We start from the raw sequence: 53,499 nt of genomic DNA, 5'->3' as shown, positions 1-53,499 counted from the left end.
CTCCACCGAGACGTCGACGACCAGGAGGGCCGGTTCGGCCCGCTCCGCCCAGGCGGCGATGCGCGCCATCCGCGCGCGGACCCCCGGATGGTTGAGCGGCGCGTAGTGCAGGGCCTCGGGCCGCTCGGTCGCGCCGTCCCGGCCGTCGAAGGCCGCGTCGCCGAGGGGGCGGTCGTCGGGCAGGTCGACGGTGTCGAGGCCGGCGGTGTCGAACCCGGCCAGCGTCCCGAGGATCGTGCAGGGCCGGTCCAGAGCACCGGCGACGGCCCGGGCCCGCTGGAGATGGCCGGCGCCCTGGTGATGGACGTACCAGCCGATGCCGCGGGTCACGCGGCGTCCCTCAGGGACGACGCGAGGGCGTCGAGATCGGCGACCGCTTGGTCGAGGGCGCAGTCCCGCGCCGGCGGGCTGCGCGACTCGAGGATCCGGTCGGCCCGCTCCACGAAGGCGATGTCGTTCGGGCAGGCCCCGACGGCGGCGAGGTCGTCGGCGTCGAGACCGAGCCGTGCGCAGGCCGCGGCGCGGGCCTGCGGGTCGAGGTGGAAGGCCCGGCGCAGGGCCGCGCGGCGCAGGATCAGCGCCTGCCAGTGCGCGGCCTCCGGCAGCAGGTAGGCCTCCCCGTCGAGGACGCGGGTCCGGCGCAGCATCTCGGTGGCCATGCCGCCCGAGACCCGCCCCTGGTGGCGGGACGAGACCAGCACCTGCACGTCCGGGCAGTGGCGCAGGCGCGCGCCGTTGGCGCGCAGCAGCCCGACGAGGGCGTTGTCCTCGCCGCAGGGCAGCGCCGGCAGCCCGCCGACCGCCCGGTACAGGATCGCGGGCACGGCGAGGCTCGCGCCGGTATGGTCGCCGTGACGGGGGGCGGGATCGTAGGGCGGCGGGTCGAGCAGGTCCTCCAGGCGTCGGACGCCGGACCAGTAGCGCTCGATGCGCGCGTGCAGGTCCGTCAGGGCGGGGTCCGGTGTGCCGTCGTCGTCGATCACCAGCCGGCCACCGACGATGTCGGCGGCCTCCAGCGCGCGGAGGTTGGCCGCGACCCACTCGGCCGGCAGGCGGGCATCCGCGTCGGTGGTCAGGAGGATGCCGTCCGGCTCACCGTCCGCCTCCAGCCACTCGGCCCCGGCATCGAGCGCCATGCGCCGCGCCGTGCCGACATGGGCGTCCGCGCCGCCGAGCTCGACCGCGATCAGCCGGAGGGTCAGGGTCGCGAGGATGCCCGAGGCCTCGACGTCGCGCACTGCCTGGACGGTCCCGTCCGTGCAGTTGTTGGCCAGCACCACGACGCGCAGGGGCGCCCGCGCCGAGACGCCGTTCTGCGCGGCCAGGGAGGCGAGCAGGCGCGGCAGGCGCTCGGCCTCGTTCCGGGCGGGGATGCAGACGACGCAGGGGGGCGGGGCCGGATGGTCGGCGTCGGTGGTCATGGCAGGTCTCCCGTGGCACCCTCGTGCGCCGCGGAGGTCGGGGGCGGCCCGTCATGCCGCCGGGCTCCGGGCTCGGGTGCGGATTGCGGCGCGCGGATCCGCGCCGATCAGCCGCGTCCTCCGGCGACGCGCAGGGCCGGCCGCGCCCGCTCGGCGCAGCGCGCGATCACGGCGTCGTAGGCCTCCAGGTAGCGCCCGGTCATGGCGGCGGCGTCGTAGAGCGCCTCGGCGCGGTCGCGACAGGCCCGGCGCGACAGGCCGGCGGCCTCCCGGATCGCCACCGAGAGATCCTGCGGGTCGTCCGGGCGGGCGAGGCGGCCGCAGGACGCGTCCAGGATGTCGGGCATGGCGCCGCGCCGGAAGGCGGCGACCGGCGTGCCGCAGGCCAGGGCCTCCGCCACGACGAGGCCGAAGGGCTCCTCCCAGCGGGGCGAGACGATCGCCACGCGGGCCCGGCCGAGATGATGGGCGAGGTCCCGGTGGGAGAGATGGCCGAGATGCGTCAGGTCCGGCCCGAGACGCGGGGCGATCTCGGCGGCCCAGTAGCCGGGATTGAGCTTGGGACCCGCGAAGGTCAGCGGCAGCCCGGCGGCGCGCGCCGCGTCGATCGCGAGGTGCAGCCCCTTCTCGGGCACGATCCGGCCCGACCAGAAGGCGAAGGGCGTATCGTCGGCAGCGTGTGAGAACGCGAAGGTCGAGAGGTCCACGCCGTTGTCGACCACCTGGGCGCCGGGCACGAGATGCGCCCATTCCTGCGCCAGCGAGGGGGACACCGCCAGGAAGGCCATGTCGGGGTCGGCCTGGACGACGCCGCCGACCAGGGAGTCGAAGGGCGGCGTGTGCAGCACGGTGACCCAGGGCAGGCCGAGCCGGGCGCTCTCGCGCAGCGGCAGGGCGTGCAGCGCGTTGTTGTGGACGAGATCGAAGCCTCCGGCCGCGACCATCTCCATCATGCGCCGGTAGGCGTCCTCCTCCTCCCGGTCGATCGCCTCCTCCCGCTCCGGGTCGAGGAGCGCGTCCCCGGTCGGATCGCAGAGCATGACCGGGTCGAGCGCCGGGTCGGACCCGCGGCTCGCGAACAGCGTGACGTCGTGCCCGTGCCGCTTCAGCGCGACGGTCAGGAGATGCGTGTGCATCTCCAGGCCGCCGGCGTAGGGCTGGCCGATCGGGTATTTCAGATGTGCGAGGACAGCGATCTTCACGCGCGCACCGAGTCCGGTTGGGTGGGGATTTCTGCCGCCCGCAGCGGCGCGAAAGGACTTCTTTCCGCAGCGAGGGTGGCGGGGATCATGCCGAATATTTCTTCAACAAGCGTTGCGTTGACGGGGTCCGAGCGACGACGAACGCGACGCTTGCGGGCTTCCTAAGCGCGGCGGCCTGAACCATTGATGATCGACATCCGCGGGTGACCGTTCACGCCGCGGCGCGGCACGCCTCCGGGCTGCCCCGCGGACACGCGGTCGCGGAGCCCCGATCGGCCTGTTAGGCTGCGCGGCCGCGCCGGCCGTGGCGCCGTCAGGGGAGGGGTGTCGATGGGGCTTCCGTTGGGGCTGAGCGTGTTCGCCGTGGGCTTGGCGGTGCTGGCGATCATCACCCTGGCCGCGGGCGTGAAGATCGTGCCCCAGGGCCACGTCTACACGGTGGAGCGCTTCGGCCGCTACGCCCGCAGCCTCGACGCCGGCCTGGGCCTGATCACGCCCTTCGTCGAGCGGATCGGCCGCAAGGTCAACGTGATGGAGCAGGTCATCGACGTGCCGAGCCAGCAGGCCTTCACCCGCGACAATGCCGGCGTCACCATCGACGCGGTGGTGTTCTACCAAGTGCTCGACGCGGCGCGCGCCTCCTACGAGGTCTCGAGCCTCGACCTCGCGGCCACGACCCTGACCATGACCAACATCCGCACCGTGGTCGGCTCGATGGATCTCGACCAGCTCCTCGCCCACCGCGACGAGATCAACGAGCGCCTGCTCCGGGTGATGGACGCGGCGGCCTCGCCCTGGGGCGTCAAGATCAACCGGATCGAGATCAAGGACATCGTGCTCCCGGCCGACCTCGCCGGGGCGATGGCCCGGCAGATGAAGGCCGAGCGCGAGAAGCGCGCCTCGATCCTGGAGGCGGAGGGGCAGCGCGCCGCCGAGATCCTGCGGGCCGAGGGGCGCAAGCAGTCGGCGATCCTGGAGGCGGAGGGCCGGCGCGAGGCCGCGTTCCGCGACGCGGAGGCGCGGGAGCGCTCGGCCGAGGCCGAGGCGGCCGCGACCGGCATGGTCAGCCGGGCGATCGCCGAGGGCGACATCGCGGCGGCGAACTTCCTCGTGGCCGAGAAGTACGTCGACGCGGTGCGGGCGATCGCCACCGCGCCGAACCAGCGGGTCGTGGTGGTGCCGATCGAGGCGGCGGCCCTCGCCGGCACGCTCGGCGGCATCGGCGAGCTCACCCGCACGGTCTTCGGCGACGGCGCCGCGGCGCCCCGGCGCGCGGGGAGCCCGCCGAACGTCGCGCCGCCGCGGGCCTGACGCCGGTGACGCTCGATGCCCTCGCCGGAACCCTCGGGGCCCTCGGGGCGGCCTGGAGCTGGGTCATCGCCGGCCTCGTGCTCGCCGGTGCCGAGATCCTGCTGCCCGGCGTGTTCCTGATCTGGCTCGGCCTCGCCGCCGTCGCGACCGGCCTCGCGGCCGCGGCGCTGCCCATGCCCTGGCAGGGCCAGACCCTGCTCTTCGCCGGTCTCGCCGTCGCCCTGGTGGCGCTCGCGGCGCGCCTCCAGCACCGCGGCAGGCGGGCCGGGCCGGACCTGAACCGCGCCGACCGCGGCCTGATCGGGCGCGAGGGCGTGCTCGACGAGCCGATCGTGCGGGGCGCGGGCCGGATCCGCTTCGACGACACGCTGTGGCGGATCGAGGGGCCCGACCTGCCCGCCGGTCGCCGGGTGCGCGTTACCGGGATCGGCGGCACGGTCCTGCGGGTGGAGGCGGCCTGAGGGCCGCGCCTACCCGAACGCCCCGACCTCGTGCTGGATCATCCCCGAGATCTCCCGCACCTGATCGAACATCCGGCGGATCGGCTGGAACAGGTTGGCGTGCTCCGCCTCGTAGGTACCGACGTCGCGCGGGCCGGCCGGCTCGCCGAAATTGAGGCCGAGCGTCGGGTCCGGCGTGACCGGGAAGATCGCGTCGAGGAGCTTCAGGCAGCCGTCGATGTCCAGCCGCAGGAAGCGCTCCAGCAGCTGCTCGCGGGAGATGCCCGCCTGCGGCCGGAAGCCCGGGATGTGCACCGCCAGGAACCAGATCCGGTGGATCAGCGCGAGGCGCAGGGCGTGGAGCAGCGTCAGCCGGGCCGACATGGCGGGCAGGTCCGGGGCGGCCGCGCTCAGGGCGAGCCAGTCCCGGGTCAGGCGTCCGAACAGGTTCCGCAGCGCGGGGGCGAGGTCGAGGCGCTCCAGCGCCCCCGAGATCACCACCAGCTCGTCCCGGCGGAAATCCTTCTGGGTGCGCCGCGCCCGCTCCAGCCACACGGCCGGATCGAGAGTGTCGATGTAGGCCCGCAGCACGTCGAGGTCGCCGACCGAGGCGGCGTGCTGGACCAGCCGGAAGGCCCGGGAGAAGCGCACCGAGTCGCGCCGCATCTCGCGGAACAGGTCGGGGCCGCGCTGGGCCGCCCGGCCGATCCCGTGGAGGGAGTTCGCCAGGAAGCCGAGCTGGTGCAGGATCGCGTTGTTGGGGATCGCCCGCATCTGGCGCGGATGGGTGATCCGCGCCGGGCCGCCATTGTCGGTCTGGCGCGCCACCGGGCGCGACCCGGTCCGGTCGATCAGGCTCGGGCCGAAGGTGCCGAGGAGCGCCGCGTAGCCCGGGTCGTCGACCAGCGACTCCATGTCCTGGCGGGCTGCGGTGAAGAATTCGAGGGCGAAATCCGGCTCGGCGTAGATCGGGTCGACCTTGCCGTCGGCGGCCTTCGGCCGGTCGTTCAGGGCGTAGTCCGGGAACGAATCCTCCTCCGTCACGTCGAGGGCGTAGACGTGCTCGGCGATGCGGGCGACGCTGGCGCGCGCCAGCGCCTCGGTGCCGTACAGCAGGTAGCCGTCGGTGCCCTGGAAGCTCGATTCGAGCCGGACCCGGATGCCGGCCTTGCGGGCCCGGTCCCGGGCATCCTCCGGGGCGAGGTAGGCGAGGCGGTCGCGCAGGGAGGTCGGATGGGCGCCGCGCCCGATCGATTCGCCGTGCGTGTCGAAGATCGCGAGCTCGACGTCGGACAGGCCGTTCTGGACCAGCATCTCGGTGATGCGCAGCCGCAGCCGCTCGATCCAGAAGGTCGCCGCGAGCTGGCCGACGTAGCGGCCCGAATCGGAGTAGCCGAACTGCACGGTGAGGCGGCCGATGCGCTTCAGGTACTGGCGCCAGTGCGGGTTGCGCAGGGCGTCGTCGAGCACCCGGATGCCCTGCTCCAGCGCGCTCGCCGTCTCGAACAGCGGCGTGATCTCGAGCTTGTCGGCGATGCCGTAGTGGCGCGCGAGCCAGAGGGCGGCGAGCAGGGTGTAGCCGGTCTCGGTCTCGGCGATGAGGAAGCGCACCGGATGGGTGCCGTCCACGTGCTTGAGGATCTGGGCGATCGTCATCATCAGCCGCGCCGCCGAGGCCCGCTCGGCCGCGAGCGCCCCGAAATCGACCGCCACCGGGCGGACGTCGTTCAGCAGCGTGTGGATCGTCGCGAGGTGCGAGCGGCGGCGGGCCGCGTCGGTGGGCTCGCCCTCCAGGTCGATCACCCGCCGCACCGCGTTGTGGATCTGGCTGGCGTTCAGCCGGAAATGCGGCAGGGCGTTCGACAGGCCGTGCGTCGCGACGCCCGCGCGCAGGACGGCGATCCGGCGCTGGTCGGCCGGGTCGTCGGCGACCTCGAGGGCCTTGGTCAGCGCGACGACGAGGGCGCCCGCGTCGGTCTGGGCGCGCTCGCGCTCGATGATGAGCGCCAGGGCGAAGCGGTGCACCGCCTCCAGGGACGGCTGGTCGCCGAGGCGCGGCGCCACGGTGAGCTGGCGGTTCACGGCCGCCAGGGCGTTCTCCGCGAGGGCCCGGACCTCGCGGCAGGCGGGGATCTCGGGCAGGTCGCGCATCACCCGGTCGAACTGCATGCGCTTCGAGATCAGCCGGTAGCGCAGAGTGTCCCACCAGCCGATATCGGTCCGCCCGTCGGTGTCGCAGCCGACCCAGCTGGCGATGGCGAAGGGGCGGGGCGTCAGTTCGGTCCAGCGGTCGGGCCAGCGGGCGCGGGCGGCGTCGAGAAGGGCGCCGTTGAAGGCGTCGAGGGCGAGACGGCCGTTATTGGCCGCCGCGCAGGCCTGCTCGAACTCGACATCCAGGGTGATCGGCGCGTCCGGTCGGGTCGACAGGGCCGCCGCGCGCGCGATCAGCCCGGCGCGGTCCTTGGTGTCGGGCAGGCTCGCGGCCTCGGCGAGGAGGCCCGCGACGGCCCGCGGCATGCCGAAGGTGGGGTGGGCCGTGAACACCACCGCGAAGGCGGTGCGGTGGATCAGGGCCGCGAAGGCCTCGACGCCGTCCGGCCGGTCGGGTGCCGCCGCCACGAGCCGCGCGGGGATCGCCGCCTGCGGATCCTCCGGGCCGGCATCGAGCCCGACATAGGCCCGCAGCCGTTCCGCCCGCGCTGCCAGCGCTGCGGCACGCAGGCGCACGAACAGGCCGTCCAGGTCGCCCGTCGAGATCTCGTTCCGGTCGAAGCGCCGGGTGATCGCCAGGGTCACCGCCAGGACGGGGTTGCGGAACGGGTCCTCCCGGGCCTGATCCCGGGCGGCCTCGATCAGTCCGAGGAGGTGCGCCTCCAGTTCCTCGGGCTCGCGGCTCGGCTCGTGCTGCATCGGTCGGTCCCGGCTCCGGTCTGCCCGCATCTACCCGGTCCGGCGGCTCACGCAAGGAGCGTTCCGCACGTGACCGGGGACGTGACCGGGGACGTGACCGAGGAGGTGACAGGGGACGTGACAGGGGACACGGCCGCGACGCAGCGGGGGAACATCGACGACGGGATGGGGTGGCGGCGGCCTGAACCGCAGGCTAGAGCTGGCCTCCTGATGGAGCGCCTGTTCATCATCCTGGCTATTCTGGTCATCGCTGTCGCCATCGTCGCCGTGGCCGCGATGGCGGCGCGCGGCCGGCGCGAGCCCCTGCGCATGGGTTCCGAACTCGACATCGAGGACGAGGACCTCGTCATCGGCTCGGTCGGACCGCGCAAGAGCCCGATCGACCGCAGCGCCCAGGTGCTCGACCCGCGGGTGCTCGATCTGGACGCGATCGAGTTGGAGCCGATCCGCGCCCTCGACCGGACGCAGCGCGACGTGCCGCTCCGCCGGGACCCGCCGGGAGCTGGGCGATGAAGCTGTGCGCGCGCGGGGCGGCCGGGCTGCTGCTCGCCGGCCCTCTCTGCCTGTCGACGATGACGGGCGTTACGGCCGCGCCCGCCGGTAAGCCGGCCGCGGCGGCCATTCCGGCGCAGGCCGCGCCTCCCCAAGCTTCGCCCGCGCAAGTCGCGCCTGCACCGGCCGCGCCCGCCGCGACGCCGCCGCCAGGTGAAGCCGCCCCTCAGGCGGCGAGCCCCACGCCCGCCGCCGGCCCGACCCTCGAGCAGCCCTGCGGGACGCAGGCGGCCCGCTTCGAGAGCGCCAAGGGGTTCAAAATGGTGATCACGCGGGCCGGGCAGGTCCGCACGACGAACCCGCTCAGGCCGCTGACGACCGAGGTGAACGAGGTTCTCCAGGTGGTGATCGCCGGAAAGGTCGCCACGGCCTACGGGCCCGATTTCACGACGCTGCGGCGCGGCGGCGCCGCGTCGGGCATCGAGGCGATGCTGGGCGGTTCGATCCACTGGGAGCCGACGCTGCCGACCTTCCCCGATCCGATCGCGATCGTCAGCGAGGAGGGGACGCCCCTGGCGCAGCTGACCTTCCGCGCCTGCGAGGCGGCGCCCGCCGTCAAGGCGCCGAAGGTGCCGAAGGCCGAGGCCCGCAAGAAGGCGCCCCGCCAGGCGGCACCGAAGGCGGCGGCCCCGAAGACGCCCCCCGGCTTCTCCATGCCTCAGGGGGCGATCGCCGAGTAGCGGCTACTTCTGCTTGGCGATGACCTTGTCCTTGATGCCGTCGTAGACGTTCTGCGGGATGATCTTCTTGGAGACGAGATCGTCCTTCCCGCGATACGGCCGTCCCTTGATGATCGCGGCCGCGCGCGCCGCGCCGATGCCGGGCAGCGCGTCGAACTCCTCGGTGCTGGCGCTGTTGAGATCGATCAGCGCCCCCTTGGCGGCGTTCGGCGATCCGGCGACGGGCGCGCTCGGGGCCGCGGGCTTCGCGGGGGCCGTCGGTGCCGCCGTCGTCGGCGCCTGCGGCGCCTGCGCCAGGGCCGGGGCCGCGACGAGGCTCGACAGGAGGGCGAGGAGGGCGAGGGTCTTGGTGGAGGAAGCCATGGCGTTCTCCCGAGAGGCGCGGCCCGCACAGCGGTGCCGTCCGGCCAGATCTGCGCCGCTCCGCTTGAACCCGCCCTTAACGGTTGTGGTCCGGCACCCCTAGTCACGGGCCGGCGCCGGAGCTATAAGCCCGGCCTCATCCGTATCCCGCGGTGTGCGTGGCGATCCTCGATCGAGGAGCCGCCCGCGCGCCGCTTTGTCCGCGGCGTCACGAAGGATCCAGCCATGGCCGTTCCGAAGCGAAAGACCTCCCCCTCCCGCCGCGGCATGCGCCGCTCGGCCGACGCCCTCAAGGCGCCGACCTACGTCGAGGACAAGGATTCCGGCGAGCTGCGCCGTCCGCACCACATCGACCTGAAGACCGGCATGTACCGCGGCCGTCAGGTCCTGAAGGTGAAGTCGGCCGAGGCCTGAGCCTCGCGAGGGCGGCGCCTCAGGCGAGGCGCCGCGCGGCCTCCGCGTAGCGCGCGGCGGCCATCCGGGTCCGTTCCAGGCGCGACGGCAGCAGCGTCGGATCGCCCGCCGTCAGCAACTGCGCGATGAAGCCGGCGCGGGGTCTCCCCGCGGCCGCGCGTTCCGCTGTCCGGGGGGCGGGCGGCTCATCGGACCGGCCCCCGTCGATCAGGGCGAGCGCCTGGACCTCCGTCCGCGCCGTCTCGGGGGAGGGGTCCGCGTCCGGGACCGGCGCGCGCCGGGTGGAGCGGACCTGTGTCGGGCCGAGACGGCTGACTGTTCCGATACGCACCATGCGCACATTCTCCGCACGTTTCCGTGCCCGTGTCGCAAAGGTGGGGCCGACGTTTACCGATCGTCAACCCTTCGTCCGGTCGGTCCGGCCGAATTACTTTTTCGCGAGCGCTTCCAGGCGCTGCTGCATCTCCAGCATCTGGCGCTTGAGATCGTCCAGCTCGCCGCCCCCGTAGGATGTGGGCTGAGTCGCGGCCGGCGCGGTCGGCTGGGCTCCCGGCGCAGGCGGGGCGAAGCCCGTGAACATCTTCATGGCATCGCCGAAGAAGTTCATGTTGGTGCGCACCTGCTGCTCGATGGCGTTCTGGAACGCCGCCGGGCCGAAGCTCTGGGCGAACTTCTCGCGCAGGCCGTCCTGGTCCTTGGCGAAGTTCGCCATGGAGAATTCGAGGAAGCTCGGCACCATCGTGCGCATGCTGTCGCCGTAGAAGCGGATCAGCTGGCGCAGGAACGCCACCGGGAGCAGGTTCTCGGCGCCGGCCTTGTTCTCTTGCTCGAAGATGATCTGCGTCAGGACCGAGCGGGTGATGTCGTCGCCCGTGCGCGCGTCGTAGACGACGAAATCCTCGCCGTTCTGCACCATCGTGGCGAGGTCCTCCAGCGTCACGTACGTCGAGGTGCCGGTGTGATAGAGGCGCCGGTTGGCGTACTTCTTGATGACGGTCTGGGTGGCCTTGACGGTATCCGCCATCGGGAACGGCCTTTCTGGACTCGGGACCGGGGGGCGTTGCAGACGCGCGGTGCTGTCTGACGGGGGCTGTCTTCGCGCCCGCAACACGATCCTTAAAGCCTTCCCCGGGCGCAGAAAACAGCAAACTGCAGCTGTTCAACGCAGAATAATGCAGAGCGGTCGGGGCGGTCGCGCCATTTCAGTCTCGCGGTCGCGTCATCGGCGCGTTTGGCGCGTTGATCCACAACCTTGACTTCGCCCACCTCAGGCCCTTCATCCCAGGGCCGGCACAGAGCGCGCCCCGGGACGTGGAAGGCGCGCCGGCTCGCGAGAGGAGAACGTTCACATGGCAGGCAGCGAAGAGATCGTCATCGTCGGGGCGGCGCGCACGCCGGTCGGCTCGTTCGGCGGCGCCTTCGGGGCGGTGCCGGCCCACGAGCTCGGCGCGACGGCGATCAAGGCCGCCCTGGAGCGCGCCAAGGTCTCGCCCGACGAGGTGGACGAGGTGATCTTCGGCCAGGTCCTCACCGCGGGCGCCGGCCAGAACCCCGCCCGGCAGGCGGCCATCAAGGCCGGCATCCCCGAGAAGGCCACCGCCTGGGGCCTCAACCAGGTCTGCGGCTCGGGCCTGCGCACGGTCGCGATCGGCATGCAGCAGATCGCCAACGGCGACGCCAAGGTCATCGTGGCCGGCGGCCAGGAATCGATGTCGCTGTCGCCCCACGCGCAGTACCTGCGCGGCGGCCAGAAGATGGGCGACGTGAAGCTCGTCGACACCATGATCAAGGACGGGCTCTGGGACGCCTTCAACGGCTACCACATGGGCCAGACCGCCGAGAACGTCGCCCAGGCCTTCCAGCTCACCCGCGAGCAGCAGGACCAGTTCGCGACCCGCTCGCAGAACAAGGCCGAGGCCGCCCGCAAGGAGGGCCGGTTCAAGGACGAGATCGTCCCCGTCACGGTGCCGGGCAAGAAGGGCGACACGGTCGTCGACACCGACGAGTACATCCGCGACGGCGCCACCATGGAGGCGATGGGCAAGCTGAAGCCGGCCTTCACCAAGGACGGCACCGTCACGGCCGCCAACGCCTCGGGCCTCAACGACGGCGCCGCCGCCCTGGTGCTGATGTCGGCCTCGGAGGCCGAGCGCCGCGGCCTGACCCCGCTCGCCCGGATCAAGTCCTGGGCGACCGCGGGCGTCGACCCGAAGGTGATGGGCACCGGCCCGATCCCGGCCTCGCGCAAGGCCCTGGAGAAGGCCGGCTGGAAGCCGTCCGACCTCGACCTGATCGAGGCGAACGAGGCCTTCGCGGCCCAGGCACTGGCCGTCAACAAGGACATGGGTTGGGACGACGCGAAGGTGAACGTCAACGGCGGCGCCATCGCCATCGGCCACCCGATCGGTGCCTCGGGCGCCCGCGTCCTCGTCACCCTGCTCCACGAGATGAAGCGCCGCGACGCCAAGAAGGGCCTCGCTACGCTCTGCATCGGCGGCGGCATGGGCGTGGCGATGTGCGTCGAGCGGACCTGATCGGTCTGTCACGACAGTATCGGCCCACAACATAGACTTAAGGCCGAAGTCAGAAAAAATCGCGTGCGGACGCCATCCGCACGCGGCATCAAGTGATGCGAACAGGAGGAAACAATGGCTCAAGGACGCGTCGCCCTCGTGACGGGCGGCACCCGCGGCATCGGCGCGGCGATCTCGAAGCGGCTCAAGGACAAGGGCTACAAGGTCGCCGCTAACTACGCCGGCAACGACGAGGCGGCCAACGCCTTCAAGGCCGAGACCGGCATCCCCGTCTTCAAGTTCGACGTGGGCGATCTCGCGAGCTGCGAGGCCGGCATCAAGGCGATCGAGGCCGAGCTCGGCCCGGTGGACATCCTGGTGAACAACGCCGGCATCACCCGGGACGGTGCCTTCCACAAGATGACGTTCGAGAAGTGGCAGGCGGTCATCAAGACCAACCTCGACTCGATGTTCACCTGCACCCGTCCGCTGATCGAGGGCATGCGCAGCCGCAACTTCGGCCGCATCATCATCATCTCGTCGATTAACGGCCAGAAGGGCCAGGCCGGGCAGACCAACTACTCGGCCGCCAAGGCCGGTGTGATCGGCTTCGCCAAGGCGCTCGCGCAGGAGAGCGCCTCGAAGGGCATCACGGTCAACGTGGTGGCGCCGGGCTACATCGCCACCGAGATGGTGATGGCGGTGGCGGAGGATATCCGCAACAAGATCATCTCCACGATCCCGACCGGCCGCCTCGGCGAGGCCGACGAGATCGCCCACGCGGTCGAGTATCTGGCGAGCGACGAGGCCGGCTTCGTGAACGGCTCGACGCTGACCATCAACGGCGGCCAGCACTTCGTCTGATCGCCGCGGGCGCGCCGGATCGACCCGGCGCGCCCGCCCTGTGGGCGAGCCGCCCCACCGCGCCGGACGCGCAACTCTCCGTCCGGTGAGCGTTCCTTCCGACACTCCGCGCGGCCGAGCCCGACGACGGCGCTCCTAGCGCCGGGCCCCGCCTGCCGGCGACCGTCCCGGGCCGCGCCGGTCCGGCCCACGCGCCGCGCGCGCCGCCGGCCGTGCTCGCGGGCCCGCCCCACCGACCCATCAAGCGTGACGAAAGTCCTTCCCCGCGTGCGGAATCGCGCGTCGGGCGGGATAACGGGCATTGCGGGCAGCGATCGAGCCTCCGGCCCGCGTGTTCTGAGACACGAACAATTCGAACGGCCTCGTATAGACCTCCTTCCATCGGCTCACGGATGGTCCTGCCGATAGAAATCGAGGTCCTGAGGATCATGAACAACTGGTTTCACGGTAAATTCGGCGTTCAGTTTATCGGCGCCAGCCAGAATTGTTCTTCCCGCACGGCCGCGATGCGTGACGACCGCTCCGCGGCCCGCCGCCCCGCGCTGCCCGCAATCGCGAAGCTCGGGCTCGCGGCGGCCTGTGCCCTGGGGCTGGCGGCCTGCGTCACCCCGCAAGAGCGCCACGCGCTGGATCAGAACCAGTGCTACGCCTTCGGCTTCGAGCCCGGCACCGACGGCTTCGCCGAGTGCATGATGGGGCTCCACCAGCAGCGCGCCGTCGCCCAGTCCAACAGCAACCTGTACTGGCAGGCGCAGCTCGCCGAGCAGAACCGCCGCCGCGAGGCCCAGCAGGACCTCTACAAGGTCATGAGCCTGCAGCGCGCCGGCGACGCGCGGTTCCCCGTCTGCGGCGCCTCCTCGGACGGCGGCATGGATCGCCGGACCATGACTTGGTACGGCCCGAACTGCCGCGCCCGCTGATCCGGATCGAGGGAGGTTCCCATGTCTGACGTGACGACGCGCGGCCCGCGCAACCCGAGCCAGATCATCTTCGTGACGGTGGCCCTGTTCGGCACCGCCGTCGGGTTCGCGACCGCCAGCCTCGTGTGGTTCACGCTGGCCGTTCTCGGCTCCGCCGCGCTGACCTGCGCGGGGTACGGCCTGATCCGGCGGCGGCTCGGCTGGAAGCCGCTGAACGGCGAGTACCTGTCCAACCTCCTCTACGTGCTGAGCCCGTACTAGGCGGACACCACGCATGCCCCCGCGGACGCGCCGCGGGGCTCATCGGCGGGCGGCGCAGGCCCATGAAGGCCTGGCCGCGCCGCGCCCCCCATCCCCGCAGACCGCGCCGCCTTCGAGGCCACCATGACGCTCGCCCTCATCATCACCGGCTTCCTGATCGTGAACTTCGTGATGGCCGGCTTCTTCTCCCTCGTGGCCCTCTGGGCCGACTGAGCGGCGGCGTTACGGAGCGCCGACGCAGTTGGCGTAGAAGGTCGTGGTCGCGGGCCAGTCGGAGAAGACCCCCAGCACGCCCACCTGACCGTGCAGGACGTCGAGCAGCTGCAGGATGTCGCCGTCGCCGGTGACCACTGGCTTGATCGACTGGTAATAGTACCCGCCGCCGCCCTTCAGGGAGCCCGAGCGCTCCAGCGACCACGCGATCAGCCCCAGCCCGGCCGCCTTGGCCTCCCGGGCGTAGGTCGAGGGCTCGATCGTCCCGTCCGGGCCCGGCCGGACCAGCATCCACAGCGGCGGCGCCAGGATCTTCACGCCCCTCCGGGCGAGCTCGGCCATGCCGGGCTGCCACGTGGCGGGCTTCTCCGGGTCGAAGCCCTTCGCGGTCTCGTCCCGGTCGTCGAGGAAGATCGCCTGGCGGCCGAATTCCGGATCCTTCTCCAACCAGTAGAGGATGTCGCGGAGCTGGAAGCTCTGCGGGTAGACGTCGGAGGCCGGGATCCCGGCCTCCCGGTACTCGTCGACCAGCTGCTGGGCGTACATGTCCTGCGTGTAGGTGCCCTGGAACGGCATCGGGACCTGGGGCGCCTTCAGCTCGGGGGTGAATTTCCGCCCCATCCCCTTCACCAGCGCGATGTACTCCTTGTGCGAGATCAGCGTGCCGGTGCCGGCGTAGAGGTCGGTGCGCCAGCGCGGCGTGGCGTTCATGTAGGCCGCCACCGTGGTGGCGTCCGGGTCGGACGCGTCCATCTTCCCGTTCAGCGACTTGAATTCGTCCAGCGTCAGGTCGCTGGTGCAGCACTTGGCCGAGGCCTTCCGCCCGGTGGCCGGGTCGGCCGGCGTGAAGCCCTGCGTGCACTTCGCCGCGAGCTCGGGCCGGGCGAGGATGTCGGTGGTCGTGTGCAGGTCGCACTGGCTGTGGCGGCAGACGAGCTGGCGGTCCTTGGTGAAGGCCACGTCGCACTCGATGATCCCGGCGCCCATCCGGTACGCGGCGAGCAGGCCCTCCCGGGTGTGTTCGGGGAACATCAGCGGCGCGCCGCGGTGCGAGATCGAGAAGGTCCGGGGCGTGTAGGTCCGGTCGACGCCGCAGGCGGCGAGCCTGTCCTTGAGCGGGCCGGGCTTTAGCTGGTCGACGAGATAGAAGGGCCGGGGGCCGAGCTGGGCGGCCTCGCCAGCGAGCGCGGGGCCCGCTCCCAGAAGCAGCCCCAGCCCCAATATGATCGCACGCATCGCGAACCTCCCGTTTCAGGCCGCCGGTAGAGGGGGACGGTGACAGGGGCGTGACCCCGCACGCCCCGGCGCGCCGCCGCCATGATAGCGGCGGATCATCCGCGCGGCGTCGGCCGCCAGTCGGGCGGCGCCATCTCGAAGCCGGCGAAGTCGAAGCCCGGCGAGACCGTGCAGCCGACGAGCGTCCAGGCGCCCAGGCTGGTGGCGGTCTGCCAGTGGCCGGCCGGCACGACGCATTGCGGGCGCTGCCCGGCGGCGAGGTCCGGCCCGAGATGCCGGGCCTCGGCGTCGTGCCCGTTGGGGCTCGTGGTGATCACCAGCGGCGCGCCGGCGTGCCAGTGCCAGATCTCGGTGGCGTCGACCCGGTGCCACGCTGAGACCTCGCCGAGGTCGAGCAGGAAGTAGATCGCGGTGCCGACCGAACGGCCGTCGACGGTCCGTGGATCGCGGAACGTCTCGCGGTAATGGCCGCCCTCCGGATGGGGCTTCAATCCCAGGGTCGCGATCACCTCGGCTGCCGTCATGTCCAGCTCCCTGTCGGTCCCGGCCGCGCGGATCGTCCGCGGCTTGCCGGCACTTGGCACCGATGCTACCGGCCGAAAACCCCGCAAGGTCCGAGAACGATGCCGAGCCCGACCGTACGTCTCCACCGCGGCGACCTGCCCGCCACCTACGACGCGGGGCGGGCGGTGGCCATCGACACCGAGACGCTCGGTCTCAACCCGCATCGGGACCGCCTCTGCGTGGTGCAGCTCTCCACCGGCGACGGCACGGCCGACGTGGTGCAGATCCCGCAGGACGGGCCGGAGCCGGTCGTGCTCAAGCGGGTCCTGGCCGATCCCGGCATCCTGAAGATCTTCCACTTCGCGCGGTTTGACGTGGCGGTCCTGTACAGGGCCCTCGGCGTCATGCCGAGCCCGGTCTACTGCACCAAGATCGCCTCGAAGCTCGCGCGCACCTACACGGATCGCCACGGGCTGAAGGACGTGGTCCGCGAGCTGGTCGGCGTCGACCTGTCGAAGCAGCAGCAATCCTCGGACTGGGGCGCCGAGACCCTGTCGCAGGCCCAGCTCGACTACGCGGCCTCGGACGTCCTCCACCTCCACGCGGCCCGGGAGCGGCTCGACGCGATGCTGGCCCGGGAGGGTCGCACCGACCTCGCGTCCGCCTGCTTCGGCTTCCTGCCGACGCGGGCGCGCCTCGACCTCGACGGCTGGCCCGAGACCGACATCTTCGCGCACACCTGATCGTCCGGCGGGGCCTGCACACTTCCTGTGCGGAGTGAGACTTTCCTGTCACCGCACCGCGATAAGTCGCTGGTAGGTTGTGGCTGCCTGGGCTTCCGAGTCCCGGCCAGGCCCTCCTCGCCGGTCGCCCACCCGATCAGGCCGGCGAGGAGGGTCCGTCGCCCTCAGGTCAGGGTCCGCGGGCCCGACGGCGTGCTGATCCGGGCAGTCCAGCGCGGGCCCGGGCCGGACACAATCTGCGGTGGAACGTCGAGGCCCAGCGCCGCGTGAAGCCCCGCGACGGCGGCGGGATCCGGATCCGTCAGGACGAGCGCCTCCAGACCGGCGCCGAGATCCGGCATCGTCGCGGCGGGATTGCCGCGCGGTCCCCACGCCATCGCGCAGGGCGCGGCCCCGTCCGCCGGCCACGCCCCGCCCGGGGGCACCGCGAAGCGCCAGGACAGGTCGCCCCGGGTCATCGTCGCCGCCGCGCCCAGGAGCGCGCCGTGCGCGGCGAGGAGGCCGTCGAGATCGTCCGCGCGGGCGACGAAGCCGCGCAGTCGCCGGCCCGAATCCCAGTCGGCCCGCACCCGCGCCGCGTCGCCGAGGCCGAACCAGCGGGCGCCCGACGGCGGCGGCGCCTCCGGATCGACGGCGATCACCTCCAGGAACAGGGCGTCGCCGAGGCGCAGCAGGTGGTTGCGCGTGCCCATCTCGCGGTGGCGACCGCCCTCGGGCATGGCGAGGCCGAGGCAGTCCCGCACATGGGCCACGCCCTCCGCGAGGTCGGGCGCGACGACGACGAGGTGGTCGAGGGTGAGCATCGTTCGGGCTCCGTGTGCGCGGGCACCTATGCAGCCGGCCGCCGGGCATGCCCGGGACCGCACCGGTCCCGACCCGGTCTCGGCGCTCACGGGCTGCCTCGGGTGAGGCGGCGAGGGGTAACGTCTGAGCGTCCCCAAGAAAAAGGCCGGGGCCCCGCGAGAGGCCCCGGCCCGGAAGTGCGTGCCGGGCCGGGCCTCGTGCCCGGCCGGCTCTCACATCACAGCGAGTAGTACTGCACGAACTCGATCGGGTGCGGCGTCATCTCGTAGCGCAGCACCTCGGTCATCTTCAGCTCGATGAACGAGTCGATCTGGTCGTCCGAGAACACGCCGCCCTCCTTGAGGAAGGCCCGGTCCTTGTCGAGGCTGTTCAGGGCCTCCCGGAGCGACCCGCACACGGTCGGGATCTTCTTCAGCTCCCGCGGCGGCAGCTCGTACAGGTCCTTGTCCATGGCCGGGCCCGGGTCGATCTTGTTGCGGATGCCGTCGAGGCCGGCCATCAGCAGCGCCGAGAAGGCGAGGTAGGGGTTCGCCATCGGGTCGGGGAAGCGGACCTCGACGCGCTTGGCCTTCGGGCTCTTGGTCCACGGGATGCGGCAGGAGGCCGAGCGGTTGCGCGCCGAGTAGGCGAGCAGCACCGGCGCCTCGTAGCCCGGCACCAGGCGCTTGTACGAGTTGGTCGACGGGTTGGTGAAGGCGTTCAGCGCCTTGGCGTGCTTGATGATGCCGCCGATGTACCAGAGGCACTCCTGGGACAGGCCGGCATACTTGTCGCCCGCGAAGACCGGCTTGCCGTCCTTCCAGATCGACTGGTGGACGTGCATCCCTGAGCCGTTGTCGCCGTAGACGGGCTTGGGCATGAAGGTCGCGGACTTGCCGTAGCTCTGCGCGACGTTGTGGATGCAGTACTTGTAGATCTGCATGTGGTCGGCGAGCAGGGTCAGCGTGTCGAACTTCATGCCGAGCTCGTGCTGGGCCGAGGCCACCTCGTGGTGGTGCTTCTCGACCTTCACGCCCATGGACTGCATGGCCGCGAGCATCTCGCCGCGCATGTCCTGTGCCGAGTCCTGCGGCGGCACCGGGAAGTAGCCGCCCTTGGTCTGGACCCGGTGGCCGAGGTTGCCGCCCTCGTAATCGGTGAAGCCGTTGGTCGGCAATTCGGTGGAGTCGAGCTCGAAGCCCGTGCGGTACGGGTCGGCGCCGAACTTCACGTCGTCGAACACGAAGAACTCGGCCTCGGGGCCGACGTAGATCGTGTCGCCGATGCCGGTCTGCTGCAGGTAGGCCTCGGCGCGCTTGGCGGTGCCGCGCGGGTCACGGCCGTAGGGCTCGCCGGTGGCCGGCTCCAACACGTCGCAGACGATCGACATGGTCGCGGCCGAGAAGAACGGGTCCAGCGTGGCGGTGACGGGATCCGGCATCAGCAGCATGTCGGACTCGTTGATCGCCTTCCAGCCGGCGATCGAGGAGCCGTCGAACATGGTGCCCTCGTCGAAGATCTCCTCGTCGATGAGCGACACGTCGAACGTGACGTGCTGCCACTTGCCGCGCGGGTCGGTGAACCGGAAGTCCACGTAACGCACGTCGTTGTCCCGGATCGTCTTCAGCACCTCGGCCGCAGTCGTCATCGTGGGCATCCTCCAGGGATCTCTGAATCGGCTCTCGTGGCGCACCCGCACGCGGTCGCGCGCACCGGCAAGCGGCGCTTGATATCCGGCGCGGGCGTACCTTGCCACCCGCCGGGCAGCGGAATCGGCCGACGGATGAAACGATCGGCCCATTCGCGCACCCGATCTCGTAACCGTGATGGCAGCTCCGTTTCTAGGGCACCGTTGTTCTCCGGCAATGGCCTTCCTGGCACGATCCATGCAATTGCGGCCGCAGCCGTCGACGAGGCGGCAAGCCGTTCGCGTCTTCCCGGGTTGCCCAGGTCGCGCATCGATACGGACGAGAGAACCGGAATGACCAAATACAAGCTCGAGTACATATGGCTCGACGGGTACACGCCGACCCCGAACCTCCGCGGTAAGACGCAGATCAAGGAATTCGACAGCTTCCCGACCCTCGAGCAGCTCCCGATGTGGGGCTTCGACGGCTCGTCCACCAAGCAGGCCGAGGGCGGCAGCTCCGACTGCATGCTGAAGCCCGTGCGCCACTTCCCCGACCCGGCCCGCAAGAACGGCGTGCTGGTGATGTGCGAAGTGATGATGCCGGACGGCGTGACCCCGCACGAGTCCAACAAGCGCGCCACCATCCTGGACGATGCCGGCGCCTGGTTCGGCTTCGAGCAGGAGTACTTCCTGTACAAGGACGGCCGCCCGCTCGGCTTCCCGGCCTCCGGCTACCCGGCGCCGCAGGGCCCGTACTACACCGGCGTCGGCTATTCGAACGTCGGCGACGTCGCCCGCAAGATCGTCGAGGAGCACCTCGACCTCTGCCTCGACGCCGGCATCAACCACGAGGGCATCAACGCCGAGGTGGCCAAGGGCCAGTGGGAGTTCCAGATCTTCGGCAAGGGCTCCAAGAAGGCCGCCGACGAGATGTGGATGGCCCGCTACCTCCTGCAGCGCCTCTGCGAGAAGTACGGCATCGACGTCGAGTACCACTGCAAGCCGCTCGGCGACACCGACTGGAACGGGTCGGGCATGCACTGCAACTTCTCGACCGCGTTCATGCGCGAGCACGGCGGCAAGGCCTACTTCGAGAAGCTCATGGAGGCGTTCAAGAACGCCCGCGAGGAGCACATCGCCGTCTACGGTCCGGACAACCACATGCGCCTGACCGGCAAGCACGAGACCGCCTCGATCCACGAGTTCTCGTACGGCGTGGCCGACCGCGGCGCCTCGATCCGCGTGCCGCACTCCTTCGTGAACAACGGCTACAAGGGCTACCTGGAGGACCGCCGTCCGAACTCGCAGGGCGACCCCTACCAGATCGCCTCGCAGGTGCTGAAGACGATCGCTTCCGTGCCGACCGAGGCCGCTGCAGCCGCGTAAGACGCGGAGCTTCGACAGACGATGCGAAGCCGGGCCCTCGGGTCCGGCTTCGCCGTTTCCGGGGTAACGGGCTTCCGATCTACCCCGTCCTGAGGGTTGGAGCGCGGCGCAGGCCTCGACGGAAGCCTCCGGGGATCGCGCGGACCGCCGGGCGCCCTTTCGAGGCCCGCTGGCGCGGGCACGTCAGGATGAGTGGGTCGGGTGAGGGAGCCCGTCGGGCCTGCTCGACGGCCGCAGGGGCGCCATCGCTCCCGAATTCCCCCGCCTCAGGACCGCCGCGGGCGCTCGTCCTCGCGGATGGCGGCCTCGTGGTACCACGCGCCTCCGCCGAAGCTCGGCACGGGCGCGGGCTTCGCCTCCGGAGCCGCCCGGGCGGTCTCGCGCGCGCGTCGGAACGCGGACAGATCGTAGATCTTGGCGGTCTCGCGCGGGTCCGTGGCGGCCATCGCACTTCCTCCTGCACCGGTTCGAGCGGCCGATCGGGCCGGCCGTTCCCGATGATGTGGGGTGCGGGAAGCGGCGCTCCAGGGCCGGAGGCGCCGATGCCGGACATTCGCGCAGTGCGAAATCTTAGGCAGTGTCGCGCGGTGCGCGGCCGCCGGCGGTCTCACGACCGCGGGCGGAAGGGTCAGATCGCGTCCGTGCCGGTCTCGCCGGTGCGGATGCGGATCGCCTCCTCGATCGTCGAGACGAAGATCTTGCCGTCGCCGATGCGCCCGGTCTGGGCCGACTTGCGGATCGCCTCCACGGCGCCCTCGACCAGGGCGTCGGACAGCACGATCTCGAGCTTCACCTTGGGCAGGAAGTCGACCACGTACTCGGCGCCCCGGTAGAGCTCCGTGTGGCCCTTCTGACGGCCGAAACCCTTCGCCTCGATGACGGTGATGCCCTGGAGGCCGACCTCCTGGAGCGCCTCCTTCACCTCGTCGAGCTTGAAAGGCTTGATGATCGCTTCGATCTTCTTCATGCCGCTCGGGCCTGCGCTGCGGTGCCTGGCATTTCTAACATCCTCGTGACGCCTTCGCCACGCCGTTTTCGCGGCGTGTCCGACCATAGTGCCTATTTGCTGTGCGATGCACGCACATCCTTAGAGCGCTTCACCGGAATCTGGCGCGATTTTAGTCAGGGCTGATCGGTGCACGGGCAGAGGCGGAGACGGATATGCGGTTGCTGACGGTCGCGGCAATGAGGCGGGTCGATGCCGCGGCAATCGAGGGCGGCGTGCCGGGCCTGACGCTGATGGAGGCGGCCGGGGCCGCCGTGGCCGGGCGCGCCCGGGCGAGGCTCCCGGCCGGTGGCCGCGTCGTCGTCCTGTGCGGGCCGGGCAACAACGGCGGCGACGGCTACGTGGCCGCGCGCCTGCTGGCCGAAGCCGGCTACGCGGTCGAGCTCCTCTACCTCGGCGCGGTGTCGGCGCTGACGGGGGACGCCGCGCTCGCGGCCGCGGCCTGGACGGGGCCGGTGCGCCCGGCCGAGGGCGGCGCGCTGCCGTCCGGCGACCTCGTGATCGACGCGCTTTTCGGCGCCGGCCTGTCGCGCGACCTCGACGGCGCCGCCCGAACGCTCGTGGAGGCGGTGAACGAGGCCGGGATGCCGGTGCTCGCCGTCGACGTGCCGAGCGGGGTCGACGGCGATACCGGCGCGGTGCGCGGCGCCGCCATCCGGGCAGTGGAGACCGTGACCTTCGTGACCTTCAAGCCCGGGCACCTGCTCCAGCCAGGGCGGGGCCTGTGCGGCCAGCTCAGCCTCGCCGATATCGGAACCGGCCCGGCGGCGCTGGAGGCGGGCCTGGCCGCCGGCGCGCCCCTCGACCGGAACGGGCCCGACCTGTGGGGCCGGGACTTCCCGCGCCTCACCGGCGCGAGCCACAAGTACACCCGCGGCCACGCCCTGGTCCTGTCCGGGCCGGCCACCAAGACCGGCGCCGCCCGGCTCGCCGCCCGCGGCGCCCTGCGGGTCGGGGCCGGGCTCGTCACCGTCGCGTCCCCGACCGCCGCGCTGCCCGAGAACGCCGCCCACCTCACGGCGATCATGCTGCGGCCCTGCGAGAGCGCCGACGACCTCGACGACCTGCTCACCGACGAGCGGCTGAACGTGATCCTGGCCGGACCCGGGCTCGGCACCGGCGAGCCGACCCGGGAGCGCGTGGCCGTGGCGGCCGCGGCCGGGCGCGGCCTCGTCCTCGACGCCGACGCGCTGACGAGCTTCGCCGGCAAGGCGCCGCTGCTCGCCGCCCATCTCGCCGACGGGGACGCGCGGGCCGTGCTGACCCCGCATGCCGGCGAGTTCGCGCGGCTCTTCGACGGGACGGACGCGATGGCCGAGGGCGCCGACAAGGTCGCCCGGGCCCGCGCGGCGGCCGCGCTCACCGGCGCCGTGGTGGTCTTCAAGGGGGCCGACACGGTGATCGCGGCCCCCGACGGCCGTGCGGCCATCAACGACCACGGCAGCCCCTATCTCGGGACGGCCGGGTCCGGGGACGTGCTCGGCGGCCTGATCGCCGGCCTGCTCGCGCAGGGCATGGAGCCCTTCGCGGCCGCCGCGGCCGGCGTCTGGCTTCACGGGGATGCGGGCCTGCGCCACGGGCCGGGCCTGATCGCCGAGGACATCCCCGAGCTGATGCCGGCGGTCTTGCGCGACCTCGTCGCGTCGACCGGGGGCTGACACGGCGGCCGACCGCTCAGGTGACCTCGAACATCGTCCAGAGGCCGGTGTCGAACCGTTCCAGCACCGTGGCGCTGATCAGCCAGCGCCCCGGATTGTCCGCCAGGAAGCCGATCCGGGCGGTCCGCCCCTCCAGGAGCTGGAACGTGTCGAGCCAGTAGGGCTCCCAGCCGTCGTCCAGGGGATGGAGCAGGCGGAAGCAGTGGCCGTGTAGGTGCAGGGCCTGCGGGAAGGCGGTCTCGTTGCGCAGGGCCAGCACCACCACCTGCCCGCGCTTCACCGAGAAGATCGGCGCGAGGCCGGCGGTGCCGCTCGCGCCGTTCACCGACCAGATCTTCTGCGGGTCGCCCGTGTAGACCGGATCGAGCGCGGGGCCGTCCTTGGCTCCGTCCTTCACTCCGTCCTTGCCCTTCGGCACGAAGGCGCCGCCGGTGATCACCACGTCGCGGCGCAGGGCGTTCTGGAGCTTGATCTCGGCCGGCAGGCGCTTGTTCTCGCCGATCGGCCCGATCGGGGGCCGCTTCTCGGTGATCCGGGCGCCCTTGGTGACGACGCTCGCCAGGACCAGGCCCTTGCCGATCAGCGCGTGGATCTCGCAGGTGGCGCCTTCCTCCTCCGGCAGGTCGACGAGCAGGTCGTAGCGGGTGCCGGGCGGGAAGGGCAGGGTCGCCCGCAGGGGCTCGAACGTGTCGGTGGGCTGGCCGTCGACCGCCGCCACGTAGACCTTCACGCCCTCGAACTTGATGCGCGTTGCCCGGGCGTTGCAGGCATTGCCGAGACGCAGGCGGATTCGGGAGCCGGGCCTCGCCTCGAAGGCGCCCGGCACCGGCTTGCCGTTGACGGTCACGAGGTTGCCGAGGCGCCCGTTCGCGGCCGCGAGCGCCGTCTGCCCGAACGGCATGAGGGTGCCGTCGTCCTGGAGCCGCCAGTCCTGCAGGACGACGCTGACGTCGGCGTCGACCGCGGGCGGGTTCGTCTCCTCGACGACCAGCATGCCCGCGAGGCCCCGGCCCGACGGCTCGCTCGCCCCGCCGACGACCAGGGGCCGGATCAGGTAGGAGCCGGCATCCGGCGGCGTGAAAGTGTAGAGGAAGTCGCCGCCCGGCGGGATCGGCGCCTGGGTCACGCCGCCGACGCCGTCCATGGCGTTGACGTTGCGCACCCCGTGCCAGTGGAGCGACAGCGGCTTGTCGGTCCGGTTCTCGACCTTGAGGCGCAACGCCTGCCCGAGCTTCACCCGGACCACGGGCGGCAGGGCCTTGCCGTCGAAGCACCAGACCGGCGTCTCGGGCGCGGAGTCCGGCCTGAGTCGCGCCTTGCCGGGCGCCGCCGGCAGGGCCGCCGGCGCGGCCGCGGGCTCCGGCTGGACGGGCGCGGATGTCCCCGGCGCGGCGGCCGGCGCCTGGGCCCGCGCGGCCTCTGGCGCGAGCCCGAAGGCCGCCGCGGCGGCGAGCAGGGTTCGTCGCGACGGCGTGCCGGCGCGCGAATCGGTCGGCGGCACGGTGCGGGATGGCGGCATGGGATCTCGGCTGCGGCTCGCGACGGACCCGCTCCTTAGCGGCGCGCGGGCTCCCGCGCCACAGGGGCAAGTTTTTTGCTGCGGGCCCGCCGGCCCATGCTATAGGGCGCGCTTCCGGCGGCCGGCGATGCGCCGGATGTCGGCGCGCGCGGGCGTGGCGGAACTGGTAGACGCGCTGGATTTAGGTTCCAGTGTCGCAAGACGTGGGGGTTCGAGCCCCTCCGCCCGCACCAGGACCTCTGCTGAGGTTGCGGTCCCCTCGGGACCCTCCGCCCCGTACCCGACATCTCGGCATCCCGGTCCGCGCGAGCACGACGCCGGCCCGGCCGGCGAACCCAGGTTTCTTTGAAGAGCGACGACGACGATGCAGGTGACCGAGATCAACGCCCAGGGGCTGAAGCGCGAGTTTCAGGTTCTGCTGGCCGCCCAGGAACTCGAGGAGCGCCTGACCAACGAGCTGTCCGGCATGAAGGACAAGGTGCAGCTCAAGGGCTTCCGTCCCGGCAAGGTGCCGGTCGCGCACCTGCGCAAGGTCTACGGCCGCTCCGTGATGGCCGAGGTGGTGCAGAACGCCGTCAACGAGGCGAACCGCCAGATCGTCACCGATAACGGCCTCAAGCTCGCCCTGGAGCCGCAGGTCGAGTTCCCGACCGACCAGGCCGAGGTCGAGAAGGCGCTCGACGCCAAGGGCGACCTCGCCTTCAAGGTCGCCCTCGAGGTGATGCCGAGCTTCGAGCTCGCCGACCTCTCCGACGTCAGCCTGACCAAGCTCGTGGCCAAGCCCGCCGACGCCGAGGTCGACGAGGCCCTGGAGCGCATGGCCGGCCAGAGCCGTCCGTTCACCGAGCGCGAGGAGGGCGCCGAGGCCCAGAGCGGCGACCGCGTCACCATCGACTTCGTCGGCCGCATCGACGGCGAGGAGTTCCAGGGCGGCAAGGGCGAGGGCATCGACCTGGAGCTCGGCTCCGGCTCGTTCATCCCGGGCTTCGAGGAGCAGCTCGTCGGCGCCAAGGTCGGCGACAAGCGGCTCGTGAAGGTCACCTTCCCGGCCGAGTACGGGGCCGAGCACCTCGCCGGCAAGGACGCCGAGTTCGACGTGACCGTCACGAAGATCCAGGCGGCGGGCGAGGCCAAGATCGACGACGAGCTCGCCAAGTCCATGGGCATGGAGTCGCTGGAGAAGCTCCGCGAAGCCGTGTCCGAGGCGATCGGCCGGGATTTCGAGGCCGCCTCGCGCCGCCGGCTCAAGAAGGAGCTCCTCGACGCGCTGGACGGCAAGTACGCCTTCGAGCTGCCCCCGTCTTTGGTCGCGCAGGAATTCGCCGCCGTGTGGGCCCAGGTCGAGCAGGACCTCAAGACCCGCGGCAAGACCTTCGAGGACGAGGACACCACCGAGGAGAAGGCCCAGGCCGAGTACCGGAAGATCGCGGAACGGCGCGTCCGTCTCGGTCTCGTGCTTGCGCAGGTCGGCGAGAGCGCCGATATCAAGGTCTCGGACGAGGAGGTGAACCAGGCCCTCATCGCCCGGGTCCGGCAGTTCCCGGGCCAGGAGCAGCAGGTCTGGGACTTCTACCGGAAGAATGCGCAGGCGCTCGCGGAACTCCGCGCGCCCCTGTTCGAGGAGAAGGTCGTCGACCACGTCCTCGGGCAGGTCAAGCTCGTCGAGGAGCCCGTCTCGAAAGAGGCGCTTTTCGCGGACGAAGATGACGACGACACGACCGGCGGCAAGCCGGCAGACAAGGCCGAGGCCAAGGGCGAGTCCAAGACCGACGCCAAGACCGAAGCCAAGGCCGACTGAGTCCCGCTCTGTCCCAGGACGGCGGGCAAGGGTTAGGCGATGGTTAAGCATCGCCGGTGTTCGCTGACATGCCCGGGGCTGCCCTGATTCGCGGCAGCCCCGGGCCTCACTCCGGGGCAGGATGAGATGAGAGATCCGATCGACGTCTACAACAACGCGCTCGTGCCGATGGTCGTCGAGCAGTCGAGCCGCGGCGAGCGCGCCTTCGACATCTACTCCCGCCTGCTCCGCGAGCGCATCATCTTCCTCACCGGCCCCGTGGAGGATTACGGCGCGTCGCTGATCGTGGCGCAGCTGCTCTTCCTCGAGGCGGAGAACCCGAAGAAGGAAATCTCCTTCTACATCAACTCCCCCGGCGGCGTGGTCACCTCGGGCCTGTCGATCTACGACACGATGCAGTTCATCCGCTGCCCGGTGACGACCCTCTGCGTCGGCCAGGCCGCCTCGATGGGCTCCCTGCTGCTCACCGCCGGCGAGCCGGGCCACCGCTTCGCCCTGCCGAACGCCCGGATCATGGTCCACCAGCCGTCCGGCGGCTTCCAGGGCCAGGCGACCGACATCCTGATCCACGCCCGCGAGATCGAGGCGCTGAAGCGGCGCCTGAACGAGATCTACGTGAAGCACACCGGCCGCGACTACGACACGATCCACACGGCGCTGGAGCGCGACAACTTCATGACCGCCGACGCGGCCAAGGAGTTCGGGCTCATCGACGAGGTGATCGAGAAGCGTCCCGAGCCGGCGGCCGCCTGACCGGCCCGCGTCGCCTGACCGCCGCGGCGCGGCCTTGATCCCGCCGCGGCAGCGTGTTTGCATCGAGGTTCGGGCCCTTCGGTCAAAGGCGCGCAGCACACTGTTTCTTTAAACGGGCCCCCTACATTCATGCGATGCGCGTCCGCCCCTTGCCGGCGGCGGACGCGAGGAATCGGAGACCGATATGAGCAAGACTGGCGGCAACGACTCGAAGAGCACGCTGTATTGCTCGTTCTGCGGCAAGAGCCAGCACGAGGTCCGCAAGCTGATCGCCGGCCCCACGGTGTTCATCTGCGACGAGTGCGTCGAGCTGTGCATGGACATCATCCGCGAGGAGTCGAAATCCTCGCTGGTGAAGAGCCGCGACGGCGTGCCGACCCCCAAGGAGATCCGCCGCGTCCTCGACGACTACGTCATCGGCCAGGACTTCGCCAAGAAGGTCCTCTCGGTCGCGGTGCACAACCACTACAAGCGGCTCGCCCACGCGACGAAGCACAACGACGTCGAGCTGGCCAAGTCCAACATCATGCTGATCGGGCCGACCGGCTCGGGCAAGACCCTGCTCGCGCAGACGCTGGCCCGGATCCTCGACGTGCCGTTCACCATGGCGGACGCCACGACGCTGACCGAGGCCGGCTACGTCGGTGAGGACGTCGAGAACATCATCCTCAAGCTGCTCCAGGCCTCGGACTACAACGTCGAGCGGGCCCAGCGCGGCATCGTCTACATCGACGAGATCGACAAGATCTCCCGGAAGTCCGACAACCCGTCGATCACCCGCGACGTGTCGGGCGAGGGCGTGCAGCAGGCGCTCCTGAAGATCATGGAGGGCACGGTCGCCTCCGTCCCGCCCCAGGGCGGAAGGAAGCACCCGCAGCAGGAATTCCTGCAGGTCGACACCACCAACATCCTGTTCATCTGCGGCGGCGCCTTCGCGGGGCTGGAGCGGATCATCTCCCAGCGCGGCAAGGGCACCTCGATCGGCTTCGGCGCGACCGTGCAGGCCCCGGACGACCGCCGCACCGGCGAGATCTTCCGCTCGGTCGAGCCGGAAGACCTGCTGAAGTTCGGCCTCATCCCCGAGTTCGTCGGCCGTCTGCCGGTCCTGGCGACCCTGGAGGACCTCGACGAGGCCGCGCTGAAGAAGATCCTGCAGGAGCCGAAGAACGCCCTGGTCAAGCAGTACCAGCGGCTGTTCGAGATGGAGAACGTCGACCTGACGTTCCAGGACGAGGCGCTGTCGCTCGTCGCCCGCAAGGCGATCGAGCGCAAGACCGGCGCCCGCGGCCTGCGCTCCATCCTGGAGACGATCCTGCTCGACACGATGTACGACCTGCCGGGCCTCGAGTCCGTGGAGCAGGTGGTCATCGGTCCGGAGGTGGTGGAGGGCAAGTCGCGCCCCCTCTACATCCACGGCGACCGCAACAAGGACACGCCCGCGAGCGTCAGCGCGTAGGCACTCGGCAGGGTTGCATCAGGCGCCCGGCCCAGGCCGGGCGCGCTGCGGGGATCGCCTTGAAAACGCGCTTCCTCGCAGCCACCTCAGGCTCAGCGCGGTGGCCGCACGCTCCTTCGAGGTCCGGTCCGCGTCGCCAGCCGCAAAGTTAGCGAAATCCGACCCTCGCGGCCCGGTCGGCACCCGGCTGTAGGCGCGCTCCGTTCATGGGGGCGCCGAACCCGGGCGTCCCTGAGAGGAAGTCACATGTCACAGTCGAAATCGCGCCAGCCGGTGGTCCCGGGTTCGACGGGCACCTACGCCGTCCTCCCCCTGCGCGACATCGTCGTCTTCCCGCACATGATCGTGCCCCTGTTCGTGGGCCGCGAGAAGTCGATCCGCGCCCTCGAGGAGGCCGTCCGCACCGACCGCCACATCCTGCTCGCCACCCAGATCAACGCGGGCGACGACGACCCGGCGACCGACGCCATCTACAAGATCGGCACGCTCGCCTCGGTGCTCCAGTTGCTGAAGCTGCCCGACGGCACCGTGAAGGTGCTGGTCGAGGGTGTCGGCCGCGCCAAGGTCGTCGACTTCACCCGCTCGGACGAGTTCTACGAGGCGACCGCCGAGGCGCTCCACGACGAGCTCGGCGACCGCGTCGAGGCCGAGGCGCTCGCGCGCTCGGTGCTCTCGGAGTTCGAGAACTACGTCAAGCTGAACAAGAAGATCTCGCCCGAGGTCGTCTCCGCCGTGACCCAGATCGACGAGCCGTCCAAGCTCGCCGACACGATCGGCTCGCACCTGCTCGTCAAGATCTCCGACAAGCAGGGCATCCTGGAGACCCCCACGGTGGCGCAGCGCCTCGAGCGCGTGCTGTCGCTGATGGAGAGCGAGATCTCCGTGCTCCAGGTGGAGAAGCGCATCCGGACCCGCGTCAAGCGGCAGATGGAGAAGACCCAGCGCGAGTACTACCTGAACGAGCAGATGAAGGCGATCCAGAAGGAGCTGGGCGACTCCGAGGACGGCCGCGACGAGCTGGCCGAACTGGAAGAGAAGATCGAGAAGACCAAGCTCTCCAAGGAGGCCCGCGACAAGGCGACGGCCGAGCTGAAGAAGCTGCGCCAGATGTCGCCGATGTCGGCCGAGGCGACCGTCGTGCGCAACTACCTCGACTGGATGCTCGGCATCCCGTGGGGCAAGCGCTCGAAGATCAAGAAGGACCTGCTCGGCGCCCAGGCGCTGCTCGATGAGGATCATTTCGGCCTCGACAAGGTCAAGGAGCGGATCGTCGAGTACCTCGCGGTGCAGCAGCGCGCGAACAAGCTCACCGGCCCGATCCTGTGCCTCGTCGGTCCTCCCGGCGTCGGCAAGACCTCGCTCGGCAAGTCCATCGCCAAGGCGACGGGTCGCGAGTTCGTCCGGATGTCGCTCGGCGGCGTGCGCGACGAGGCCGAGATCCGCGGTCACCGCCGGACCTATATCGGCTCGATGCCCGGCAAGATCGTGCAGTCGATGCGCAAGGCCAAGACCTCGAACCCGCTCATCCTGCTCGACGAGATCGACAAGATGGGCATGGACTTCCGCGGCGATCCGTCGGCGGCGCTCCTCGAGGTTCTCGATCCTGAGCAGAACAGCACCTTCAACGACCACTACCTGGAGGTGGATTACGACCTCTCGAACGTGATGTTCGTGACCACGGCCAACACCCTCAACATCCCGGGCCCGCTCATGGACCGGATGGAGGTGATCCGCATCGCCGGGTACACCGAGGAGGAGAAGGTCGAGATCGCGCGCAAGCACCTGATCCCGAACGCCCTGAAGAAGCACGGCCTCGGGACGCACGAGTGGTCGATCGACGACGATGGCTTGATGATGCTGGTCCGCCGCTACACGCGGGAGGCCGGCGTCCGCAACCTGGAGCGCGAGCTGTCCAACCTGATCCGCAAGGCGGTGAAGGAGATCCTGATCACCAAGACCAAGTCGGTCGCGGTGACCCCGGACACCCTTCCGGTCTTCCTCGGCCCGCCGAAGTTCCGCTACGGCGAGATCGACGCGGACGATCAGGTCGGCGTGGTGACGGGTCTGGCCTGGACCGAGGTCGGCGGCGAGTTGCTGACGATCGAGGGCGTCATGATGCCCGGTAAGGGCAAGATGACGGTCACCGGCAACCTGAAGGACGTGATGAAGGAGTCGATCTCGGCGGCGGCGAGCTACGTCCGCTCCCGGGCGATCGACTTCGGGATCGAGCCGCCGCTGTTCGACCGCCGCGACATCCACGTCCACGTTCCGGAAGGGGCGACCCCGAAGGACGGTCCGTCGGCCGGCATCGCCATGGCCACCGCGATCATCTCGACGCTCACCGGGATCCCGGTCCGTCGCGACGTCGCGATGACCGGCGAGGTGACGCTCCGCGGCCGGGTCCTGCCGATCGGCGGCCTGAAGGAGAAGCTGCTCGCCGCGCTGCGCGGCGGCATCAAGACGGTGCTGATCCCCGAGGAGAACGCCAAGGACATCGCCGAGGTGCCCGACAGCGTGAAGAACGGGCTGGAGATCGTGCCCGTGTCGCGGATGGATCAGGTGCTGGAGAAGGCGCTGGTCCGCCAGCCGGTCGCAATCGAGTGGGAGGAGCCGCTCCCGGTGGCCAAGCCCGCCCGGACCGAAGAGGACGGCGCCGCCTTCGTGGCGCACTGAGCCGACCGATCGATTGAGACGAGCCCCCGGTGCCCCGAGCCCCGGGGGCTTTTTCATGCGCGGACGCGAGCGCGGAGGCCCGGATGCGCATCCTGCTGATCAACCCGAACACGAGTGCGCACGTCACCGATCTCGTCGCCGGCCATGTCCGCACTCAGCTCGGCGGCCGTGCGGAGCTGCGCGCCGTCACCGGCCGGTTCGGAGCCCGCTACATCGCGAGCCGGGCGGCGGCGGCGATCGCCGGCCACGCGGCCCTCGACGCTCTCGCGGAGCACGGCGCCGGCTGCGATGCGGTCTACCTGGCCTGCTTCGGTGATCCGGGCCTCCTCGCCCTGCGTGAGCTGTCGCGGGTACCGGTCATCGGCATGGCAGAGGCGGCCTGCCGCGAGGCCGCTGCGTCCGGTCGCTTCGGGATCGTCACCGGGGGCGCGGCCTGGGAGCCGATGCTGCGGGAGTTCGTGGCGGCGCTCGGCCTCGCCGACGCCCTCGCGGCCCTCCGCACGGTGGCTCCGAGCGGCGGCACCATCGCCCGTGACCCGGACGCGGCCCTGGAGATCCTCGCCGAAGCCTGCCGCGCCTGCGCGGGGGCCGGCGCCGAGTCGGTCATCCTGGGCGGTGCCGGTCTGGCCGGGCTCGCCGCGCGGATCGCCCCGCAGGTTCCCGTTCCGGTGATCTGCTCGGTCGAGGCGGGGACCCGCGCGGTTCTGGCCGCGGGCGCATTCGGGCAGGCCCCGTCGAGGCCTGACCCTGTCGAGAGCATCGGCCTGACAACCGCGCTGGCGACGCAGCTCATCGACCCCTGATAAGGATCCGGGGTGCGGACCCTTGCACCGGACCGGGACCATGCCGTAACGGTCGCCAGCCGGGCGGTTAGCTCAGTTGGTAGAGCGTCTCCTTTACACGGAGAGGGTCGGGGGTTCGAGTCCCTCACCGCCCACCATTGTTCGCAATGACTTAGCGCGAATTTCCGACGACTTGGCAGCTCAGGTCTCCGGTTATTCTCCAAGAACCCCGGATTTTGCGCTGCACCATGGCGAAAGAACCCGCGACCGTCTCCGAGCTGCGCAAGGCCGCCGAGATCACCGACCAGGAGATTGACGCTGCGGTCGACGCGGTGCTCGCCGATCTCGCGACTGAGGCCTACCCGCTCGCGAAGGGCTGGACCCTCGACCTCGTCGAGACGCTCCGCACGAACACGCGAGCGGCCGAGGCGCTCACCACCGACAAGCCGGCCTGGAAGCGCAACATGGTCCGAACCGCGATCCTGCTGGCCCATCCGGTAAAGGGATGACGAGGGTGGTGCCATGACCCCGGCCGAATACGTCGAAGTGGTCGTCATGCCGACGGTGCGGGAGTTCATGCAGAACACCGGCGACCGACGGCTCGCTTATCTGTCTGCGATCGCCGCCTTCCACATCTCTGACTACCTGTCGCGCACCGCGTCGCCAGCAACCAAGCCCGAGGCCGAGCTGAAGCGTATCCGCAAGGTGCTGCGTTCGGACCTGCCCTCATATTATGATGCGATTGACGGGATGGCGAACGGGACCAAGCACTGCGGCAGGGATTTCGGTGTGCCGTTCAGGCCCGGCGACGAGCAGTACGTGCCACCCTTCGGTTTCGGAGAGGGCTTCGGCGGCTTCGATCAGGGTCGCTGGGATGGCCCAGGTCTTCTTGTGCACGTAGGAGACGACCAGGTCTTCGTGGACAACGCTCTGGGCTACTTCCTGTTGGCCTGCGCGCGGCACTTCCCCGACCACATCCCGAGCATCCAGCCTTCGGATTGGGACCCGAAGTTCAAGCCGGCCAGCTGACAGATGCCGGACGACGAGGCCGACCCGGTCCTAGAGGTGGTGACGGCGTTGCGCGCAGCCGGCGTCGCGGTGGACCCGATCGGCGACGAGCTTGAACGCTGGCAGATCGGCGACCTGATCTTCTCGGATGCGGATCTGTGGCGCCTCGCCGCGAGCCGTGGACTCGTAGAGGACGGCGACTCGCGGTAGGCCGTCGCCGCCATGCCCTCCGAACCGAAAGCCCCGATCCGTGGCCGCCACCTTGAAGCCCTGCGCGCCGTCGCCGAGAACCCAGGCGGCCTGAGGCACGAGGCCTACCCGACCGTCATGCCGATCCTGCAGGAGCTCGGGTACGTCGAGGAGCGCCCGACCCGCGGGCGGACCAGTCGGCGCGCTTGGCACCTGACCCCGGGCGGACGCGAACTCCTGATCGCGCTCGGGATCCGCGAGAGCGCCGAGCCGTGACCTTCACGTGGCGCCGCACGTTTCCCGACACGCACCACGACTTCGTGGCCGAGGAAGCCGGCCAGCACGTCGGCCGGATCAAGCGCATCGCCGGTGGCCCGCAGAACGGCACCTGGACCTGGAGCTGCACCGGCTGCCAGCGCGGGCACGAGGCCGAGGGCGTGCGCCCGCTCAACGGGGAGGCCCCGACCCGGGACGAGGCGATCGAAGCGCTGGCCGCGGCATGGGCTCGCGCGAAGGCGTGGAGCGCGCGGACCGGCCGACCGCTGGCGTAGGTACCGGTTACCGGTAGTCCCGAAACGCGAAGAGGGCGCCCCGGCCGAAGCCAGGGCGCCCAGGACGTTGACGGAAGGTGAGGGCCGCTGATCAGTCAGGCGGGCGCCGCATGAAGGCCTTGAGCATCGCCTCCCGCGTCTCCTTCATCTCGTCCCGCACCGAGACCACCATGTCGTCGATGCGCCGCTCCAGGCGGGTGATGACGTCGCCGGTCACGTAGGTCCGCGCCACCTCGATCTTGAAGGCGTTCAGCTTATCCTCGAGCGACCGGATCTCGATCTTGGCCGCCGCCATGTCGATCGTGAGCGGCGAGACCGCCTCCTTCGTGCCGGTGCGCAGCTTCCCGACGACCCAGTCGACGCCCTTGCCGACCGAGAACAGGAACAGCGCGAGCGCGATAAGCTGCGCCCAGGTGATCGGCCCGGGCGACAGGAAGGACGTATCCATGGCGGCGGTCTTTCGCGGTCCCCTTATCGGGGAAGGGCAGAGTGAGGGGTCAGGCCTTCGTGCCGCCCGGCATCGCGCCGGGCACGCCCTGCGTCCGCTCGACGGTGCGCTGGACGCCGAGGCCGAGCATGCCGGTGAGCAGGACCATGAGCTGGCCCACTTCGATCAGCGGCGCGGCCGGCAGGGCGGCGCCGATCGCCGCTCCGATGATGCCGGTTAGCCAGGTCAGGATCGGGCCGAGCACGAAGGCGTAGGCGAGGCCGGCCACGCAGACCCAGCCGGCCGTCGGCCGCCACCGGGCACTGTAGCGGTCATTCCCCTGCGCCTCCGCGAGGTTCACCGTCGCCTGCGCCTTGGCGATCTCCATCGCGGCGTTCGTCGCGGTCGTGTCGCGCGCGGTGAGCGCCTCCTCGATCGCGAGCTGCGCCGCGGCCTTCGCCGCCGGATCCGGGACGAGGCGCTCCACCAAGGTCTTCGCCGCTTCGGCCGCCGGCGGGAGGGCGATCTTAATGCCCTCGCCGATCGCGGGGCCCATGCCGCCGGTGACGGCACCGCCGACGATGCTGCCGATAAAGCTTCCGAGGCCGCTCGACATGGCTTCAGCCTTTCACGGGATAGGCCGCGCGCAGCCGGTCGGCGACGCGCTGGAACAGGTTGCGGGAGGGGGAGGGCGCCGGAGCCGGGGCGGGCGCGACCGAAGCGGCCGGCGCGTACGAGGCAGACGTCGCGGGCTGGGTGGTGACGGGCGCGGGCTTGCCGAGGGCGTCGGGCATCCGGACGCCGACCAGCGGCATGCCGGCGGCGATCAGCGCCGCCTCGGCCTTCCGCGCGTAGCCGGCGATCAGCTCGGCCTTGTCGGTGCCGTTCACGGTCCGGCGGGCGCCGACGTAATCGCAGGCGTCGCCGTGGATGTAGTCCTCCAGCGCCTTGCCGGTGAAGTCGCCCTTCAGCGACACGCCGCGGGTCACGCCCTCGACGAGGATCCGCTTCGAGATGGTCGGGTCAAGGGCCAGATCCGGGTCGTCTGCCAGCGGCACGCCGAGCAGCACGCCCATCCGGCGATAGTTGTCCTCGAAGGTGAGTTGGACGTCACCGCGGCCGTAGAAGCTGAGGCCCCGGGCGTTCGGCAGCGCGTAGTTCCGGCTGATCGCTCCGCGAGCGAACAGCTTCGCCACCGCCGCGCGGGCGCCGGCATCCGTGGTCGCGAACCCCTCGCGGACCGGCTGCATCCGGCGCCCGGTCTCATGGAACGAGGTCGCGATGATGTAGGCGAGCAGGCGCCGGTCGAGGACCAGCGCGTAGGCCAGGAACACGTCGAGCAGGTGATTGAGCCCGTCGACCTGCGCCTGCGTGTACGAGCCGAACATCGGCTTCAGCGCGGCGAAGAATTTGCTGCGGTCCAGGCGTGCGAACGCGCCCCCGTCGGTGGACGTGGCCATGGCGGTCTCCGGATCGTCGAGGGTCAGCCGAGAATGGCGAGGTGGACGCGGCCGACGCCCGACAGGCCGATGGCCCGGGCCGCGCCGCGCGAGAGATCGATCGCTCGGCCGGCGATGAACGGGCCGCGGTCCGTGATCCGGACGACGACCGAGCGACCGGTGGCGGCGCACGTCACCCGCACCCGGGTGCCGAACGGCAGCCTCTTGTGCGCGGCGGTGAGCGCGTCCTGATCGAAGCGCGACCCGTCTGCGGCGCGGCGGCCGTGGAAGCCGGGGCCGTACCAGGAGGCGACTTCGGCATGGGCGCACGGGACCGATCCCGCGAGCGCGAGGCACGCGAGGGCGGCCCGCGCCGGGAAGCGCAGGGGCATCAGGACCTCTGGGAGGGGAGCTTAGGAGGGTAGCTCGGCGCGAAGCTGCGGCCCGGCCCTAGTTGCCGATCGCGATGTAGTTCACGCGCACGAGCGTGTTGACGACCGGATTGCCGAGGCCATCCGCGACATGAACCACGAACGAGCCGAGCTGCGCGCCGGCATAGATCGAGACCACCGCCTGCGGGACGGTCGAGCCATCGCCGTTAGTCGGCGCGACGATGAAGCAGGCCTTTGGGAACGGCATGCCGAACGGGATCAGGGCGTTGCCGCCGGCATCCGTGCCGGCCACGACCGAGTCCCACTGGAACATGAGCCCGCCCGGCAGCGCGAGCGATCCCCGCTGGCCGACTGAGGCGACCTTGGCCAGATCGCTCGGGGTGGGCTCGAACACCCGCACCCGCGTGACCTTCGTATCGGTCGCCGCCGCCATGTCGCCCTGCAGTAGGACGGGCACGCCCTTCACCAGGTCGCCGTTGGCGAGAGCCGTCCCATCTCGGCGCAGGATCGGACCGCAGTCGAAGCCGTCGACCTTGAGATGAGGGATGTTGGCGGCCGCGCCGGCGAGCGTCGTGTTGAAGGCGAGCCGCAACGTGAACGGCCTCGTGATCGCCGGCGTCTGACCGTTGACCTGGGTCGCCGGGTCGATCAGCCCCTCGTTCGTGTTCACCGAATAGACGTTGCTGGCGCCGAGCGTCGCGACCAGGGTACCGAGCTCGTCATCGCGCGCGCAGGCCGCCGTCGCCATCAAGCCGCGGACAGCCGGGCCCATGGACTTCGCCGGCCAGTTCTTCGTGACCATGGCATTCGGGTCGGAGGTCTGGTTCTCCTCCGGGTTCTTGCTCCAGTGGTGGGGTCCCATCAGGCCATCCTCATCGGCTAAAGCGGTGCGAACCCGAAGGCGAGGCGCGGCAGGATGCCGGGCAGGCTGAGCCCGGCATCAGCCAGGCCCTGCCCGCCGTTCGGCAAGCCGGCGGCTGCGGCTGGCACACCCTGCGACGGGCCGTTCAGATCGAAGCTGCCGGGCGCCGCCGTCGCGCCGGGCAGCGTCATCGGCGGACCGGCCGGCGCGGTCGGAGCCGGTGCGGCCGGCGCGTTGTCGAGCTTGCCCACCCACTTCGCGCTGAAGTCGCGGGCGAGCGTGTCGGGTGATCCACCGTTGCCGGTGGCGGCGTTGCCCAGTCCCAGCGCGCCCATGGTCGATCCGGGGTTCGCCAGGATCTTCGAGGCGCCGGTCGGGCCCTGCTGGTGCGCGAGGTACATCTCGCCGTCGGTCGGCGTGCGCCCCAGCGACTTCGTCAGCGACCTCTCGTTCGAGGCCGTCAGGCGCGCCGCCGCGTCGGAGGCCTGCGCCGGATCGAACGGGTTACTGAGCCCGAACGCCTTGGCCGTGCGCGGCATGAACTGGAAGAGGCCGGCAGCGCTACCGTTCCGGGCGTTCGGATCGCCGGTGGACTCGATCTGCGCCACGCGCGGCAGGTAGTTCGGCCGCGACCACGACAGGCCGTTGCGGTCCGCCGCCGACTGTATCGCGGCGGCGACCTCAGGGGACATCGGCATGTGCGGGAGCGTCCTGAAACGCGAAAGGCCCGCGCGATGGCGGGCCTTGGGGTCGGGCGCATAGCGCTCGCGACGGTGACGGTTTCGACGGTTTGGCCCGTCGGGTCAAGTATTCGCGGTGGATCGCGCGCTGACCCAAGCTCGGCCGCGTGCTATCGTCAGCGATGCCCTTCGCTCGCATCGCCCTCGTCGCTTTCCTCATCCCTACAGGAGCGGTGGCGGCTGGCCTCACCGGCACCTTCGAGCACAAGGAAGACGGCCACGTGCAGGGCGCCACGGTGAAGGCCGCAGGCGGCGGCTACACCGGGGACTTCTCGACGGCGAGCAACCGCGGCTGCGGCGGCGGGGTGACCATGAAGGGCCGCGCCACCGGCCCCTCCACCATAGTATTCAGCAAGGCCGAGGACGGACAGGTCTGCCGGATCACCGCGCGGTATGGCGCCGGCTTCCGCACCGTCGACCTCGAGGAGGACGGCTGCACGATGTGGCACGGCGCCTCGTGCGAGTTCCAGGGTACCCTGAAGCGGACCGGGCGGTAGGCGCTACCGCCGCTCCGGTGTGACTGCCGCGTCATCGACGGAAGCTCGGCTGCTCGCATAGGTTGATTCCGAGACGAGGGAACGACCATGCGGTTGAGAACAGTGGTGGCGCTGGCTGGGCTGGCGGCGGTCGGCGGCTGCGTGGGACCGGTCGCCCAGACCCAAGGTGCCTGTGCCGCCGAGAACGCATCCTACCTCGCGACGTGGGATTGTACCCGCTCGAAGCTCCTGGCGTCTGAAGGCCGCCGAATGAGCAGTGACCTGGGTATCCACTATCTCGCTGTCGGCGACGCGCTCGCCGAGCGTGTCAGAGCTCGGCAGATGAGCGACGCGGATGCGAAGCTGGCGCTGGCGAACGAGCTTCGATCCGCCACTCGTGAGTCTCAATCCCGGGCTGCGGCTGCGTCAGCGGAATCCGGCGCGATGATCGAAGCCGGCTCGCGCCTCCTCGCCGGACCGCCGATCGTGAACCAGCCGTCTATGCTCAACCAGCCGATCACGTGCACAAGCCGGCGAGTGGGCTACACCGTGCAGACGACCTGCTGATCGTGATAGGCTCAGGCATGCCGACCCGCACCCAGATCATCGTCTGCTGGCTCGCTTTCACTGGGGTGATGGCACTCCTGTCGATCCTGCTGCACGCCTTCGTGCCAGGGGTGATGACCAGCCTGCAGAACGCCATCGGGGTCGGCACCCTCGGCATCCTGATGCTGATCGGCTGGCTTGCGCTCGCGGTTTACGCCTACCGCCCCCTACTGCGCGACTGGCTGGCGCGCCGGCGAGGCACCTCCGTTCGCGAGCGATAGCAGGCGGCTCGTGAACAGCTCGGCGTTCTTGCTGCCGGGCGGAGATTTCGCGAGCGCGCGCAGGTCCGGGAGCGCCTTCGGGTCGAACATCAGCCGCGCTACCGCCTCGCCGGAATTGAGCATCCGGGTCCGCATCATCGCGTCCCCGACGCCGTGCTTGAGGCCGACCGCGGCGCCCGCGATGCCGCCCTTTACGCCGCCCGCGATCGTCCCGGCCGCCGCGCCGGTCAGCGCGTCGGACACGACCTGCCCGACATGCGTCTTGCCCGAGGCGAATTCCTTCTGGATCGCGTGGTTGAAGGCGGTGTCCGAGCCCTTCTGCGGCCGGTAGGCCGTCGCCTTCAGGGTCGTCAACAGCCCGTCGAGCGCCTTCCAGCGGGTCTCGCCCTCCGGCAGCGCCTTCATCACCTCCTGGAGGTTCCGGTACCGCTGCGGGTGCTCGCTCACCGCCGAGGCGAAGATCGAACCGCCGTACTGGGCCGGGAGCCCGCGCTTCTCGGCGGTCGCCGCGTTGAACGTGCCCTCCAGGTAGTGGCGCGCCAGCATCTGGGCCGACCGCGGGTCGTTGCGCACGAGCGCCTGCATCGCGCTCGCGATCTCTCCATGGCTGGACGGCTCGGCCGAGAACAGCACGCTGGTGGCATGCTTCACGTCCGGGCGCTGGGCGATCTGGCCCAGCGGCGAGGCCGCGACCCGCTCCATCCCATCGTGCGCGAACACGAGGTTCGAGAGACGGTCGCGCACCTCGGGGAGCTGGTCGAGCACGTCGGCATTCTCGCGCATCGCTCCGCGCAGGGCATCGGCCGTGCGGACACCATCCTGCCCGACGGCCCGGTCAAGGATCTGGGTCTCGACGTGGCGGCCGAGGGCCGCGCGGGATGCCGGCGCCGGCTGGGCGAGCAGCTCGCGCGCCGCGGTCGGGCCGCCGACGATGCCCGGCACCTGCTCGGCCGGCGTTGCCATGCGCCCGGTGAGGTCGTCGCGGCGGACCACGCGGCCGAGCGGGTTGTTGCCGGTGAACGGCTCCAGCGGCGCGGAGTTGGCGGCGAAGTTCGCGTCGGCGGTCGCCACCTCCGGCACGCTCTTCAACTGCGTATCAAGCGCGGCGCGCGTGGCCTGAAGATCCCGGACCTTCGTCGCGTCGCCGATGTCCTGGGCGGCGCGGATGCTGAAGTCGAGGCGCTCACGAGCGTGCAGCAGACCGGCGACGCTCATGTCGAGTTCGCCGCCCGGCTCGAGCAGATCCCGGCCGGCGCGGCTCAGCGCACCGCGAACATCACCCTTGGCGGTACGGCCCTGCTCGGCGACCGTGGCCAGCGCGGGACGCGGGTCGACCTGCCCGAACCGAACGTCGGGGATCTCCTCCGTCACAGTCGGCGTCTTCACCAGCGGAGCGGGCTGCTCGCGCATCGCTCCGACCGTCCGCTCGAAGGCGTCCAGCGGCTCGGCCGTCTCGCCCCGCATAAGGGCCCCGAGCGTCCGGGACCGAAGGTCGGGATGCACGCTGGCGGGGTCGAGCCCGACCGCACGGAGATCCGCGTTCAGTCGGGTCTCGGCGTGCGATAGGGCGGCGGCATACTCGTCGCCGAGCTGCCCTGCAGTCGGACCCGCGCCGGCCGTGCGGTTCGAGCCGAGCGGGAACGACGGGAAGCCGCGCTGCTCGTTCTGGAGCTTCCGCAGCAGTTCGGACGAGATATCCCGGGCCATGCCGCCATCGGCATCGGGCCGGAAATACCCCTCCTCAATCAGCCGCTCACGCCAGAAGTTGTCGATCGACTTCCCTCCCTGGCGGGCGACGTTGCCGAGGCCGGGGAGGTTGAACTTGTGCAGGTCGGTCGCGAGCACGTCGCCTTCGAGCGGCAGGCCGCCGTTCTGGGCGATGAAACGCCCGAGGCTGACCGGGCCCGCCTCCTGGATGGCGCCGTCGGCGCGGCCGGGCGGCGGGCCGAGCGGCGCCGGCGCGCTGTCGTTGAACTGCGGGCGGCTGTACCGCTGCTCCGTTACGATGGGATCGCCCGGGCGCTCGACCGTGGCCATGCGCTCGATCCCGACCGTCTCCGGCGCGGCGCGCGCGGCGCGATAGTCGACGTCGGCCTGCGCCGCGCGCCGAGCCTCCAGCCCGTCGGCCACCCCGCGCAACTCGTTCTGGATCGTCTGGCCGGCCTGCTCCGGCGTGATCCGGGGGCCAGTCGCGGCGCGCGCCTGCGACAGCGCCATGCCCTGCGGTGTCTGCGCGACGCCGGCCTGCGCCGCCCGCTGGACGTCGAACCCGAGATCGGTCGGCGTGGTCGGCTCCGGTCCAATCCGTTCGAACAGGGCGCGGCCGGCGTTGTCGACCTGCGCCGGGCGCGCCGCGTAGAATTCACCCGCGATCTGGCCGCCCTCGCCGCCGGAATTGGCGGCTACACGGGCGAGCTGCGAGGCGCGCGTGGCCTTGCCGCCCGTCGCCGCGTTCAGCGCCTCATCCACCGAGATGCCGACCGGGCCGCCAGGGGAATTGGCCGCCGCGTCGCGGATCGCCTGCGCTGAGGCCAGCTCGGATTCCGTGAGGCCGTGTGCCGCCTCACGGAGCAGATGCATGCCCGGCTCGCCGCCGTTGATCGCCCGCCACGCCTTGCCGACACCCGCGCCGACGGCGGGACCTGCGAGGCCGAGACCGCCACCGATCGCAGCTCCCTTCTCGATCTCACCCAGATCACCGCCCGAGCGCACCGCGGAATCCGCGGCGCCCAGGGCGGCACCCGAGACGCCGGAAGCCGCCATCCGCACCGGTAGCGCCGCGCCCGAAGCGCCGAACGCGGCCGGCGCCGCCATCACGAGGGGAACCGTGCCGACAACACCACCGCCGACGTGGCCCGCGATGTCGGCGATGGGGTGCTCCTCGGCAGTCCGCTTCCCGAAATTCTCGACCGCCTTCAGCTCGTCGCTGTACCGGCTGTCGTTCTTCAGCGCGCGGATGCCAGCGACGGCCCGGTTCACGCCGGCGAGCATGTACGGGCCGGCCACCGGCACGCCGTCGATGATCCCGCGCCCGATCGCGGCAACCGCGTCGCCCGGCTGCCCGGCGGTGGGCGCGTCGGAGAACCCACGGTGCATGGCCGCGAGGTCGGCATCCGAGACCTTCGACAGGTCGACCGACGGAGCCGAGCCAGGCTCGGGCTTCGGCGCTGGCGTGCCGGCGTAGAGCTTCTGCAGCTCGTCGTCGGAGAGCTTCGAGAGATCCATCAGCGCATCATCCCGCGGCGGCGCATTTCGGCCTCGACCGCCGACCTATCGGGGGCGGCCGGGCGGTACTGGTAGACCTCCGGCTGGTCGACCTTGAAGAAGCCAGCCCGCTGGGCGGTCTCGGGGGTCGCGAACCGGTCGACGCTCGCGTTGTGGTGGGCGATCGTGTTCTTGGCGAGGATCTCCTGCGCCTCGATGCCAGCGCGCAAGGCCGCCTCAACGCTGGACCGATCGCCGGACGAGATCGTCTTGCCGAGCTGGAGGTCCATGTTGGTCGTGTGACCGGACTGCGAGATTGCCTTGGCCAGCTCGGCGCTCTTCTGGGTCGCCGCCTGGTCGAAGAGCTGCGACTGGGTCACGTAGCTGTCCGGAATGCCCAGGACCTGCGCCGCGACCGCGCGAGCCTGCGTCCGCCAGTCGGCGCCCGCGCCGGACACGATACCCTTGTCGATCGCCTCCTTCTGGCGGTTGATGGCGGCGATCGTACCGATTGCGCCCTCGGCTTTCGCCCGGCTCTCGGTGATCGCCTTCACCGCCGCCTGATCCAGCTCGGCATTCGCCTTCTGGGGAAGCTGGTTCGTGCCCTGCGTCAGGGCGACGTGCGGCATGCCCTTCTCGTCGTAGGCGCCCGGCGTACCCGGCGGGGTGCCCGGGGGCGGCTCGATCAAGCGGCCGTCGGCGCCGGTCGTGCCCCAGACCCGCGCGCCGGCTGTGCCGGGCGCGATCGGGGTCACCGCACCCTCCTCGCCGATCTTGCTCTTGTTCACGCCGATGATGGAGTTGTCCGGACGCGTGACGATCTGCACGTTGTCGGGGCTGCCCGCGGCCGTCCCCGCCGACTGCGCCTGCGCCTCGGCCTGGATCCGCTCGAGCGGCTTGGCGCCACCCTCCATCGAGCCAGCCGCCTGCGCGCGGGCCTCGGCCTGGATCTGCTCCGGCGACTTCGGCATGCCGTGGGTCGGATCGCGCAGGATCTGGAGCGCGGTGGTGACGTTGGAGCTGTTCGTCGCCATCGCGGCGAGCTCAGCGTCCGACAGGTCCGGGTAGGCGCGCCTCAGGATTTGGGCGTTGCCCGTGAGCGCGGCCTGCTCGCGCTGGAGCTTGAGCTGCTGGAGCTGATTGCCCGCGACGGCGGTCGCGGCCTTCTGCGCGTTGGCCAGGCCCTGCCCGAGCCCCTCGCCGAAGTTCCGGCCCGACAGGATCCCCGCACCGATGGCGATGAGCTGATCCGAGAGCCCGGACTGGTTCATGCGCGACAGCGCGCGGCCGAAATCGAAGCCGCCCGAGCCCTGGCCGGCCGGCGCAGACGCGGGTGCCGCGACGGGCTTCGGCGTGCCCGACACAGGCTGCCCGGTCAGCGGATCGAAGCTGCTCACCGGCTGCATGCCGGCGCCGAGCGAGGACAGCTCGGACGGCCGCGCAGGCGGGGTGGGCGCGTTGACCGGCTTCGCGAGTGCGACCTCCTGGCCGCCCTGCGGTGCCGGGGCCGGCAGCGAGCCGGTCGACTGCGGCGCGGGCGCGGCCGGCCCCGCCTGCGGCTCGGCGGCGGCCATCACGGGCGGCTGCGCCCCGAGCAGCGACGGGACCCGCATCGGCGCCGGGCCATCGTCCTGCTGAGCCGCCATCTGCGGCACAGGCATCTGGCCGCCGAGCATCGACGGGATGCCAGACGGCGACGCGACAGGCGGCGGCGCGGGCACGGCCGGCGCTTCCTGACTGCCCTGGATCGCGCGCAGCACCGCCGCGAGCTGATCGGCATCAAGACCGCCCGGGAAGGCCGGCGCCGCGCCGCCGAAGGGGATGCCGTCGCTCATCGTGTGCCTCTCGGGTTCTGCCCGGCGAACTGCATGGGCTGCATGAAGCCGAACGGGCGCGGCTTCACGGGGCGGAACTGCATCGGAGAGCCGCCGCCGCCCTGTTTCTGACCACTGCCGCCCGAGCTGCCGCTCTGGCCGCCCTCCGCGGCAGCCGGGCTGGGCGCCGCGGCCGTGCTTGATCCGGCTGCACTCGACAGGAGCGGGTTGGGCGTGGACATGCCACCGCCGCTAGCCGGCAGCACGGTGCCGGCGCCGCCGGACTGCGTCGGACCGGACAAGCCGAAGGCGGCCGGACGGCTCGAACCACCGGCCGAGGCCGGGAGCTGCATGCCGCCGCCGAGGAACTTGTTCGCCCAGGCGTAGTGCGGCGCGAACTGGTTGTTCACCTTGTCCGCCACAGTACCCGGCATGCCACCGTTCTTGGCGTCAGACGCGCCGAACATGCCGGGCGAGCCGGCGTTGATGGTCGAGTAGGCGTTCATCACGCCCGAGCCGGGCTGGTATTTGCGCGCGATCAGGAACTGCTCCGCCTTGAGGAGCTGCTCCTGGAAGCTCTCGCGGCCGGTGACCCCGAACTGCTTCTGCTCGCTCGGCCCGAACTGGATCAGGCCGACATGCCGGCCGCCGGTCCCGCCCCAGCGCGAGGGGTCGGCGCCGCTCTCATAGTGAATGATCCCGCCCCACTCGACGGGCGAGAGGCCGAGCCGCTGCGCCGACGCGATGAGCGCCTGCTGGTCCGTCATCGGGCCGCCGGTCGCCGCCGCGGGCGCGCCGGACTGCCCGGCGCCCGGGGAAGTCGGTTGCTTCGAGGCCTCGACCGAGATCATTGGTAGGCTGACGGAGGCCGAGGAGCCCTGCTGCGGGACGATCGGCTGAGCCGCCGCCGGCTGGGGCGCGGCGGCCTGAGGAGCACTCGCAGCCCCGGGAGCCCCGCCGGTCGTCGCCATCTGCCGGATCGCCGCCAGCATGTCGGGCGTGAGCCCGAACGCGTCGTCCTGCGAACCCATCGCCGGGATGTTGAAGCCGAAGGCCATTATGCGCTCCCGTCAGCCGAAGAGACCGCCGCCGGCGAACTTTGAGATCAGGCCGCCGATGCCGAGGGCGCCGCCGAGCAGCGTTGAGCCGAGCGACTGCTGCGTCCGGGTCTGGGTCCGACCGTAGGAATCCGTCGTGCCGCCCAGGCCCGCCATGCCGCCCATCAGGCCGGCGTAGCGGTCGAGGTTCTGCCAGGGCATTTGGTTGGTCTCGTCGAAGACCTGCTGGGCCGCGCCGATGTTCGCCTGATCCTGGCCCTGCAGGATCGAACCGACACCGAGCATCTGCTGCGCGGGCGCGTACCGGGCGGCGTCGAGCGCCGGCAGCATGGAGGCCGCCTGGAGCGCCTGGCTCTGCCCGGTCTGGCCCGCGCCGATGAAGCCCTGGGCCTTCGTGACGCCGAGGTTCGAGTTGAACTTGTCGCCGTCGAGCACCTGCCCAAGCACGCCAGCTTCCTGCCCCTGCTGCGCCTGCCCGAGCTGAGCGCCGGCGAGGCGCTGCTGGTTGTTCGTGCTCTCGACGCCCGACTTCGCGTTCGTGATCCCGAGGCCGAGCTGCGAGGCAGCCTGCCGCGCGGCGTCGATCTGCGAGTTGGCCGCGAGCTGGCGCTGGGCCTCGGTATTGTACTGCGACGCGTAGAGCTGGCTCTGCGTGTCGTTCACCGCCTTGGTGGTCGCTCCGGCGAACGCGCCCGAGCCGTACCGGCCGGACGCCGCGAACGCCTCCTTCTGCGCCTGGAGAGCGTTGTCGGAGGAGGTCTGAACGAGCTTCTGAAAGATCGCGTTCTTGGTCGGATCCAGGCTGTCACCGGCGGCGATGCCCGACAGGTTCGTCTCCGCGGCCGAGGGCGCCTGCGACTTCGCGAAGAGCTGGTCGAGCTGCGGGATGGTGGTGAGATCCCTGGCGCCGCTCATGAACGAAGCGGCAGTTTGGTTGATCGGGTTCGACGCGGATCCGATCCGGTCTGCGAGGCCCGACAGCCGCGACGTGTCGACGTTCGGGACGGCCGACAGCATCGACAGTCCCTGCGCCGTGGTCGGCGAGATCCCGTTCGAGCCGAGCAGGCTCTGGGCGAACGAGATGCCCTGCGGCGCGGCGTTGTCCGAGGCGAACTGATCGCGGATCGACTGGAGGCCGGTCAGGGCATCGTCGCCGAGCTGCGCGACCCGCGGGCCCGAGTAGATGCCGGTGCCCGAGCCGCCGTTGTACAGCTTGCCCGCATCGCTGATGACCGCCTGCAGGCCCGGGATCGCCGGAGCCCACGGCTGCGTCTCGGAGTGCTGCTGCGAGGTCTGGGTCTGGGTAGAGCCGCCCATCAGAGTGCCTTCCGGAAATGCGTGTAGGCGTCGTAATCGGGCAGCAGCCCGGCCCAGCCGGACCGGCCGGCGAACTCGACAGTGGCGCAGCCGAGGCGGCGCGCACCGGCCTCGATGAGGGAGAGCGTGTCCCGCCACGCCCGCGCGCCGGCGCCACCGACGGCGAGCACCCAGCAGGAGCGTGTGCGGTCGGCGTGCTCGCGGACCTGCGTGACGCCGGCCGCGACCGACGCGCCGGCGGCCGGCCCGATGAGCACGAGCTGTCCCTGGCCGGCCCGGCACAGCGCGCGCAGACCGTCCAGGGTCAGGTCGGATTCCGGCCGGGCGCAGACGCGCGCCAGCCATGGCTCCGCTACCGGCCAGATCGCATCGACCTGGTCGGCGGGCACGGGCGTGAGGATCATCCGCGGCGCCTGATCTCGTAATCGAAGGTGCGGTCGGTCGCTGCGGACTGGTCGTGGCCGAGCGTGAAGGTGCCCTTGGCGGTCGACTGCACCCAGACCTTGGCCGCGGCCGCGCTGGCGCTCCGCGGCGACAGCACCACCATTGCGCCGTCGGCGCAGACCATGTTCTCGACGGGCGTGCTGGCCGCGTTGGCGGCGAGCGTCACCGATCCGCCCGCGTTGGTGCCGCCCGTGGCGAGATCGCGGATGGCGTCGCCGTGAAGGTCGAGGTTCTGAGCGGTGAGCGCACCGCCGCGCGCCGGGACCTTCACTGCGAGCCCTCCGGTACCGCATCGGGCTCGATGGCGGTGGCATAGGTCCACCCGTCACCGGCCGCGATCCGCAACCGCGCCCGGTGGTAGCGCCCCGAGGCATGGCAGGGGGCGAACCGCTGCGTGTTCGGCCCGGTCTCAGGCCGCCACCGCACCGGCACGCTCACCGCGAGGCTCTCCCGCGTGCCGACCGACGCCGTCCAGGTGTCCGCGTCCGTGTCGGGGCGCAGGCCGCGGGCATAGGCGCGGCGCAGTCGGGCGAGCTGCGCGTCCGCGGTCTCGATCAGCGCCTCCAGGCTCGGGCCCTCGAGGAGCGAGAGCCGGTTGTCGAGGCCGAACGTCCCGATCAGCGGCACGCCACCCGAGAAGATCGCGGAGTCTGCCGAGAGGCCGCCCGCGAAGTCATAGGGCGTGGTGCCGGCGTCCATGTCCTCGTCGATGGAGTCGAAGCTGATCGGCGCCGTCTGCACGCGCAGCCAGTGTCGGATCGTGAGGTCGACCTGGGTCCAGCGGTCCTGCACATAATCGTAGACGATGCAGGCATCGAGGAGCGTCGTGTCCGAGACGCGGTTGCTCTTGAAGGCAAACAGCACGCGGTTGCCGGTCGGATCCGGGCAAGCCACGCAGGTGTGGATGAAGGTCGGGTCGCGCAGGGCCTGCATCCAGCCGTTGACGCGGTTCTTCCCGATCGGGACCGAGACGCCGGCCGCGAACGCGTAGATGCCGTCGCGGTCTAGGTAGAAGATCGTCGGGCCGATCTTGAGTACGGACCAGGGCGCCACCGCGCCACGGTCGCTCTCCAGCTTGGATCGCTGGAAGATCTCGGCCGTGCCCGGGGCGAACACGAGCTGCTGGATGGCCCTCTCCTGGAAGATCACCACCGTCTCGCCGCCGACGAGGCCCGTGACCGAGCCGCCATCCGGCAGGATCTGGATGTCCGAGCCGTGCACGCCCGGGATCCACTCGTGCGGGTTGCCGAGCGCGGACCACTGCACCGCCGCCTCGTTCCCGAGGAGCCCTCCGAACACCACGAACTCGTTCACGACCGTGACGAAGCGGGCGAAGGGCGGCGGGTTGCCCGCCGTGGACGCGAGGTCGGCGAACTTCGCCCCCGCCGCGTCGATGATGATCTCCTGCGGACGAGCGCCGGTGTGGGTGGCGATCAGCGTCGACCCGTAGAGCGCGAACGACCAGTAATCCCCCTCCGGCACGCTGTAGGCCGAGGGGCCGGACACGTCGGACCAGGCGAGCGCGCCGAGGTCGAGTCGGTAGAGCTTCGTCGCCGTGCCTGCATAGACGGTCCAGGCGCCGACCGCCGTGCGCACCGCGATGGCGCCGCGGCACGGGCCGGGCAGCGCCGGCGTCGCCGCGCGGGGCGAGGGCACCGGGCCGTACCCGTCCGGGCGCGGGAACACGTTGAGCGCGATCGCTGTCGCCTGCGCGTCGTTCGAGGCGACGTCGGGCGCCCAGGGTGGGAGCGGGATCTTCACAGGTCGTAGCTCTGCACGACGCCGGTACCGGCCATCGTGGTCGCCAGCCCCTTCAGCGAGGTCGAGGCCTCCTGCACGGCCGTATCCATCGCCTGCTTCAGGCCGGGATCCTTGAGGCGATGCAGGGCGAGGTAGCGCTTCGCGTAGGCTGCGATGAGGTCGTAGGCCTCGTCGACCCAGGCGTTCGTGTCGGCATCGGTCGCGGGCGCGCCGAGCCGGACATGGCCGGTAAAGCGGATCGTGTAGACCTGATCCGGGATCGGGAAGAGCCGGTAGCCCTCCGAGAACTTGGCGAAGTAGGCGGGCTGCCCGGCCTGATCCTGGTCGCCCAGCGCCTCCAGGCTCGCGAGCGCAACGGGCTTCAGCTTCCAGGTGGTGTTCGAGCCATCGATCGCCACGGCGCTATCGATCGCCAGCATGACGTTCTGCCCGGCGAGGTCGGCGCCGCCGTAGCCGGCCTGCCCAGCCACGGTGACGAACTCCAGCACGCCGTCGTTGAAGGCGAAACGCTCCCGCTGCCAGAAGCCGATCGCGTGCCGGATCGCGTTGCGGACCGCGCCGATGAGATCGGGCCGGTCGAGCTCCTCGACGATTTGGTTGACCATCCGCAGCAGGGTGGGCGAGCCGTCGTCGCTCGACGTACCGTCGGCCAGGATCAGCGGATTGTCGACGGTCGCAGCGAAGGCCGACTTCACCTGCGCGGTGGAGTCGGGGAACAGCCCAGAGGACATGACGCGGCCTGCTCTCAGAGGATGGTGATCACGCCGCGGCGGCGACCGGGCCGCACGCACTTAGGATCGCGGCTTCGTACAGGTCGTGGCAGCGCGCGAGGGTCGCGTCGGACGGGTGGATGCCGTCCTTCGTCGTCCCGGGCTTGGCGGTGCCGTCCCACAGCGCGAACTCGGTGAAGAGGTCGATCACCGGCACGTTGCGGGCCGCGGCCTGCCGTTTCATCGCCGGGATGATGTTGTCCCGGAGCTGCCAGACCCGCCATCCAAGATCACCGAGGCCTTTGCCGTTCTCGGGCGGGTACGGCAGCGCAAGGATGGGGCGCGGACCCTGCGCGCGGACATTGTCGAGCAGTCGCCCGGTGTCGGCCTCGTAGGTCCGCCACTGCGCGTCGTCGACCGGCACCCAGACGTTGTTGATGCCGACCTGGGTGACCGCGACGCCGGCTTGGCTGTTCAGCACGCAGGCGCCGCCGAGATTGGCGACGATGCCGATGGTCGCCCCCGGCAACGCGCAGGAGATCACCCGCCGTCCGGCGAGGCTGTCCCAGGTCGGGATGAAGTGCCGGCTGTCGCCGACCAGCGCCACAGCGCCGGGCACTGGTTGGCGGCCCCCGTAGCTGTCGACCAGCCCGAGGTGGAATTGCGTCATGTCGTAGGCCATCGGACCCTCGAGGCGGGGAGCGAGGAGCGGGATGAGGGGACGATGCCCTCAGACCGAAGATCAGCCGACGGCGAGGACCTGCGCGGCGCGGCCCGTGCCGATCAGGCCGAGGCTCTCCAGAAGCTGCGTGCCGGCGACGACGCGAGGGTCCGTCAGGTCCACGAACTGAGCCCCGGCCGCCATCAGGCAGAACAGCTTGATCCGTGGGTCCGTGCTGTTGACGATGGCGGCCTGCTCGGGGGCCGTGAACAGCGCCATGAAGCCGAGGAAGTTGACCCGGTTGTCGGGCAGCTCCCTGCTGGGATCGTGGGCGGCCAGCACGGTCGCGGCCCGCGCCCTTTCCGCATCCGGGCAGGAAAGGATGACGCCGTTGACCGGATCCCAGGAGATGCCGTCGAGCGGGATGCCGGCGGCCGACAACTCGGAGGCGAAGGTCGGGCCGATCTTGAGAGCGTCGGTCATTGGCGCACCATCCCGCTCACCTCGCCGCTGAAGTTCGTGGTCCCCGTATTGGCGGACCCGAACAGGCTGACGGTGTGGAGGCCCTCCGAGCGGAAGGCGCTGTTGGCGACACTGAACGGGCCGGAATAGCCGCCCGCGGCCGGCGTGGAGTAGGTGCTCGGCACGGTGATCGCGCTGCCGTCTACGGACAGCAGCGCCGAGGACGTAGCCGCCGCCGTACTGTTCACACCGTACCCGACCCCCTTGGCGTCCACGGCCTCGTCCGCCCATGTCAGGAACGAGGCGCGGAAGGTGGCCATCTCCGTCGCGGTGGGGGAGGCCGTCGAGCCGGAGACACCGCCGGTCGCGAACGGCCGTGATGCCCGGTTGAACCACGACGCGACATACCGCTTCGTCGCCGTATCGGCGAAGGTGCCGGGCGATCCGGCATCCATGTAGGCCATCCCGATCAGCGTGCGGCTGCTGTCGCCGGACTTGATCTCCGTGCCGGTCGTCGCGTCGGTGACGTGCCCGGTCGTCACCACCTCGCAGGCCACGGCCGATCCGGTCCAGTAGGCGTACTGGTAGGTCAGCGTCGCTGCAGTCTGGCCGGCGTTCGAGCACGTGAAGCCCGCGCTCGGGATCGTCCGGTAGACGCCCCCGATCATGATCAGGTTGCCGTTGAACGGCTTGGCGGTCAGCGTCGTCGTGCTGGTGTAGGCGAGGCGCACTTGGCCCACGGGAACCGACGTGATGGCCGCACGGACAAAGCCCGTCGTCGCCACCAGCGTGCTGTTGTCCCCGGCCGCGGCCGTGGTCGCGGTGGCTGCCCCAAGCGCGGGCGCGCTCAAGCTGGTGATGTCGGTGTTCGCGCCCGAAGCCGCGCCGGCGACGTTGCTGCGCGCCTGGGCCTGCTGGGCCGATGTCAGGCCCTGGCTCAGGTCGTACCGGACCGCACCTGCCCCGGGTGAGGCGGAGGTGCAGACCGTGTCGGTGCCGTTGAACTGGAACGTGCAGCCCGACAGGGTCGGCGTGACGCCGGACCAGCCTGACGCACCCCGAACCGGGATCGTCGCACGCGTCGCGCCCAGGCCGTAATCCAGGACCGCCGAGAGCGTCGCCCCAGTCGGCACGGCCGTGGCGCCGGTCAGGTTGGCGACGACCGTGCCTGCCGCCACGCTGGCCGGGGCAGGCGCCGCGGTGCTGATGCCGGTGATCCTGCCCTTGGCGTCGACTGTGACGACAGGGACGAGGTTACCGGATCCGTAGGTCCCGGCCGACACGCCGGTGGCTGCCAGCGTCAGCGCGGCCGAGGCGTTGGCCGAGCCGTCGAACGTCATCGAGCCCACTGCGTCGCTCGTGAAGGACAGGGTGCGCGCGGTCTGCAGCTTCGAGGCGGTCGCGACGTTGCCGCTCGCCTGAAGCGTGGCGAGTTGCTGCTGCAGGGCCACCACTTGCGGCAGCGGCCCCGTGATCAGGCCCTGGAGGTAGAGGTCGTTCTGGTAGAGCTTGGTCAGGGCCGCTGGCAGCGGATCGACCAAGACGCCGGGGCCAGCGGCGACGATCGGCTGCTGGAGCGCGGACTGAGCTGACGCCAGCGATGGCGCGAGCAGGAGCACGGCGCCGACGAGGCGCGCGAACCAGTGCGGGGTCATCGGCGGCCCTTCGAGCGGCGCGCGGGCTTCCGAGGCGCGGCAGGCGCGGGCTCGGGCTGGCGGTCGGGCTGGGGAAGAGGGGCCGGCTCCGGCGCGGAGGCCGGGGCCGGGATGGGCGCCTCGGCGAGCGCGTGTGCGCCCGCGTGCAGCACCCAGAGCGCGGCGTGCATCAGCCGTCGTTGTTCGGGGCGTAGTGCAGCACGATGGTGGCCACGCCCGCGGCCGGGCCGCCGGCGATCGTGCCGTAGATCGGCGTGTCGGCGGCGAGCCGGCCCTTCAGGGTGGCGGTGTCGATGCGCTTCACGCCCGCCGCGGTGACGGCGGTGTCGCCGGCGGCCGCGAGGTCGTTGCCGCCGACGCTCGTGCCGAGCAGCATCGAGGCGCCGGCCGTGAAGGCGGTCTCGACGAGCACCAGGAGCGAGGTGATCAGCGCGCCGGCCGGGAGCGAGGCCGGCAGGACGAAGGCGCCGTTGGCGAAGGTGACGGTCAGGCGGATGTACTGCGACTCCTGTCGGCGGTACTCGCGCACCGACGGGGAGGCGGGGGGGACGTTGGTGGTCACGAGGACCTCCTGTTCAGACGGATCGGGGGAAAGGCGGGACGGGCCGGAGCGCGAGGCCCCGGCCCGGGTCAGCCGTCAGGCTGGAGCGGCGGAGGCTTAGCCGGCGGGCGCGGCGTAGGTCGGGACGGTGATGACGCCGAAGTCGTCGCCGTTGAAGGTCGTCTTCTTCAGGCCCCAGATCGCCCAGGCGGAGACCTCGAGGTTCCGCTTGTGGTCGTAGAGCTCCTCGTTCCAGCGGTAGCGCTCGTCGCCGCCGGCCTTGCCGTAGGCCACGGTCGCGGCCTGGGCGCCGAGGAGGACGGCGCGGCGGGTGTTGGCCACGGCCTGGGTGCCGTCGACCGACACGCCCTGCGTGACGTCCTGGGCCTCACGGAGCACGACGCCGTTGTACATGCCGAGCGCGCCCGAGAAGATCGGGCTCTTGCTCGACTGCATGCCGGCCATTGCGGCCTTCTGGATGTCGAGCCACTGGCCGGCCGCGGTGTTGGTCCGGAGCGAGGTGACCTGCGTGGAGTGCAGGTACATCACGTAGACCTTCTGGCCGTCGACCACGACGGGGCGGATCATCACCTTGCCCGCCGCGCCGCCGGTCTTCGCCAGCTCCACCGCCTGGTCGATCAGGCTGAGGGTGAAGATGTCGCCGGCGACGAGGGCCGCGTCGTTGGCGCGGCCGTTCGGACGCAGGATGCGACCGGCGGACGGGGCCGTGACGAGGTTGTTGCCGTTGTACTTCCGGGCGTTCTTGCCCGGCAGCGCATTCACCGGGGTGTAGCCGCAGACGTGGGCGAAGAAGATCTTCGCGCGACGGGTCTGGAACCAGTCGGCGATGCCGGAGCGGGCCTGCTCACGCAGGTTGAAGGGCACGCGCTGCGCGTCGATGGTGTTGTCCGACTTCACGCCGACCACGTGGCCGAGCTCGTCGATCGTCACCTTGTCGGAGTTGGTGCCG

58 protein-coding genes and 2 tRNA genes (2 of these 60 running past the window's edge) are annotated in these 53,499 nt (G+C 71.0%); 27 read left to right on the top strand and 33 right to left on the bottom strand.

Translation table 11 applies throughout. The features are described from left to right. The 3 genes from ACX9MN_RS22275 to ACX9MN_RS22265 all read right to left on the bottom strand — a co-directional run. Positions 1 to 330 carry the beginning of a glycosyltransferase gene (locus ACX9MN_RS22275; protein ID WP_489725490.1) on the bottom strand. The gene continues 705 nt to the left of window position 1, outside the view, so 330 of the gene's 1,035 nt are visible here — the first part of the coding sequence; it begins with the start codon at positions 328 to 330; the stop codon falls past the left edge of the window. Continuing rightward, a complete protein-coding gene (locus ACX9MN_RS22270) occupies positions 327 to 1,421 on the bottom strand; it encodes a glycosyltransferase family 2 protein (protein ID WP_020090785.1) in 1,095 nt (364 codons plus the stop codon). Before ACX9MN_RS22270 ends, ACX9MN_RS22275 begins: the two co-directional genes overlap by 4 nt. Before the next feature lie 107 nt (positions 1,422 to 1,528). Beyond that, on the bottom strand, positions 1,529 to 2,623 hold the full coding sequence (locus ACX9MN_RS22265; protein ID WP_020090784.1) for a glycosyltransferase family 4 protein: 1,095 nt from the start codon (positions 2,621 to 2,623) through the stop codon (positions 1,529 to 1,531). Between the two features lie 330 nt (positions 2,624 to 2,953). Here ACX9MN_RS22265 and ACX9MN_RS22260 point away from each other — a divergent pair, with 330 nt between their 5' ends. Then, positions 2,954 to 3,934 (top strand): SPFH domain-containing protein, encoded by a 981-nt coding sequence (locus ACX9MN_RS22260; protein ID WP_026604558.1) that lies wholly within the window; start codon positions 2,954 to 2,956, stop codon positions 3,932 to 3,934. A 5-nt stretch (positions 3,935 to 3,939) separates the two neighbouring features. Continuing rightward, positions 3,940 to 4,395, top strand: coding sequence for an NfeD family protein (locus ACX9MN_RS22255; protein WP_489725489.1), 456 nt, complete (start codon positions 3,940 to 3,942; stop codon positions 4,393 to 4,395). Positions 4,396 to 4,404: 9 nt separating this feature from the next. Here the strand turns inward: ACX9MN_RS22255 and ACX9MN_RS22250 are convergent, their stop codons facing one another. Next, positions 4,405 to 7,284 (bottom strand): phosphoenolpyruvate carboxylase, encoded by a 2,880-nt coding sequence (locus ACX9MN_RS22250; RefSeq protein ID WP_489725488.1) that lies wholly within the window; start codon positions 7,282 to 7,284, stop codon positions 4,405 to 4,407. A gap of 69 nt (positions 7,285 to 7,353) precedes the next feature. Between ACX9MN_RS22250 and ACX9MN_RS22245 the strand changes: the two genes are divergently transcribed. Further along, on the top strand, positions 7,354 to 7,797 hold the full coding sequence (locus ACX9MN_RS22245; RefSeq protein WP_489725487.1) for a hypothetical protein: 444 nt from the start codon (positions 7,354 to 7,356) through the stop codon (positions 7,795 to 7,797). Further along, positions 7,794 to 8,516, top strand: a complete 723-nt coding sequence (locus ACX9MN_RS22240; RefSeq protein WP_020090779.1) for a hypothetical protein — start codon at positions 7,794 to 7,796, stop codon at positions 8,514 to 8,516. Before ACX9MN_RS22245 ends, ACX9MN_RS22240 begins: the two co-directional genes overlap by 4 nt. A gap of 3 nt (positions 8,517 to 8,519) precedes the next feature. Here the strand turns inward: ACX9MN_RS22240 and ACX9MN_RS22235 are convergent, their stop codons facing one another. Further along, positions 8,520 to 8,879, bottom strand: a complete 360-nt coding sequence (locus ACX9MN_RS22235) for a helix-hairpin-helix domain-containing protein (RefSeq protein WP_489725486.1) — start codon at positions 8,877 to 8,879, stop codon at positions 8,520 to 8,522. A 225-nt stretch (positions 8,880 to 9,104) separates the two neighbouring features. On the opposite strand from ACX9MN_RS22235, the gene rpmF reads away from it, so the two are divergent. Then, entirely contained in the window at positions 9,105 to 9,293 is a 189-nt protein-coding gene (gene rpmF, locus ACX9MN_RS22230) for a 50S ribosomal protein L32 (protein WP_003601373.1), read from the top strand. Between the two features lie 19 nt (positions 9,294 to 9,312). Here rpmF and ACX9MN_RS22225 read toward each other — a convergent pair whose 3' ends face one another. Together ACX9MN_RS22225 and phaR are read right to left on the bottom strand one after the other, a co-directional pair. Continuing rightward, positions 9,313 to 9,627: a hypothetical protein gene (locus ACX9MN_RS22225; RefSeq protein ID WP_489725485.1), complete on the bottom strand. Its 315-nt coding sequence runs from the start codon at positions 9,625 to 9,627 to the stop codon at positions 9,313 to 9,315. A 93-nt stretch (positions 9,628 to 9,720) separates the two neighbouring features. Then, complete coding sequence (gene phaR / locus ACX9MN_RS22220) at positions 9,721 to 10,317, bottom strand: polyhydroxyalkanoate synthesis repressor PhaR (RefSeq protein WP_020090776.1); 597 nt, start codon at positions 10,315 to 10,317, stop codon at positions 9,721 to 9,723. 325 nt (positions 10,318 to 10,642) lie between these two features. Between phaR and ACX9MN_RS22215 the strand changes: the two genes are divergently transcribed. From ACX9MN_RS22215 to ACX9MN_RS22200, 4 genes are all read left to right on the top strand, one after another. Beyond that, positions 10,643 to 11,827, top strand: a complete 1,185-nt coding sequence (locus tag ACX9MN_RS22215; protein WP_427507309.1) for an acetyl-CoA C-acetyltransferase — start codon at positions 10,643 to 10,645, stop codon at positions 11,825 to 11,827. Between the two features lie 114 nt (positions 11,828 to 11,941). Beyond that, a complete protein-coding gene (gene phbB / locus ACX9MN_RS22210; protein WP_020090774.1) occupies positions 11,942 to 12,670 on the top strand; it encodes an acetoacetyl-CoA reductase in 729 nt (242 codons plus the stop codon). Between the two features lie 506 nt (positions 12,671 to 13,176). Beyond that, positions 13,177 to 13,590 (top strand): hypothetical protein, encoded by a 414-nt coding sequence (locus ACX9MN_RS22205; protein ID WP_489725484.1) that lies wholly within the window; start codon positions 13,177 to 13,179, stop codon positions 13,588 to 13,590. Between the two features lie 21 nt (positions 13,591 to 13,611). Beyond that, positions 13,612 to 13,851, top strand: a complete 240-nt coding sequence (locus tag ACX9MN_RS22200; protein ID WP_489725483.1) for a hypothetical protein — start codon at positions 13,612 to 13,614, stop codon at positions 13,849 to 13,851. 222 nt (positions 13,852 to 14,073) lie between these two features. Here ACX9MN_RS22200 and ACX9MN_RS22195 read toward each other — a convergent pair whose 3' ends face one another. Then, on the bottom strand, positions 14,074 to 15,300 hold the full coding sequence (locus tag ACX9MN_RS22195) for a glycerophosphodiester phosphodiesterase family protein (protein WP_489725482.1): 1,227 nt from the start codon (positions 15,298 to 15,300) through the stop codon (positions 14,074 to 14,076). Positions 15,301 to 15,395: 95 nt separating this feature from the next. After that, a complete protein-coding gene (locus ACX9MN_RS22190; protein WP_020090769.1) occupies positions 15,396 to 15,824 on the bottom strand; it encodes a cupin domain-containing protein in 429 nt (142 codons plus the stop codon). 99 nt (positions 15,825 to 15,923) lie between these two features. On the opposite strand from ACX9MN_RS22190, the gene ACX9MN_RS22185 reads away from it, so the two are divergent. Further along, positions 15,924 to 16,547, top strand: coding sequence for a ribonuclease D (locus ACX9MN_RS22185; protein ID WP_020090768.1), 624 nt, complete (start codon positions 15,924 to 15,926; stop codon positions 16,545 to 16,547). Between the two features lie 164 nt (positions 16,548 to 16,711). On the opposite strand, the gene ACX9MN_RS22180 is transcribed toward ACX9MN_RS22185, so the two are convergent. Next, complete coding sequence (locus tag ACX9MN_RS22180) at positions 16,712 to 17,350, bottom strand: VOC family protein (protein ID WP_489725481.1); 639 nt, start codon at positions 17,348 to 17,350, stop codon at positions 16,712 to 16,714. A 218-nt stretch (positions 17,351 to 17,568) separates the two neighbouring features. Next, positions 17,569 to 18,978: a type I glutamate--ammonia ligase gene (gene glnA, locus ACX9MN_RS22175; protein WP_012322030.1), complete on the bottom strand. Its 1,410-nt coding sequence runs from the start codon at positions 18,976 to 18,978 to the stop codon at positions 17,569 to 17,571. A 333-nt stretch (positions 18,979 to 19,311) separates the two neighbouring features. Between glnA and ACX9MN_RS22170 the strand changes: the two genes are divergently transcribed. After that, the gene (locus tag ACX9MN_RS22170; protein ID WP_012322031.1) at positions 19,312 to 20,346 is read left to right on the top strand and encodes a glutamine synthetase beta-grasp domain-containing protein; all 1,035 of its coding nucleotides are present in this window, start codon (positions 19,312 to 19,314) and stop codon (positions 20,344 to 20,346) included. A gap of 266 nt (positions 20,347 to 20,612) precedes the next feature. On the opposite strand, the gene ACX9MN_RS22165 is transcribed toward ACX9MN_RS22170, so the two are convergent. Then, on the bottom strand, positions 20,613 to 20,792 hold the full coding sequence (locus ACX9MN_RS22165) for a DUF2735 domain-containing protein (protein ID WP_091926542.1): 180 nt from the start codon (positions 20,790 to 20,792) through the stop codon (positions 20,613 to 20,615). Between the two features lie 182 nt (positions 20,793 to 20,974). Continuing rightward, positions 20,975 to 21,313, bottom strand: a complete 339-nt coding sequence (locus ACX9MN_RS22160) for a P-II family nitrogen regulator (protein WP_003600526.1) — start codon at positions 21,311 to 21,313, stop codon at positions 20,975 to 20,977. A gap of 194 nt (positions 21,314 to 21,507) precedes the next feature. Between ACX9MN_RS22160 and ACX9MN_RS22155 the strand changes: the two genes are divergently transcribed. Continuing rightward, positions 21,508 to 23,010, top strand: coding sequence for an NAD(P)H-hydrate dehydratase (locus ACX9MN_RS22155; protein WP_489725480.1), 1,503 nt, complete (start codon positions 21,508 to 21,510; stop codon positions 23,008 to 23,010). Between the two features lie 16 nt (positions 23,011 to 23,026). On the opposite strand, the gene ACX9MN_RS22150 is transcribed toward ACX9MN_RS22155, so the two are convergent. Continuing rightward, positions 23,027 to 24,529: a multicopper oxidase family protein gene (locus tag ACX9MN_RS22150; protein ID WP_489725479.1), complete on the bottom strand. Its 1,503-nt coding sequence runs from the start codon at positions 24,527 to 24,529 to the stop codon at positions 23,027 to 23,029. 148 nt (positions 24,530 to 24,677) lie between these two features. On the opposite strand from ACX9MN_RS22150, the gene ACX9MN_RS22145 reads away from it, so the two are divergent. From ACX9MN_RS22145 to ACX9MN_RS22090, 12 genes are all read left to right on the top strand, one after another. Next, positions 24,678 to 24,762 (top strand) — tRNA-Leu (locus ACX9MN_RS22145). Positions 24,763 to 24,893: 131 nt separating this feature from the next. Beyond that, positions 24,894 to 26,327: a trigger factor gene (tig, locus tag ACX9MN_RS22140; protein WP_042672154.1), complete on the top strand. Its 1,434-nt coding sequence runs from the start codon at positions 24,894 to 24,896 to the stop codon at positions 26,325 to 26,327. Positions 26,328 to 26,453: 126 nt separating this feature from the next. Further along, positions 26,454 to 27,080: an ATP-dependent Clp protease proteolytic subunit gene (locus tag ACX9MN_RS22135; RefSeq protein ID WP_012322036.1), complete on the top strand. Its 627-nt coding sequence runs from the start codon at positions 26,454 to 26,456 to the stop codon at positions 27,078 to 27,080. 184 nt (positions 27,081 to 27,264) lie between these two features. Beyond that, positions 27,265 to 28,536, top strand: coding sequence for an ATP-dependent Clp protease ATP-binding subunit ClpX (gene clpX / locus ACX9MN_RS22130; protein WP_020090762.1), 1,272 nt, complete (start codon positions 27,265 to 27,267; stop codon positions 28,534 to 28,536). Positions 28,537 to 28,782: 246 nt separating this feature from the next. After that, on the top strand, positions 28,783 to 31,209 hold the full coding sequence (lon, locus tag ACX9MN_RS22125; protein ID WP_489725478.1) for an endopeptidase La: 2,427 nt from the start codon (positions 28,783 to 28,785) through the stop codon (positions 31,207 to 31,209). 83 nt (positions 31,210 to 31,292) lie between these two features. Further along, on the top strand, positions 31,293 to 32,012 hold the full coding sequence (locus tag ACX9MN_RS22120) for an aspartate/glutamate racemase family protein (RefSeq protein ID WP_489725477.1): 720 nt from the start codon (positions 31,293 to 31,295) through the stop codon (positions 32,010 to 32,012). A 61-nt stretch (positions 32,013 to 32,073) separates the two neighbouring features. Continuing rightward, positions 32,074 to 32,149, top strand: a tRNA-Val gene (locus ACX9MN_RS22115). A 90-nt stretch (positions 32,150 to 32,239) separates the two neighbouring features. Then, complete coding sequence (locus tag ACX9MN_RS22110) at positions 32,240 to 32,500, top strand: hypothetical protein (protein WP_489725476.1); 261 nt, start codon at positions 32,240 to 32,242, stop codon at positions 32,498 to 32,500. Between the two features lie 13 nt (positions 32,501 to 32,513). Next, entirely contained in the window at positions 32,514 to 33,020 is a 507-nt protein-coding gene (locus tag ACX9MN_RS22105) for a hypothetical protein (RefSeq protein WP_489725475.1), read from the top strand. 3 nt (positions 33,021 to 33,023) lie between these two features. Further along, positions 33,024 to 33,209, top strand: a complete 186-nt coding sequence (locus ACX9MN_RS22100; RefSeq protein ID WP_489725474.1) for a hypothetical protein — start codon at positions 33,024 to 33,026, stop codon at positions 33,207 to 33,209. A 12-nt stretch (positions 33,210 to 33,221) separates the two neighbouring features. Further along, positions 33,222 to 33,464, top strand: coding sequence for a hypothetical protein (locus ACX9MN_RS22095; RefSeq protein ID WP_489725473.1), 243 nt, complete (start codon positions 33,222 to 33,224; stop codon positions 33,462 to 33,464). Continuing rightward, the gene (locus ACX9MN_RS22090; protein ID WP_489725472.1) at positions 33,461 to 33,739 is read left to right on the top strand and encodes a hypothetical protein; all 279 of its coding nucleotides are present in this window, start codon (positions 33,461 to 33,463) and stop codon (positions 33,737 to 33,739) included. The genes ACX9MN_RS22095 and ACX9MN_RS22090 overlap by 4 nt, the downstream gene beginning before the upstream one ends. Before the next feature lie 91 nt (positions 33,740 to 33,830). Here the strand turns inward: ACX9MN_RS22090 and ACX9MN_RS22085 are convergent, their stop codons facing one another. The 6 genes from ACX9MN_RS22085 to ACX9MN_RS22060 are packed head-to-tail and all read right to left on the bottom strand — an operon-like array spanning position 33,831 to position 37,557. Further along, a complete protein-coding gene (locus tag ACX9MN_RS22085) occupies positions 33,831 to 34,187 on the bottom strand; it encodes a hypothetical protein (protein ID WP_489725471.1) in 357 nt (118 codons plus the stop codon). A 49-nt stretch (positions 34,188 to 34,236) separates the two neighbouring features. After that, positions 34,237 to 34,782 carry a 3TM-type holin gene (locus ACX9MN_RS22080; protein ID WP_489725470.1) on the bottom strand — a complete coding sequence of 182 codons (546 nt, stop codon included), beginning with the start codon at positions 34,780 to 34,782 and terminating at the stop codon, positions 34,237 to 34,239. 4 nt (positions 34,783 to 34,786) lie between these two features. After that, positions 34,787 to 35,626, bottom strand: coding sequence for a glycoside hydrolase family 19 protein (locus tag ACX9MN_RS22075; protein ID WP_489725469.1), 840 nt, complete (start codon positions 35,624 to 35,626; stop codon positions 34,787 to 34,789). A gap of 23 nt (positions 35,627 to 35,649) precedes the next feature. Beyond that, the gene (locus ACX9MN_RS22070) at positions 35,650 to 35,997 is read right to left on the bottom strand and encodes a septal ring lytic transglycosylase RlpA family protein (RefSeq protein WP_489725468.1); all 348 of its coding nucleotides are present in this window, start codon (positions 35,995 to 35,997) and stop codon (positions 35,650 to 35,652) included. 58 nt (positions 35,998 to 36,055) lie between these two features. Further along, a complete protein-coding gene (locus ACX9MN_RS22065; protein WP_489725467.1) occupies positions 36,056 to 36,859 on the bottom strand; it encodes a gp53-like domain-containing protein in 804 nt (267 codons plus the stop codon). A gap of 17 nt (positions 36,860 to 36,876) precedes the next feature. Continuing rightward, on the bottom strand, positions 36,877 to 37,557 hold the full coding sequence (locus ACX9MN_RS22060) for a transglycosylase SLT domain-containing protein (RefSeq protein WP_489725466.1): 681 nt from the start codon (positions 37,555 to 37,557) through the stop codon (positions 36,877 to 36,879). A 164-nt stretch (positions 37,558 to 37,721) separates the two neighbouring features. Between ACX9MN_RS22060 and ACX9MN_RS22055 the strand changes: the two genes are divergently transcribed. The 3 genes from ACX9MN_RS22055 to ACX9MN_RS22045 all read left to right on the top strand — a co-directional run bounded on the left by ACX9MN_RS22055 (position 37,722) and on the right by ACX9MN_RS22045 (position 38,902). Continuing rightward, positions 37,722 to 38,096: a hypothetical protein gene (locus tag ACX9MN_RS22055; protein WP_489725465.1), complete on the top strand. Its 375-nt coding sequence runs from the start codon at positions 37,722 to 37,724 to the stop codon at positions 38,094 to 38,096. A gap of 87 nt (positions 38,097 to 38,183) precedes the next feature. Then, a complete protein-coding gene (locus tag ACX9MN_RS22050) occupies positions 38,184 to 38,642 on the top strand; it encodes a hypothetical protein (protein WP_489725464.1) in 459 nt (152 codons plus the stop codon). 17 nt (positions 38,643 to 38,659) lie between these two features. Next, complete coding sequence (locus ACX9MN_RS22045) at positions 38,660 to 38,902, top strand: hypothetical protein (protein ID WP_489725463.1); 243 nt, start codon at positions 38,660 to 38,662, stop codon at positions 38,900 to 38,902. Here ACX9MN_RS22045 and ACX9MN_RS22040 read toward each other — a convergent pair. The 13 genes from ACX9MN_RS22040 to ACX9MN_RS21980 form a co-directional block, all read right to left on the bottom strand. Continuing rightward, positions 38,849 to 42,127 (bottom strand): hypothetical protein, encoded by a 3,279-nt coding sequence (locus ACX9MN_RS22040; protein ID WP_489725462.1) that lies wholly within the window; start codon positions 42,125 to 42,127, stop codon positions 38,849 to 38,851. The two genes, ACX9MN_RS22045 and ACX9MN_RS22040, sit on opposite strands and share 54 nt — an antisense overlap. Then, entirely contained in the window at positions 42,127 to 43,941 is a 1,815-nt protein-coding gene (locus ACX9MN_RS22035) for a hypothetical protein (protein ID WP_489725461.1), read from the bottom strand. Before ACX9MN_RS22035 ends, ACX9MN_RS22040 begins: the two co-directional genes overlap by 1 nt. Continuing rightward, positions 43,938 to 44,978 carry a hypothetical protein gene (locus tag ACX9MN_RS22030; protein WP_489725460.1) on the bottom strand — a complete coding sequence of 347 codons (1,041 nt, stop codon included), beginning with the start codon at positions 44,976 to 44,978 and terminating at the stop codon, positions 43,938 to 43,940. The genes ACX9MN_RS22035 and ACX9MN_RS22030 overlap by 4 nt, the downstream gene beginning before the upstream one ends. 12 nt (positions 44,979 to 44,990) lie before the next feature. Further along, positions 44,991 to 46,295, bottom strand: a complete 1,305-nt coding sequence (locus ACX9MN_RS22025; RefSeq protein WP_489725459.1) for a hypothetical protein — start codon at positions 46,293 to 46,295, stop codon at positions 44,991 to 44,993. Next, the gene (locus ACX9MN_RS22020; protein ID WP_489725458.1) at positions 46,295 to 46,699 is read right to left on the bottom strand and encodes a hypothetical protein; all 405 of its coding nucleotides are present in this window, start codon (positions 46,697 to 46,699) and stop codon (positions 46,295 to 46,297) included. The genes ACX9MN_RS22025 and ACX9MN_RS22020 overlap by 1 nt, the downstream gene beginning before the upstream one ends. Beyond that, entirely contained in the window at positions 46,696 to 47,010 is a 315-nt protein-coding gene (locus ACX9MN_RS22015; protein ID WP_489725457.1) for a hypothetical protein, read from the bottom strand. Before ACX9MN_RS22015 ends, ACX9MN_RS22020 begins: the two co-directional genes overlap by 4 nt. After that, complete coding sequence (locus ACX9MN_RS22010) at positions 47,007 to 48,500, bottom strand: hypothetical protein (RefSeq protein WP_489725456.1); 1,494 nt, start codon at positions 48,498 to 48,500, stop codon at positions 47,007 to 47,009. The genes ACX9MN_RS22015 and ACX9MN_RS22010 overlap by 4 nt, the downstream gene beginning before the upstream one ends. Further along, positions 48,497 to 49,231: a hypothetical protein gene (locus ACX9MN_RS22005; RefSeq protein WP_489725455.1), complete on the bottom strand. Its 735-nt coding sequence runs from the start codon at positions 49,229 to 49,231 to the stop codon at positions 48,497 to 48,499. Before ACX9MN_RS22005 ends, ACX9MN_RS22010 begins: the two co-directional genes overlap by 4 nt. A 28-nt stretch (positions 49,232 to 49,259) precedes the next feature. Beyond that, positions 49,260 to 49,892 (bottom strand): SGNH/GDSL hydrolase family protein, encoded by a 633-nt coding sequence (locus tag ACX9MN_RS22000; RefSeq protein WP_489725454.1) that lies wholly within the window; start codon positions 49,890 to 49,892, stop codon positions 49,260 to 49,262. Positions 49,893 to 49,952: 60 nt separating this feature from the next. Beyond that, entirely contained in the window at positions 49,953 to 50,354 is a 402-nt protein-coding gene (locus ACX9MN_RS21995) for a hypothetical protein (protein WP_489725453.1), read from the bottom strand. After that, complete coding sequence (locus ACX9MN_RS21990) at positions 50,351 to 51,988, bottom strand: hypothetical protein (protein ID WP_489725452.1); 1,638 nt, start codon at positions 51,986 to 51,988, stop codon at positions 50,351 to 50,353. Before ACX9MN_RS21990 ends, ACX9MN_RS21995 begins: the two co-directional genes overlap by 4 nt. Positions 51,989 to 52,157: 169 nt before the next feature. Continuing rightward, positions 52,158 to 52,550 (bottom strand): hypothetical protein, encoded by a 393-nt coding sequence (locus ACX9MN_RS21985; RefSeq protein ID WP_489725451.1) that lies wholly within the window; start codon positions 52,548 to 52,550, stop codon positions 52,158 to 52,160. Between the two features lie 96 nt (positions 52,551 to 52,646). Next, on the bottom strand, positions 52,647 to 53,499 hold the 3' portion of the coding sequence (locus ACX9MN_RS21980) for a N4-gp56 family major capsid protein (RefSeq protein WP_489725450.1). The gene runs 245 nt beyond the window's last position; only the last 853 of its 1,098 coding nucleotides appear in the window; its start codon lies beyond the right edge, outside the window; it ends in the stop codon at positions 52,647 to 52,649.

The sequence above is a fragment of the Methylobacterium sp. 1A genome, assembly GCF_058072805.1.
This window is presented reverse-complemented; position numbering and strand designations above follow the sequence as displayed.

What these genes read in the sequence shown, in the direction of transcription:
- ACX9MN_RS22270 (WP_020090785.1), bottom strand. Translation starts at nt 1,421, where the DNA reads ATGACCACCGACGCCGACCATCCGGCCCCGCCCCCCTGCGTCGTCTGC.
- ACX9MN_RS22260 (WP_026604558.1), top strand. Translation starts at nt 2,954, where the DNA reads ATGGGGCTTCCGTTGGGGCTGAGCGTGTTCGCCGTGGGCTTGGCGGTG.
- ACX9MN_RS22250 (WP_489725488.1), bottom strand. Translation starts at nt 7,284, where the DNA reads ATGCAGCACGAGCCGAGCCGCGAGCCCGAGGAACTGGAGGCGCACCTC.
- ACX9MN_RS22240 (WP_020090779.1), top strand. Translation starts at nt 7,794, where the DNA reads ATGAAGCTGTGCGCGCGCGGGGCGGCCGGGCTGCTGCTCGCCGGCCCT.
- ACX9MN_RS22235 (WP_489725486.1), bottom strand. Translation starts at nt 8,879, where the DNA reads ATGGCTTCCTCCACCAAGACCCTCGCCCTCCTCGCCCTCCTGTCGAGC.
- rpmF (WP_003601373.1), top strand. Translation starts at nt 9,105, where the DNA reads ATGGCCGTTCCGAAGCGAAAGACCTCCCCCTCCCGCCGCGGCATGCGC.
- ACX9MN_RS22225 (WP_489725485.1), bottom strand. Translation starts at nt 9,627, where the DNA reads ATGGTGCGTATCGGAACAGTCAGCCGTCTCGGCCCGACACAGGTCCGC.
- phaR (WP_020090776.1), bottom strand. Translation starts at nt 10,317, where the DNA reads ATGGCGGATACCGTCAAGGCCACCCAGACCGTCATCAAGAAGTACGCC.
- ACX9MN_RS22215 (WP_427507309.1), top strand. Translation starts at nt 10,643, where the DNA reads ATGGCAGGCAGCGAAGAGATCGTCATCGTCGGGGCGGCGCGCACGCCG.
- phbB (WP_020090774.1), top strand. Translation starts at nt 11,942, where the DNA reads ATGGCTCAAGGACGCGTCGCCCTCGTGACGGGCGGCACCCGCGGCATC.
- ACX9MN_RS22205 (WP_489725484.1), top strand. Translation starts at nt 13,177, where the DNA reads ATGCGTGACGACCGCTCCGCGGCCCGCCGCCCCGCGCTGCCCGCAATC.
- ACX9MN_RS22200 (WP_489725483.1), top strand. Translation starts at nt 13,612, where the DNA reads ATGTCTGACGTGACGACGCGCGGCCCGCGCAACCCGAGCCAGATCATC.
- ACX9MN_RS22195 (WP_489725482.1), bottom strand. Translation starts at nt 15,300, where the DNA reads ATGCGTGCGATCATATTGGGGCTGGGGCTGCTTCTGGGAGCGGGCCCC.
- ACX9MN_RS22190 (WP_020090769.1), bottom strand. Translation starts at nt 15,824, where the DNA reads ATGACGGCAGCCGAGGTGATCGCGACCCTGGGATTGAAGCCCCATCCG.
- ACX9MN_RS22185 (WP_020090768.1), top strand. Translation starts at nt 15,924, where the DNA reads ATGCCGAGCCCGACCGTACGTCTCCACCGCGGCGACCTGCCCGCCACC.
- ACX9MN_RS22180 (WP_489725481.1), bottom strand. Translation starts at nt 17,350, where the DNA reads ATGCTCACCCTCGACCACCTCGTCGTCGTCGCGCCCGACCTCGCGGAG.
- glnA (WP_012322030.1), bottom strand. Translation starts at nt 18,978, where the DNA reads ATGACGACTGCGGCCGAGGTGCTGAAGACGATCCGGGACAACGACGTG.
- ACX9MN_RS22170 (WP_012322031.1), top strand. Translation starts at nt 19,312, where the DNA reads ATGACCAAATACAAGCTCGAGTACATATGGCTCGACGGGTACACGCCG.
- ACX9MN_RS22165 (WP_091926542.1), bottom strand. Translation starts at nt 20,792, where the DNA reads ATGGCCGCCACGGACCCGCGCGAGACCGCCAAGATCTACGATCTGTCC.
- ACX9MN_RS22160 (WP_003600526.1), bottom strand. Translation starts at nt 21,313, where the DNA reads ATGAAGAAGATCGAAGCGATCATCAAGCCTTTCAAGCTCGACGAGGTG.
- ACX9MN_RS22155 (WP_489725480.1), top strand. Translation starts at nt 21,508, where the DNA reads ATGCGGTTGCTGACGGTCGCGGCAATGAGGCGGGTCGATGCCGCGGCA.
- ACX9MN_RS22150 (WP_489725479.1), bottom strand. Translation starts at nt 24,529, where the DNA reads ATGCCGCCATCCCGCACCGTGCCGCCGACCGATTCGCGCGCCGGCACG.
- tig (WP_042672154.1), top strand. Translation starts at nt 24,894, where the DNA reads ATGCAGGTGACCGAGATCAACGCCCAGGGGCTGAAGCGCGAGTTTCAG.
- ACX9MN_RS22135 (WP_012322036.1), top strand. Translation starts at nt 26,454, where the DNA reads ATGAGAGATCCGATCGACGTCTACAACAACGCGCTCGTGCCGATGGTC.
- clpX (WP_020090762.1), top strand. Translation starts at nt 27,265, where the DNA reads ATGAGCAAGACTGGCGGCAACGACTCGAAGAGCACGCTGTATTGCTCG.
- lon (WP_489725478.1), top strand. Translation starts at nt 28,783, where the DNA reads ATGTCACAGTCGAAATCGCGCCAGCCGGTGGTCCCGGGTTCGACGGGC.
- ACX9MN_RS22120 (WP_489725477.1), top strand. Translation starts at nt 31,293, where the DNA reads ATGCGCATCCTGCTGATCAACCCGAACACGAGTGCGCACGTCACCGAT.
- ACX9MN_RS22110 (WP_489725476.1), top strand. Translation starts at nt 32,240, where the DNA reads ATGGCGAAAGAACCCGCGACCGTCTCCGAGCTGCGCAAGGCCGCCGAG.
- ACX9MN_RS22105 (WP_489725475.1), top strand. Translation starts at nt 32,514, where the DNA reads ATGACCCCGGCCGAATACGTCGAAGTGGTCGTCATGCCGACGGTGCGG.
- ACX9MN_RS22100 (WP_489725474.1), top strand. Translation starts at nt 33,024, where the DNA reads ATGCCGGACGACGAGGCCGACCCGGTCCTAGAGGTGGTGACGGCGTTG.
- ACX9MN_RS22095 (WP_489725473.1), top strand. Translation starts at nt 33,222, where the DNA reads ATGCCCTCCGAACCGAAAGCCCCGATCCGTGGCCGCCACCTTGAAGCC.
- ACX9MN_RS22085 (WP_489725471.1), bottom strand. Translation starts at nt 34,187, where the DNA reads ATGGATACGTCCTTCCTGTCGCCCGGGCCGATCACCTGGGCGCAGCTT.
- ACX9MN_RS22080 (WP_489725470.1), bottom strand. Translation starts at nt 34,782, where the DNA reads ATGTCGAGCGGCCTCGGAAGCTTTATCGGCAGCATCGTCGGCGGTGCC.
- ACX9MN_RS22075 (WP_489725469.1), bottom strand. Translation starts at nt 35,626, where the DNA reads ATGGCCACGTCCACCGACGGGGGCGCGTTCGCACGCCTGGACCGCAGC.
- ACX9MN_RS22070 (WP_489725468.1), bottom strand. Translation starts at nt 35,997, where the DNA reads ATGCCCCTGCGCTTCCCGGCGCGGGCCGCCCTCGCGTGCCTCGCGCTC.
- ACX9MN_RS22065 (WP_489725467.1), bottom strand. Translation starts at nt 36,859, where the DNA reads ATGGGACCCCACCACTGGAGCAAGAACCCGGAGGAGAACCAGACCTCC.
- ACX9MN_RS22060 (WP_489725466.1), bottom strand. Translation starts at nt 37,557, where the DNA reads ATGCCGATGTCCCCTGAGGTCGCCGCCGCGATACAGTCGGCGGCGGAC.
- ACX9MN_RS22055 (WP_489725465.1), top strand. Translation starts at nt 37,722, where the DNA reads ATGCCCTTCGCTCGCATCGCCCTCGTCGCTTTCCTCATCCCTACAGGA.
- ACX9MN_RS22050 (WP_489725464.1), top strand. Translation starts at nt 38,184, where the DNA reads ATGCGGTTGAGAACAGTGGTGGCGCTGGCTGGGCTGGCGGCGGTCGGC.
- ACX9MN_RS22045 (WP_489725463.1), top strand. Translation starts at nt 38,660, where the DNA reads ATGCCGACCCGCACCCAGATCATCGTCTGCTGGCTCGCTTTCACTGGG.
- ACX9MN_RS22040 (WP_489725462.1), bottom strand. Translation starts at nt 42,127, where the DNA reads ATGGATCTCTCGAAGCTCTCCGACGACGAGCTGCAGAAGCTCTACGCC.
- ACX9MN_RS22035 (WP_489725461.1), bottom strand. Translation starts at nt 43,941, where the DNA reads ATGAGCGACGGCATCCCCTTCGGCGGCGCGGCGCCGGCCTTCCCGGGC.
- ACX9MN_RS22030 (WP_489725460.1), bottom strand. Translation starts at nt 44,978, where the DNA reads ATGGCCTTCGGCTTCAACATCCCGGCGATGGGTTCGCAGGACGACGCG.
- ACX9MN_RS22025 (WP_489725459.1), bottom strand. Translation starts at nt 46,295, where the DNA reads ATGGGCGGCTCTACCCAGACCCAGACCTCGCAGCAGCACTCCGAGACG.
- ACX9MN_RS22020 (WP_489725458.1), bottom strand. Translation starts at nt 46,699, where the DNA reads ATGATCCTCACGCCCGTGCCCGCCGACCAGGTCGATGCGATCTGGCCG.
- ACX9MN_RS22005 (WP_489725455.1), bottom strand. Translation starts at nt 49,231, where the DNA reads ATGTCCTCTGGGCTGTTCCCCGACTCCACCGCGCAGGTGAAGTCGGCC.
- ACX9MN_RS22000 (WP_489725454.1), bottom strand. Translation starts at nt 49,892, where the DNA reads ATGGCCTACGACATGACGCAATTCCACCTCGGGCTGGTCGACAGCTAC.
- ACX9MN_RS21995 (WP_489725453.1), bottom strand. Translation starts at nt 50,354, where the DNA reads ATGACCGACGCTCTCAAGATCGGCCCGACCTTCGCCTCCGAGTTGTCG.
- ACX9MN_RS21990 (WP_489725452.1), bottom strand. Translation starts at nt 51,988, where the DNA reads ATGACCCCGCACTGGTTCGCGCGCCTCGTCGGCGCCGTGCTCCTGCTC.